This is a genomic window from Methylonatrum kenyense, assembly GCF_023195885.1.
In the GTDB taxonomy this organism is placed as follows: domain Bacteria; phylum Pseudomonadota; class Gammaproteobacteria; order Nitrococcales; family Aquisalimonadaceae; genus Methylonatrum; species Methylonatrum kenyense.
The window spans coordinates 111,743-167,337 of the sequence record NZ_JALPKO010000001.1 but is presented as its reverse complement, the minus strand read 5'-3'; the positions used below and the strand labels follow the sequence as shown (position 1 = coordinate 167,337).

58 protein-coding genes, 1 tRNA gene and 1 pseudogene (2 of these 60 running past the window's edge) are annotated in these 55,595 nt (G+C 63.5%); 37 read left to right on the top strand and 23 right to left on the bottom strand.

Annotated features, from left to right (window positions below; genetic code table 11):
* From M0534_RS00845 to M0534_RS00820, 6 genes are all read right to left on the bottom strand, one after another.
* Window positions 1–163, bottom strand: partial view of a hypothetical protein gene (locus M0534_RS00845; RefSeq protein ID WP_248566512.1) — the 5' portion only. Its footprint begins 191 nt before the window's first position; 163 of the gene's 354 nt are visible here — the first part of the coding sequence; it begins with the start codon at window positions 161–163; the stop codon falls past the left edge of the window.
* Window positions 135–680, bottom strand: a complete 546-nt coding sequence (locus tag M0534_RS00840) for a hypothetical protein (protein ID WP_248566511.1) — start codon at window positions 678–680, stop codon at window positions 135–137. The genes M0534_RS00845 and M0534_RS00840 overlap by 29 nt, the downstream gene beginning before the upstream one ends.
* A gap of 20 nt (window positions 681–700) precedes the next feature.
* On the bottom strand, window positions 701–1,879 hold the full coding sequence (locus tag M0534_RS00835) for a hypothetical protein (RefSeq protein ID WP_248566510.1): 1,179 nt from the start codon (window positions 1,877–1,879) through the stop codon (window positions 701–703).
* Window positions 1,880–2,184: 305 nt separating this feature from the next.
* Window positions 2,185–2,358, bottom strand: a complete 174-nt coding sequence (locus M0534_RS00830) for a hypothetical protein (RefSeq protein WP_248566509.1) — start codon at window positions 2,356–2,358, stop codon at window positions 2,185–2,187.
* A 95-nt stretch (window positions 2,359–2,453) separates the two neighbouring features.
* Entirely contained in the window at window positions 2,454–2,990 is a 537-nt protein-coding gene (locus M0534_RS00825; protein ID WP_248566508.1) for a hypothetical protein, read from the bottom strand.
* Window positions 2,991–3,341: 351 nt separating this feature from the next.
* Window positions 3,342–3,417 (bottom strand) — tRNA-Ala (locus M0534_RS00820).
* Window positions 3,418–3,515: 98 nt separating this feature from the next.
* On the opposite strand from M0534_RS00820, the gene M0534_RS00815 reads away from it, so the two are divergent.
* From M0534_RS00815 to M0534_RS00785, 7 genes are all read left to right on the top strand, one after another.
* On the top strand, window positions 3,516–4,202 hold the full coding sequence (locus M0534_RS00815; RefSeq protein WP_248566507.1) for a TIGR04283 family arsenosugar biosynthesis glycosyltransferase: 687 nt from the start codon (window positions 3,516–3,518) through the stop codon (window positions 4,200–4,202).
* A 2-nt stretch (window positions 4,203–4,204) separates the two neighbouring features.
* Window positions 4,205–4,831: a TIGR04282 family arsenosugar biosynthesis glycosyltransferase gene (locus M0534_RS00810; protein ID WP_248566506.1), complete on the top strand. Its 627-nt coding sequence runs from the start codon at window positions 4,205–4,207 to the stop codon at window positions 4,829–4,831.
* 312 nt (window positions 4,832–5,143) lie between these two features.
* On the top strand, window positions 5,144–6,424 hold the full coding sequence (gene glgC, locus M0534_RS00805) for a glucose-1-phosphate adenylyltransferase (protein ID WP_248566505.1): 1,281 nt from the start codon (window positions 5,144–5,146) through the stop codon (window positions 6,422–6,424).
* 146 nt (window positions 6,425–6,570) lie between these two features.
* Window positions 6,571–7,179 (top strand): bactofilin family protein, encoded by a 609-nt coding sequence (locus M0534_RS00800; protein WP_248566504.1) that lies wholly within the window; start codon window positions 6,571–6,573, stop codon window positions 7,177–7,179.
* 33 nt (window positions 7,180–7,212) lie between these two features.
* Window positions 7,213–7,833, top strand: coding sequence for a hypothetical protein (locus tag M0534_RS00795; protein ID WP_248566503.1), 621 nt, complete (start codon window positions 7,213–7,215; stop codon window positions 7,831–7,833).
* An 11-nt stretch (window positions 7,834–7,844) separates the two neighbouring features.
* A complete protein-coding gene (locus M0534_RS00790) occupies window positions 7,845–8,744 on the top strand; it encodes a TraB/GumN family protein (RefSeq protein WP_248566502.1) in 900 nt (299 codons plus the stop codon).
* Window positions 8,744–9,274 (top strand): hypothetical protein, encoded by a 531-nt coding sequence (locus M0534_RS00785; RefSeq protein ID WP_248566501.1) that lies wholly within the window; start codon window positions 8,744–8,746, stop codon window positions 9,272–9,274. Before M0534_RS00790 ends, M0534_RS00785 begins: the two co-directional genes overlap by 1 nt.
* A 64-nt stretch (window positions 9,275–9,338) precedes the next feature.
* On the opposite strand, the gene M0534_RS00780 is transcribed toward M0534_RS00785, so the two are convergent.
* The 3 genes from M0534_RS00780 to M0534_RS00770 form a co-directional block, all read right to left on the bottom strand.
* The gene (locus M0534_RS00780; RefSeq protein ID WP_248566500.1) at window positions 9,339–9,542 is read right to left on the bottom strand and encodes a cold-shock protein; all 204 of its coding nucleotides are present in this window, start codon (window positions 9,540–9,542) and stop codon (window positions 9,339–9,341) included.
* 243 nt (window positions 9,543–9,785) lie between these two features.
* Window positions 9,786–10,175, bottom strand: coding sequence for a DoxX family protein (locus M0534_RS00775; protein WP_428348181.1), 390 nt, complete (start codon window positions 10,173–10,175; stop codon window positions 9,786–9,788).
* A 23-nt stretch (window positions 10,176–10,198) separates the two neighbouring features.
* Window positions 10,199–12,187: an ATP-dependent helicase gene (locus tag M0534_RS00770; protein WP_248566498.1), complete on the bottom strand. Its 1,989-nt coding sequence runs from the start codon at window positions 12,185–12,187 to the stop codon at window positions 10,199–10,201.
* Between the two features lie 98 nt (window positions 12,188–12,285).
* On the opposite strand from M0534_RS00770, the gene M0534_RS00765 reads away from it, so the two are divergent.
* Window positions 12,286–12,750 (top strand): GlcG/HbpS family heme-binding protein, encoded by a 465-nt coding sequence (locus M0534_RS00765; RefSeq protein WP_248566497.1) that lies wholly within the window; start codon window positions 12,286–12,288, stop codon window positions 12,748–12,750.
* Window positions 12,751–13,083: 333 nt separating this feature from the next.
* On the opposite strand, the gene asd (M0534_RS00760) is transcribed toward M0534_RS00765, so the two are convergent.
* Together asd (M0534_RS00760) and M0534_RS00755 are read right to left on the bottom strand one after the other, a co-directional pair.
* A complete protein-coding gene (asd, locus tag M0534_RS00760; RefSeq protein WP_428348180.1) occupies window positions 13,084–13,986 on the bottom strand; it encodes an archaetidylserine decarboxylase in 903 nt (300 codons plus the stop codon).
* 2 nt (window positions 13,987–13,988) lie between these two features.
* Complete coding sequence (locus M0534_RS00755; protein WP_248566496.1) at window positions 13,989–14,630, bottom strand: SCO family protein; 642 nt, start codon at window positions 14,628–14,630, stop codon at window positions 13,989–13,991.
* 185 nt (window positions 14,631–14,815) lie between these two features.
* On the opposite strand from M0534_RS00755, the gene prmB reads away from it, so the two are divergent.
* The 21 genes from prmB to M0534_RS00650 all read left to right on the top strand — a co-directional run bounded on the left by prmB (window position 14,816) and on the right by M0534_RS00650 (window position 38,627).
* Window positions 14,816–15,721, top strand: coding sequence for a 50S ribosomal protein L3 N(5)-glutamine methyltransferase (gene prmB / locus M0534_RS00750; RefSeq protein ID WP_248566495.1), 906 nt, complete (start codon window positions 14,816–14,818; stop codon window positions 15,719–15,721).
* Window positions 15,722–15,740: 19 nt separating this feature from the next.
* Complete coding sequence (gene aroC, locus M0534_RS00745; protein ID WP_248566494.1) at window positions 15,741–16,835, top strand: chorismate synthase; 1,095 nt, start codon at window positions 15,741–15,743, stop codon at window positions 16,833–16,835.
* A 38-nt stretch (window positions 16,836–16,873) separates the two neighbouring features.
* A complete protein-coding gene (locus M0534_RS00740; RefSeq protein ID WP_248566493.1) occupies window positions 16,874–18,043 on the top strand; it encodes an MFS transporter in 1,170 nt (389 codons plus the stop codon).
* 68 nt (window positions 18,044–18,111) lie between these two features.
* Window positions 18,112–19,194 carry a 3-isopropylmalate dehydrogenase gene (gene leuB / locus M0534_RS00735; protein WP_248566492.1) on the top strand — a complete coding sequence of 361 codons (1,083 nt, stop codon included), beginning with the start codon at window positions 18,112–18,114 and terminating at the stop codon, window positions 19,192–19,194.
* A 31-nt stretch (window positions 19,195–19,225) separates the two neighbouring features.
* Window positions 19,226–20,335 carry an aspartate-semialdehyde dehydrogenase gene (gene asd / locus M0534_RS00730; RefSeq protein WP_248566491.1) on the top strand — a complete coding sequence of 370 codons (1,110 nt, stop codon included), beginning with the start codon at window positions 19,226–19,228 and terminating at the stop codon, window positions 20,333–20,335.
* Between the two features lie 271 nt (window positions 20,336–20,606).
* Window positions 20,607–23,249, top strand: a complete 2,643-nt coding sequence (locus tag M0534_RS00725) for a FimV/HubP family polar landmark protein (protein WP_248566490.1) — start codon at window positions 20,607–20,609, stop codon at window positions 23,247–23,249.
* Window positions 23,250–23,292: 43 nt separating this feature from the next.
* Window positions 23,293–24,090 carry a tRNA pseudouridine(38-40) synthase TruA gene (truA, locus tag M0534_RS00720; protein WP_248566767.1) on the top strand — a complete coding sequence of 266 codons (798 nt, stop codon included), beginning with the start codon at window positions 23,293–23,295 and terminating at the stop codon, window positions 24,088–24,090.
* 31 nt (window positions 24,091–24,121) lie between these two features.
* Window positions 24,122–24,751 (top strand): phosphoribosylanthranilate isomerase, encoded by a 630-nt coding sequence (locus M0534_RS00715; protein ID WP_248566489.1) that lies wholly within the window; start codon window positions 24,122–24,124, stop codon window positions 24,749–24,751.
* A 4-nt stretch (window positions 24,752–24,755) separates the two neighbouring features.
* Window positions 24,756–25,967 carry a tryptophan synthase subunit beta gene (gene trpB / locus M0534_RS00710; protein ID WP_248566766.1) on the top strand — a complete coding sequence of 404 codons (1,212 nt, stop codon included), beginning with the start codon at window positions 24,756–24,758 and terminating at the stop codon, window positions 25,965–25,967.
* Window positions 25,964–26,785 (top strand): tryptophan synthase subunit alpha, encoded by an 822-nt coding sequence (trpA, locus tag M0534_RS00705; protein ID WP_248566488.1) that lies wholly within the window; start codon window positions 25,964–25,966, stop codon window positions 26,783–26,785. The genes trpB and trpA overlap by 4 nt, the downstream gene beginning before the upstream one ends.
* A gap of 23 nt (window positions 26,786–26,808) precedes the next feature.
* The gene (gene accD, locus M0534_RS00700) at window positions 26,809–27,726 is read left to right on the top strand and encodes an acetyl-CoA carboxylase, carboxyltransferase subunit beta (RefSeq protein ID WP_248566487.1); all 918 of its coding nucleotides are present in this window, start codon (window positions 26,809–26,811) and stop codon (window positions 27,724–27,726) included.
* Window positions 27,727–27,783: 57 nt separating this feature from the next.
* Window positions 27,784–29,100: a bifunctional tetrahydrofolate synthase/dihydrofolate synthase gene (gene folC, locus M0534_RS00695; protein WP_248566486.1), complete on the top strand. Its 1,317-nt coding sequence runs from the start codon at window positions 27,784–27,786 to the stop codon at window positions 29,098–29,100.
* A 21-nt stretch (window positions 29,101–29,121) separates the two neighbouring features.
* On the top strand, window positions 29,122–29,784 hold the full coding sequence (locus M0534_RS00690) for an SPOR domain-containing protein (RefSeq protein WP_248566485.1): 663 nt from the start codon (window positions 29,122–29,124) through the stop codon (window positions 29,782–29,784).
* A gap of 109 nt (window positions 29,785–29,893) precedes the next feature.
* Window positions 29,894–30,514, top strand: coding sequence for a CvpA family protein (locus M0534_RS00685; protein ID WP_248566484.1), 621 nt, complete (start codon window positions 29,894–29,896; stop codon window positions 30,512–30,514).
* Between the two features lie 45 nt (window positions 30,515–30,559).
* Window positions 30,560–32,077 (top strand): amidophosphoribosyltransferase, encoded by a 1,518-nt coding sequence (gene purF / locus M0534_RS00680; protein WP_248566483.1) that lies wholly within the window; start codon window positions 30,560–30,562, stop codon window positions 32,075–32,077.
* A gap of 269 nt (window positions 32,078–32,346) precedes the next feature.
* Complete coding sequence (locus tag M0534_RS00675) at window positions 32,347–33,537, top strand: O-succinylhomoserine sulfhydrylase (protein WP_248566482.1); 1,191 nt, start codon at window positions 32,347–32,349, stop codon at window positions 33,535–33,537.
* 2 nt (window positions 33,538–33,539) lie between these two features.
* Complete coding sequence (locus M0534_RS00670) at window positions 33,540–34,790, top strand: glycerate kinase type-2 family protein (protein WP_248566481.1); 1,251 nt, start codon at window positions 33,540–33,542, stop codon at window positions 34,788–34,790.
* A 68-nt stretch (window positions 34,791–34,858) separates the two neighbouring features.
* Window positions 34,859–35,677 (top strand): ferritin-like domain-containing protein, encoded by an 819-nt coding sequence (locus tag M0534_RS00665; RefSeq protein WP_248566480.1) that lies wholly within the window; start codon window positions 34,859–34,861, stop codon window positions 35,675–35,677.
* Between the two features lie 73 nt (window positions 35,678–35,750).
* Window positions 35,751–36,248, top strand: coding sequence for a thiol peroxidase (tpx, locus tag M0534_RS00660; protein ID WP_248566479.1), 498 nt, complete (start codon window positions 35,751–35,753; stop codon window positions 36,246–36,248).
* 169 nt (window positions 36,249–36,417) lie between these two features.
* Complete coding sequence (locus M0534_RS00655) at window positions 36,418–38,028, top strand: bifunctional GNAT family N-acetyltransferase/carbon-nitrogen hydrolase family protein (RefSeq protein WP_248566478.1); 1,611 nt, start codon at window positions 36,418–36,420, stop codon at window positions 38,026–38,028.
* A 23-nt stretch (window positions 38,029–38,051) separates the two neighbouring features.
* Window positions 38,052–38,627: a hydrolase gene (locus tag M0534_RS00650; RefSeq protein ID WP_345894688.1), complete on the top strand. Its 576-nt coding sequence runs from the start codon at window positions 38,052–38,054 to the stop codon at window positions 38,625–38,627.
* Between the two features lie 112 nt (window positions 38,628–38,739).
* Here M0534_RS00650 and M0534_RS00645 read toward each other — a convergent pair whose 3' ends face one another.
* The 10 genes and pseudogenes from M0534_RS00645 to metG all read right to left on the bottom strand — a co-directional run bounded on the left by M0534_RS00645 (window position 38,740) and on the right by metG (window position 47,949).
* Window positions 38,740–39,201 carry an FKBP-type peptidyl-prolyl cis-trans isomerase gene (locus M0534_RS00645; RefSeq protein WP_248566477.1) on the bottom strand — a complete coding sequence of 154 codons (462 nt, stop codon included), beginning with the start codon at window positions 39,199–39,201 and terminating at the stop codon, window positions 38,740–38,742.
* A 142-nt stretch (window positions 39,202–39,343) separates the two neighbouring features.
* On the bottom strand, window positions 39,344–39,775 hold the full coding sequence (locus M0534_RS00640; RefSeq protein ID WP_248566476.1) for a DUF1841 family protein: 432 nt from the start codon (window positions 39,773–39,775) through the stop codon (window positions 39,344–39,346).
* Window positions 39,776–39,888: 113 nt separating this feature from the next.
* Entirely contained in the window at window positions 39,889–40,521 is a 633-nt protein-coding gene (gene nth / locus M0534_RS00635) for an endonuclease III (protein ID WP_248566475.1), read from the bottom strand.
* A gap of 1 nt (window position 40,522) precedes the next feature.
* Window positions 40,523–41,212, bottom strand: coding sequence for an electron transport complex subunit E (locus M0534_RS00630; RefSeq protein WP_248566474.1), 690 nt, complete (start codon window positions 41,210–41,212; stop codon window positions 40,523–40,525).
* Entirely contained in the window at window positions 41,193–42,065 is an 873-nt protein-coding gene (gene rsxG, locus M0534_RS00625; RefSeq protein ID WP_248566473.1) for an electron transport complex subunit RsxG, read from the bottom strand. Before rsxG ends, M0534_RS00630 begins: the two co-directional genes overlap by 20 nt.
* Before the next feature lie 25 nt (window positions 42,066–42,090).
* Window positions 42,091–43,092, bottom strand: coding sequence for an RnfABCDGE type electron transport complex subunit D (locus M0534_RS00620; RefSeq protein ID WP_248566472.1), 1,002 nt, complete (start codon window positions 43,090–43,092; stop codon window positions 42,091–42,093).
* Window positions 43,089–44,642, bottom strand: coding sequence for an electron transport complex subunit RsxC (rsxC, locus tag M0534_RS00615; protein WP_248566471.1), 1,554 nt, complete (start codon window positions 44,640–44,642; stop codon window positions 43,089–43,091). The genes M0534_RS00620 and rsxC overlap by 4 nt, the downstream gene beginning before the upstream one ends.
* A 26-nt stretch (window positions 44,643–44,668) precedes the next feature.
* A pseudogene (rsxB, locus tag M0534_RS00610) lies at window positions 44,669–45,157 on the bottom strand (electron transport complex subunit RsxB); the annotation flags it as partial.
* A 44-nt stretch (window positions 45,158–45,201) separates the two neighbouring features.
* The gene (gene rsxA / locus M0534_RS00605) at window positions 45,202–45,783 is read right to left on the bottom strand and encodes an electron transport complex subunit RsxA (RefSeq protein ID WP_248566470.1); all 582 of its coding nucleotides are present in this window, start codon (window positions 45,781–45,783) and stop codon (window positions 45,202–45,204) included.
* 96 nt (window positions 45,784–45,879) lie between these two features.
* Window positions 45,880–47,949 (bottom strand): methionine--tRNA ligase, encoded by a 2,070-nt coding sequence (gene metG, locus M0534_RS00600; protein WP_345894691.1) that lies wholly within the window; start codon window positions 47,947–47,949, stop codon window positions 45,880–45,882.
* A 309-nt stretch (window positions 47,950–48,258) separates the two neighbouring features.
* On the opposite strand from metG, the gene M0534_RS00595 reads away from it, so the two are divergent.
* Window positions 48,259–49,785, top strand: a complete 1,527-nt coding sequence (locus M0534_RS00595) for a fumarate hydratase (RefSeq protein ID WP_248566468.1) — start codon at window positions 48,259–48,261, stop codon at window positions 49,783–49,785.
* Window positions 49,786–49,801: 16 nt separating this feature from the next.
* On the opposite strand, the gene M0534_RS00590 is transcribed toward M0534_RS00595, so the two are convergent.
* Window positions 49,802–50,218 (bottom strand): SufE family protein, encoded by a 417-nt coding sequence (locus M0534_RS00590; RefSeq protein WP_248566467.1) that lies wholly within the window; start codon window positions 50,216–50,218, stop codon window positions 49,802–49,804.
* A gap of 127 nt (window positions 50,219–50,345) precedes the next feature.
* On the opposite strand from M0534_RS00590, the gene M0534_RS00585 reads away from it, so the two are divergent.
* From M0534_RS00585 to M0534_RS00560, 6 genes are all read left to right on the top strand, one after another.
* Window positions 50,346–50,591, top strand: a complete 246-nt coding sequence (locus M0534_RS00585) for a MoaD/ThiS family protein (protein ID WP_248566466.1) — start codon at window positions 50,346–50,348, stop codon at window positions 50,589–50,591.
* Window positions 50,592–50,606: 15 nt separating this feature from the next.
* Entirely contained in the window at window positions 50,607–51,059 is a 453-nt protein-coding gene (locus M0534_RS00580) for a molybdenum cofactor biosynthesis protein MoaE (protein ID WP_248566465.1), read from the top strand.
* 8 nt (window positions 51,060–51,067) lie between these two features.
* A complete protein-coding gene (moaB, locus tag M0534_RS00575) occupies window positions 51,068–51,589 on the top strand; it encodes a molybdenum cofactor biosynthesis protein B (protein ID WP_248566764.1) in 522 nt (173 codons plus the stop codon).
* Between the two features lie 107 nt (window positions 51,590–51,696).
* Entirely contained in the window at window positions 51,697–52,230 is a 534-nt protein-coding gene (locus tag M0534_RS00570; protein WP_248566464.1) for a superoxide dismutase family protein, read from the top strand.
* Between the two features lie 88 nt (window positions 52,231–52,318).
* Window positions 52,319–53,029 carry a twin-arginine translocation signal domain-containing protein gene (locus tag M0534_RS00565; RefSeq protein WP_248566463.1) on the top strand — a complete coding sequence of 237 codons (711 nt, stop codon included), beginning with the start codon at window positions 52,319–52,321 and terminating at the stop codon, window positions 53,027–53,029.
* Window positions 53,030–53,207: 178 nt separating this feature from the next.
* Window positions 53,208–53,699, top strand: coding sequence for a PAS domain-containing protein (locus M0534_RS00560; RefSeq protein WP_248566462.1), 492 nt, complete (start codon window positions 53,208–53,210; stop codon window positions 53,697–53,699).
* Between the two features lie 64 nt (window positions 53,700–53,763).
* Here the strand turns inward: M0534_RS00560 and M0534_RS00555 are convergent, their stop codons facing one another.
* Entirely contained in the window at window positions 53,764–54,426 is a 663-nt protein-coding gene (locus M0534_RS00555; RefSeq protein ID WP_248566461.1) for an ankyrin repeat domain-containing protein, read from the bottom strand.
* 145 nt (window positions 54,427–54,571) lie between these two features.
* Between M0534_RS00555 and apbC the strand changes: the two genes are divergently transcribed.
* On the top strand, window positions 54,572–55,595 hold the 5' portion of the coding sequence (gene apbC / locus M0534_RS00550; RefSeq protein WP_248566460.1) for an iron-sulfur cluster carrier protein ApbC. 74 nt of this gene lie beyond the right edge of the window; the window shows 1,024 of its 1,098 coding nt (coding positions 1–1,024); its start codon is at window positions 54,572–54,574; its stop codon lies off the right edge, out of view.

Genomic DNA, 55,595 nt, shown 5'->3' with positions numbered 1-55,595 from the left:
CGGCCCGCAGTTCATGCGCCACGACTTCAAGCCAATCAAACGCTGTCCCATCATCGGTATGGAACGGGGTGATAATGTCGGACCGGACGGCAAACTGTAGGTGGTGAGGGTCAATTTCCCAACGGTCAGCAAGGTCATTTGATAGAATGAAATAACGTTTCAAAAAGGTCTCCTTTTTTATGTAACGTGCTTTTTTTTTGACAATTTTTCGGGATGGGAAGTTGCAATTCTTGCAGTATTTCCAAGTCGTCAACGGGGACGATGTAACCCCAGCTTCGGTAAATCACCTTTCCGTTAATCGTCGTTTCGGCACAGGCTGCGGGGTACTCCCATTGGGTGATAATGTCGCGGGCGTTGGTCGGGTCGAAAATCACGGCGCGGTTGTAGTTTCGGAAGTAGTAGAAAATACGGTCGGCACTGGTGGTTTCAAGCCAACCGGGGGAGCCTTTTTCGTCGTTTGAGATGTATTCCAAAAAAACGCATTTCGGCGGGTGAGGGTCTGACTTAACCTCTAAGAGATAAGTGGTACTTTTCCTTTCCGCCACGAAATCAACACCGGATTGTTGAAAAAATCGGTGGTTGCTGGCGTCAATAACTTTCCAGCCTTTACCCTCAAGCCAAACCCTGACTGCTTTCTCGGCTTGTTTGCCCACCTTATTGTTATTATAAAAACTCCCCATAATTTTCTCCTTTATTGTTTTTAGTTATATTCCACCCGTTCTGATTTCAATTTGATTTCATACCCCGTGACCTTGCTGACCTTGTGTTCTAACGGCTCCGGGTCTAGTTCGTTTTCCACAATCACACCGTCATGGAGAGGAAGGAGGATATAAATATCCTCCAACACAACTCGCATAATCCGTTGTTCAATTTGCATTAAAATTGTGCTGAGTTCCTTAAAATCCCTGGCTCCGAACACGCACTTTGCCTGTTCCAAGTCGGAGCGAAGCGATACGACAAGAGGGTGATTCCAAAACCGTTCGACCAGCTCGCGTTCCGCTTCCGTTAGGGTCTTAAAGCGCTTTGGTGCCTTTGCCGTGTCTCGCCACGTGAGCGAACGGCCTAGTGCTTGGCGAGGGGAGAGGTTCAATTCAGCGCCGTAGATCAGCGCCAGCAGGCACTTCTTCACTGCTTCTGGTGTGGTTCCTACATCGGCGGCAATCTGCTGGCGGATACTGGCGGGGTCGGCTGCGTAATTAGTGATTGAGCCACCAACATCATGATTCGCAAGCAAAGAAAAGTGACAATTACTGATGTCGATTGAATGGTAGCCGTCGAACAGAGCCGACCGTAGGCAACGCTGCGTGTTCTGCGGGTTGGCACCGAGTCCATACAGCCTGTTTGTTTTACCACTGAGATTGTAGTTTAATGGAATTATTCCGGGTGCTGTGCTGCTGGTGGCGAAGCGGTAAAATGATGCAGCGGCTAAAAAACTGTATTCGTTTCGGTTGTGGGTTAGCCACCGTTGCAGATTGCGGATATTTATTTGTGGCTTTTGACAGACCTTTAGTGATCCGTGGCGTTTGGTCTTGGGGATTTTGGCTGCGTTACCATCACGATCAAGAATAGGTAGATTTTCCACCAGTAGATTGGCGCTCAATTCGTGGAACTGGTCGGAGGGGATGGCGAAATCTGCACAATCACGTTTCGTCCGCTTAAACTGTATCAGCCCAAGGTCTGATAGTACACGGCGGGCCGATTGTGGATTGTGTCCGAGAGTTCGGAGATACTTGTCGCTCAGGGCAAGACAATGTGGATTGACCCAGTGCCGAGTGGGACAGGAAAAAACCTGTTGGACTAGCCGCCTAGATTCGTGTCGTCGTTGACTATAACCCGTTAACTGATTCGTTAATAGTTCATCAATGTCGCTGTAATACATCCATTACCCAATCCCCTTGTTATAATTACCACACCCAAAATAAAACCCGGCTCAGCGCATGACTAAACCGGGCAGATAAAGGGTATGGGTTAGCGTCACGCTATGGAGTAGACCTCAATAGTATACCGAAGTTCTACTTAATTAACTCAATGAATATTTAATATTATTCTTAACCTTGGGGGCTTCGATTCGAGGCTTCGGCATCCGCCATCTATAGGGCCTTAGGCCCAAGTTGTTAAGTGATTATTTAATAAGCCATTGATTTAATTATAGTTTTTCGTTTGTAAAATTTGCGACCCCCCTATTCAGAATGTTTCAGATTGTTTCGTAGCAGAGCGTTTCAGGGTGGTGCGTTTTCTGATCTCTCGGAATAGGTTTGGTGGGGCATTTTTGCAGATTTTGTAGCGTGGGATTTCCTCTCCCAGCTCTCCCCGCTTCACCGCCGCGATCATCAAGGCGGCTGTTTCAGAATCCATCATAATCCCTCCTGTGTCTGGCAATTGTTAGGTATTTCGACAGGTCGTAAGTTAGCGAGTTCTCCCTAGGGGTGCTGACTAGCATGAAGTGGGAAACGTCAGTTTCGCACATCGTTTAACGCAGCTAGAAAGTCTCGTGCTTCATCTGTTGGAATAGTGGCATCAATATGCCCACTGCTTCGGCTGGAAGTGATTCGGATTTCATAATCCCCTTCTTTTTGAGCAATATATTCCAGTAGTTCTAAAGGAATGCTTCCGACAATGTCCTCTGCATTTTGGCAGATGTAACTGCTACAATCGACATCCCTAGAAACATTGGACATGTTGATTCTGTGTAATTCGCCATTTTTCCGGTAGCGAACTTCGTCCCAATACATCCAATCGTAGTTGTTAGTTCTCACATATAATTGTAAGTCCCTAATGTTTCTGTCGTCTTTCGTCACATATGCTCGAAAAAACGGATGAGCATTTTCAGCATAAACAATACCTAAGTAATTTCTTGAGAATTGGTAAGAAGAAATACGAATTTCATCCTCGAAATCGTCGCCTTCTCCTGTGGTTTCAATTCCGTTTGAACCGGGGGTGGCGCATCCGACGAGAAATAGTGCGATTAAGGAAAGAATCGTATTCTTCATGTTCGTTGACTCCGAGACACAGGTTTGACACAAGCCTAGCAGGATTTTGTTTCTGTATTTTGGAGAGGTTGTGTCACGCGCCTTCCGCTGGCCGCTGGGGGGTGCTGGGGGGTGGCTGACTGTGAGGCTGTCTGCTGGACGATCATAGTCCAGCCTATGCACTACCACTGATGTGGCGGTTATGAACGATTGGAGGGCGTTTCTGAGATTTGGCTGGTTTGAGGGTTCAGGCGGCGGTCAGGTGACCGGCGTCCTTGATTCCCCACCATTTAGGGGTTGATGGTTCAGTTGTGGGGTATAGAGGTTCAGAAAGTAAAAAACTGTTCAAAAACAATAACTTACTTTCTAAAGTGGTGGAGCCGAGGGGAATCGAACCCCTGACCTCGTCATTGCGAACGACGCGCTCTCCCAACTGAGCTACGGCCCCGTGCAGACTTGCCAGCGCGCGAAGCGTATCACCAAACTTGGGCTTGACCAAGATCCGCTGCCGCTGTCGGCAGCGACAATGAGGATGTGGCCGAATACATGCCAGGATTGTCGGTGATAATACCCTGTCTGAACGAAGCGGAGGCCTTGCCGTTGGTACTTGCACCGCTGCAGGGAATGCGTGAGGCCGGACATGAGGTGATCCTTGTCGATGGTGGCAGCACTGATGGTTCCACCGGGCTGGCCTTCTCCTTGGTGGATCGTGTGCTGACAGCCGAGCGGGGCCGCGCCGCGCAGATGAACGCAGGCGCGGCGCTGGCCTCGGGTGAGGCATTCTGGTTTCTGCATGCCGACACGCTGGTGCCGGTGAACGCGGCAGATTCCGTGGTCCGTGCCATGGCCGGCGGAGCGACCTGGGGACGTTTCGATGTTCGTCTGGATGCGCCGGGCGCGGCGTTTCGAATCATCGAGTGGTGCATGAACCAGCGCAGTCGCCTGACCGGGATTGCGACCGGTGACCAGGCACTGTTCGTGCGGCGCGATGCCTTCGAAGCTGTCGGCGGTTTCCCGCTGATTCCGTTAATGGAGGATGTGGCCCTGAGCGGTGCGCTGCGGCGCCAGGGCCGCCCTTACTGTTCTGCCGTTCGGGTGCGCACCTCGGCCCGGCGTTGGGAACGATTCGGTGTGCTGCCGACGGTGCTTCAGATGTGGCAACTGCGCTATCGGTTCTGGCGGGGTGACAATCCGCAGGAACTGGCGCGCCTGTACCGGCAAGGGCCAAGGTGAGCGTGCAGTGCCGAATCGTTGTGTTCGGCCGCAGCCCGGTGGTCGGGCGGGTCAAGTCCCGCCTCGCCGCGCGGCTTGGCCGGCGCGCGGCCTGCTTCTGGTATCGACGCCTGCTGGAGGCAACCCTCCGCAATGCCCTCGCAACCGGGTTTCCGGTCGAATTGTGGGTCACGCCGCATCCTGATCATCCCTGGCTGCGCGGGCTTTGCCGGCGGCACGGCGTGCCGCTGCGCCGGCAACCACCTGGTGACCTGGGGCAGCGCATGTTGCAGGCGCTGCGGCAACCCGGTCGAGTAGTTGTGATTGGCGCCGATTGCCCCGCCGTTTCCGCCGAAACCATGACTACGGCCGCCACCGGGGCGCTGGCACAGGAGGACCTGCTGGTGGTGCCGGCCGAGGACGGCGGCTATGTGCTGGTCGCGGCCGACCAGCCGCCGGTACGCGCCTTCCGCAGGATGCCCTGGGGGACGTCCATGGTCCTTCGCTGCACCCGCCAGCGGGTGTCCCGGGGTGGCGGTTGCTTGCAGGAACTTGGCAACGCCTGGGACGTGGATACCCTGGCGGACCTGCACCGTCTGCTGCGGCGGCAGGGTATTCGGCCCTGGCGGCGTATATCTGGTCGGTGCTGAGATTGGCATGGGCGGCGCTCGCCAGTATGCTGCCCGCAAACGGTGCAGTGTCTTCAAGATCCTGTCGGTTCCACGTCCATCGACGGGCTTGTCGGAAGTTTTCCCGGGGACCGGCCAGAAGCCGGTTGTCGGCCGGCTGCGAGAGTAGCCAGGCCCGCGTCGGAGCACAGGGAAACGCTGATTCACTCGTGTCGCGCTGCCTGACCGCGGGATCACGGCGGTGCCGCAGGGCGCGCCTTGCCTCGGGGACGCTGCGGACCCCGGCGCAGGCGCGGGAACGGATCGGTGTTTTCCTAACAACAAGGCAGACGCATGTTTCTCGAGAGCAATCCCCGTTTCGTCAGCCGCCTGACCAGGGACACGCTGGCCATGATTCTTGCTGGTGGCCGAGGCGGGCGGTTGGTCAATCTCACCGACTGGCGGACAAAACCGGCGGTGCCCTTCGGCGGCAAGTTTCGTCTGATCGATTTTCCGCTCTCCAACTGCATCAATTCCGGCATTCGCCGAATCCAGGTCCTGACCCAATACAAGGCGCACTCCCTGATCCAGCATGTACAGCGAGGCTGGGGCTTCCTGCGCGGCGAATTCGGCGAGTTCGTCGAACTGGTGCCAGCCCAGCAGCGACTGGATCAGCCGCTGTGGTATGCGGGCACCGCCGACGCGGTGTACCAGAGCATTGACATCATCACCGCCCATGATCCCCGCTATGTCCTGGTGCTGGCCGGTGATCACGTCTACAAGATGGACTACGGCACGATGATCGCCCGGCACGTGGAGTCCGGGGCCGAGATGACTGTGGGCTGTGTCGAAACGCCGCTGGAGCGGGCCCGGGCCTTCGGTGTGATGAGCGTCGATGAGCATGGGCAGGTGCTGGAATTTACCGAGAAGCCGGAGAATCCGGATCCGATCCCGGGGGATTCCAGCAATGCGCTGGTATCCATGGGCATCTATGTTTTCAATCGTGACTACCTGTTCCGGGCGCTGCGCCAGGATGCAGAAGACCCCGATTCGGACCGTGATTTCGGCCGCGATGTCATTCCGCGGGCGATTCACGAGGCGAAAGTCGTTGCCTATCCGTTTCGCGATCCGCAGAGTGGCGAACAACCCTACTGGCGGGATGTGGGGACCGTGGATGCGTTTTACGAAGCCAATCAGGAGTTGATTGGCGCCCGGCCGGAACTGAACATCTATGATGAACTCTGGCCGATCTGGACCTACCAGGCACAGTTGCCGCCGGCAAAGTTCATCAATGTGCAGTTGAACGACGAGGACCTGCCCGGCATGGCATTGGATTCCATGGTCTCGGGGGGCGACATCATCTCCGGCTCGCTGGTGCGCCACAGCCTGCTTTTTTCGCAGGTGCAGGTGCAGCCGCAGTCGGTGGTGGAAGATTCGGTGGTGCTGCCGGCGGTCACCGTGGGCCAGGGCAGTCGCATCCGGCGCGCGGTGATCGACGAAGGCTGTCGGATCCCGAACGGCACCGTCATTGGCTACGATGTGGAACAGGATCGCAGCCGCTTCTACGTCTCTCCGGGAGGTGTCGTGCTGGTCACCCCGGAAATGCTTGGCCAGGAGGTTGATCACGTTCGCTAGGGAAACACTGATCCATTCGCACGCCCGCGTTGGAGTTCAGTGTTTCTCTAAAGTCCCGGGCGCGCTGGAACTGCTGCCCGTACAACGATTCGTGCCACTGCCGGGCCGCGGAATACGGCTCGGCCAGGGTGTTGGAGGAGAGAGGCATGTCCATGTTCGATTTGGGGAAACGTGGGGACGGCGGCAAGCCGGCCACCAGCCAGGAGGACGTCAAGATGCAGGATCGGGAAACGACCGCAACACCGGCAGCGCAGGGCAGCAGTCAGGCAACCGGGGGCCGGGGGGCCGCGGTGATTGGCCCATCCATTCATATCGAGGGCACGCTGCGTGGCGGTGAAGACCTCGTCATCGAGGGCCAGATCAGCGGACGGGTCCACCTGCCGGAGAACAGCCTGACCATCGGGCCCAAGGGGCGTCTGAAGGCCGAGGTCTACGCCCACACGGTGTACGTCGAGGGCTCGGTGGACGGCGACCTTTACGGTGCCGATCGCATCGTGATCCGGAAGTCCGCCGAAATTCGCGGCAACCTGATGGCGCCGCGGGTCGCGCTGGAAGAGGGTGCCCGCTTCAAGGGCGCCATCGAGATGGACAGCAAGTCAGTCGAGTCGGCGATGAACAAGGCCAAACAGGCATCGGCGGCCGAAACGTCGGCAAGTGGTGGCGGTGCTGCCGCGCCCGCCGAAACCAAGACCACAGGTTCCGGCTCGCAGGCCAAGCCGACGGCCGAAGCTGCGGGTGGCAAAGGCGGCGCCTGATCCGGTGGCATTCCTACGTCAGACACCCGGGCAATGACGGTAGCTGAGCGGGAGCGGGGGCGGGCCCCGGGAGGTACGCGGGATACGGAAGCCTTCCCGGCGCGCCTGCTGCAGGCGACCATTGATAGCCTGGAGGCCGGCGAGCGGCGGGTGATCCTTGATCTCGGTGGTGCTCAGCCGGGCAGCCTGGACTTACTGTCCGGGTTTCGATGCCGGTACTGCATAGGTGACGTGCTGGACGATCTGATGCGCCTGGACGCCAGGCAGGAGCCGGTTTCGCTGGACGCGGTCATCGACGAATTGCTTCCGGCCAGTGTGTTCGGCAATGCGGACCTGGTGCTGTGTTGGCAGCTACTTGATTACCTGGAGACCCCGGTCCTGGAAGCCCTGGGGCGGCGCCTGAGGCATTTGCTCGCCTCCGGTGGCCTGATCCATGCCATCACCGAGTACAGCGCCAGCGATATGCCGGACCCGATGCATCCGCTGTTCCTTGATCGGGACGGTGCCGTTCGTTATGCGAGCGTGCGTTCGGGAAGCCGCCGACCGGCGCCCCGGCACGCGCCCGCTGAACTGCAGAAACGCCTTGGCGGGCTGCAGATGGAGCGTGCCGTGCTGCTTGGCAACGGCATGCAGGAGTATCTGTTCCGCCTTTGAGGGCCCTGCTCATGGCTGTTTCGTCAACGTTCCGATGGTTCATCCTTCTGATCCTGTGCCTTGGCGTCAGTGGCATCCTTGCCGCCGACGAGCAGGAGCATCCCGCGCTATGGCGGGTGGACAGCGGGGATTCCACGCTTTATCTCTTCGGCACCATGCATCTTCTGCCGGAGGGACACGCGCCGCTGGCGCCGGTCATCGAGCGTGCCTTCGAGGCCAGCGACGTGCTGGTGCTGGAAATGAACCTGAGCAACCTGAATCAGGCTGAGATCCAGCAGTTGATGTTCCAGCGCGGGCTCAATACCGATGGCCGTCGGTTGTCGGCGATTGTCGGCCCCGAACGCTGGGCCGAGGTGCGCGCTGCCGTCGAGCAGGTGGGCCTGCAGCCGGTGCTGCTGGAGGGCATGCAGCCCTGGCTCGCAGGCATGACGTTGACACTGAGTTCCCTGCATCAGCTTGGAATGCGTCCCGATCAGGGTGTCGAGTCCTACCTGCTGCGGCAGGCGGGCGAAGACATGGAGGTCCGGGAGCTGGAGAAATTCCGCGAGCAGCTCGGTGTGCTGGCCAATCTGTCCGAGCAGACCCAGATCGCCCTGCTGATGCAGACCGCGCGGGAAATGGATGATCTGGAGACGATCACCCGGCAGACCCTGGAGGCCTGGTCGGCGGGCGATGTGGCCGCGCAGGAACGCTATCTGCTCGAAACCTACAGCGATTACCCGGATCTCTATCAGGCACTGATCGTCGATCGGCACCGCAACTGGTTGCCGCAGCTTGAAGCCATGCTGGCCGAGCCGGGGACCTACTTCATTGCGGTGGGTGCCCTGCATCTGGTGGGCGAGGACAGTGTGCTTGACGGTTTGCGCCGCGCAGGACATGCGCCGGAGCGCGTTCGCGAAAGGGGAGGCTGATGGATTCCACGAGCAGGTCCTGGCCCAAGGCCATGCTTGCGCTGGTACTGGTCGCCGGCGTGTTGGTGGCGCCGCTGGCGCAGGCGGAGGCCTATCCCGATTGGCAGGGGGCGCCGCTCTACGGCACGCTGAATGCGCATGCCGACGAGAGCGACTGGCTGGCGATGCTCCCGGTCCGCGCTGGCGGCGGCATGGCCATGCCGGAGGCGGCTGGCGAAGACTGTCAGGGCTATGTCGAGCAGGCGCAGCCGGATCTCGACCTCAATCTGCGGACCGAGGAGCTCAGGGATCTTGTTATCCGGCTGGCGACCAGGGAACCGCTGTTGATCGTGGTCTATTCCAGCGAGCGCGAGTGGGTCTGCTCTTCGCTGGCGGCCTCTGGCGCGCGCAGCCAGCTCAGTCTCGTGCTGGATGACGTCAGTCCGGGGAGTTTCAATATCTGGATTGGCCATCGCGACAGTGACGGCGATTATCCCCGGGCGGACATGACCGTCGAGTTCCGCCGGGGCGAGGAGGGTGTTGAGCTCTGATTCGATTGTCCGTTCAAAGAAAACCCCGCCTAGGCGGGGTTTTTTGTGCGAATGTTGGTCCGGATCAGATGGCGGAGACGTTCGCGGCAGCCAGGCCTTTCGGCGTGGTCTGGGTTTCGAACTGCACGCGCTGGCCTTCGGCCAGGGTGCGGAAACCGTCGCCCTGAATGGCGGAGAAATGCACGAACACGTCCTTGCCGCCGTCTTCCGGAGAGATGAAGCCAAAGCCCTTGCTCTCATCGAACCACTTCACGGTACCGGTCATCATTTGGAGTCTGCTCCTTCGGAAATTGTCTCTATTAACGATTTAGCAGGTCTTACTGAACAACAACGTCCTGGAGTGACTACCAACGCGGGAAGACTACCGGATCTTGCGACAGGGCTGACACTGCTAAGGGGAAATGTATACCCAATCTCCGCATTCCGCCAATGCCCGGCATGAAGTTTTTGTGATTTACCGCAGGCAGGCCCCGGGTTTGGCGCCTGCCTGCGGCGATTTTAGGTGATGCGACTAGCGTCGATTAACGCTGAAAGCACCCGGCCCGGTGAAGAAAAGCGTGACCGCCGTGAACAGGAAAAAGCCCTGCAGTTCCAGCTGCCAACCGCCGTGCTGGGTCAGCATAAACAGTTCATGCGGATGGGCCAGCGCTATTGCCACCAGCATGTTGATCACGATCAACAGTGCGCCGATGCGGGCGTAAAAGCCCAGAATGATGAGCACTGGTGCCACCACTTCGCCAATGTAGACGCCGTATGCGAAGAGTTCCGGCAGGCCGTGATTCACCACCAGGCCCTTGATGCCGTCGATGCCGTGAAAGAGTTTATGCACGCCATGGAACAGCATCAGAATGCCCAGCGTCTGTCGCAGAATGAATTTTCCCAGCGCGTCGTTCATCAGCATGGTCGTTCTCCTTGTTCCCCTGTTCAGGTTTTTGATAATTGCTCGCGCATCACTGCCAGCCAATCGTTTCCCGTCTTCGGCCTGGCATCGCCGGCTGCTGCCTTGATCCGGTGATCCTGTTGCCGGGGGCTGGTACCGAGTTCCTGCAAGTAGGGTGAGGTTGGTCTGCTCTGCGGACCGCCGTCCAGCGTGATCAGGTCGGCATGATGCAACAGCAGGCATTCCCGTGCGCGGGTTATCGCCACATAGCCCAGGCGTCGTTCCTCGGCGGCGTTCTGCACCCGGCCGTCGCGCTCCAGCGGCATCAGTCCCTCGGTGAATCCGGCCAGGTGGACTTCCGGCCACTCCAGCCCCTTGGCTGCATGGATGGTGCTCAATACGACACCATTGCCCTGGTCGTCCGAACCTGTTGCCGCCAGGGCGTCGAGCGCCTGCTGCCACTGCCGTGCGGCATCGCCGGCACCGAGGCGCTTGTCCAGAATACGCTGGACGGCCTGCAGCCGGGGGTACTTTCGTGACCCCGGTGGTGGTTCGCGGCGGCGCCGTTGCAGCCACTGGCTGAACAATGGCGTCTCCCGACACCAGCGCGCCAGCGCCTTCGGACCAAGCCGCCGCAGGCGCTCCACCGCCCGATGCAGTTCCAGTGCCGCCGTGGCGGTGTCCGGCCTGAGGTCCGCGGCGGCTGCCAGTGGGTCCGAGCCGGTCTGCGCCAGCAATCGTCCGACGCCGCGGCTGCCGAGGCCGGGTATCAGTTCGGCAAGCCGGATCAGGGCACCGCCGTCACGGGGGTTTGCCGCCAGGCGGGCCGCGGCAAGCATCATGCGCACGTCGGCATGGCCGAGCAGATCCAGGCTGCCACGGACCTCGAACGGAATGCCGTGCTCCAGCAAGGCCGATTCCAGGTCCCGCACCATGCGTTTCTTGCGGTACAGCACGGCAATGTGGTCCGGCGCCAGACCGCGGTCGAGGCTGCGCTGGATGCACGCCGCGATGCCCCCGGCCAAGGCAGGCGTATCGGTGTACAGGTGGAGGTGCAGCGAGGGCTTGTCGTTGGCCGAACGCACCGGGCGGGGCGTTTTCTCGAGGCGATTGCTGTTGTGGGCGACCAGCCTCGCAGCACTGTCGACGATATCCGGTCGCGAGCGGTAATTGCGTTCCAGGCGATAGACTTGCGCCCGGTACTGGGCGATGAAGTCCTTGAGGTTATCCGGGCGGGCATGCCGCCACTCGTAGATGGCCTGGTCGTCGTCGCCGACCAGCAAGATACTGCGGCAGGGTGGAGCGATCCGCTGCAGCAGCCGGAATTGCGCCCCATCCGTGTCCTGGGCCTCGTCCACGGTGATGTCGCGGTAGCCGTCACGCAGTTCGGCGGCCAGCTCCGGGCAGGCATCCAGCAGCCGGCTGCAGAGCAGGATCAGGTCGCTGTAATCGAGCAGCCCGGACTCCCGTTTCTGCGTCTCGAAACGGCGGAATCGCTGCAGGCAGCGCGCAATCGCCACCGGGCCGAAGTCGGCCGCGGACAGGGCATCATGGAAGGCCCGGAGATCGCCCTCAGCGGCAATGTCCAGGCCGCGCGCCGTGCAGGCCTCATGCACGGCGATGGCCGCCTGCCGCCGTCGCCGATCGGTGAGCACGCCCGCGAGCAGGGTGTCGAGCATCCGCCGGCTATCCTCTCCGTCCATCTGCGTGGTCCGCGCCGGAATGCCGATCCGCGAACCGTGCTGGCGCAACAGCTGCCGGCCGAAGGCGTGGAAGGTGCCGATGAACGGCAGCTCCGCACCGGCCGGCAAGCCCTGTTGCAGGCGATCACGCATTTCCGCGGCGGCCCGGTTGGTGAACGTCAGCAGGACCATGGAGGCGGGTGGCAGCCGATCTTCGGCCAGGCGGCGCAGGGCGCGCTCGGTGGTGCATCGGGTCTTGCCCGATCCGGCCCCGGCGAGCACGGCCGCCGGTCCCTGGCTGTGGGCCACGACCAGTTTCTGATCCGGGTCGAGCGAGAGAATCCGGTGCAAGCGTGCCTCCGTCGAAAATTTCCGTTCCCTGATGGCTGGCCACGCCCGCCGCGTTCTGCTTCCATGGACGGCCATTCCGCCCAAACAGGGAGCCTTCCATGCCCGCAGATGTCTTTCACGCTGCCGTGACCCTGCCTCTCGCCACGGCACGCCAAATCATCGCCGCCACCCTCGCCGAGGGTGAGGCCCGAGAGCTGCAACCGCTGACCGTGGCCGTGCTCGACGCCGGCGGTCACCTTGTGGCGCTGGAGCGTGCCGATGGCGCCGGTCTGATGCGGCCGGAAGTGGCGCTCGGCAAGGCCCGCGCGGCCCTCGGCATTGGTATCGACAGCGGCACGATCGGCGCGCGGAACGAGGGCCGCGATGCGTTTCTGGCGGCCGTTGCCGTTGCTTCCGGCGGAACCTTCGTGCCTGTCCCGGGCGGCGTGCTGGTGCTGGACGACCAAAGCCGCATGATCGGCGCGGTGGGTGTCAGCGGTGATGCCTCGGACCAGGATGCAGCCTGTGCCTGCGCCGGCATCGAAACCGCGGGGTTGCGGGCCGGGCTGGATGCTGCCGGCTGATATGCATGCCACTTAAGGAAACACTGATTTATTCCCGCGTCTGCGCCCGAGACCGGTTTTGGTCATCTGGCAAGGCGCGGTGCCGGTTCGGTAGCCGAAGCTACCGGACCGGTAGCGCAACGCCGCCAGGGGCCAAAACCGGCCGGGGTCTTCGACTTGGGCCGCATTTTTCCCGAATGCTGTGTTGCGCTGCTTGACCGCAGAATGACTGCGGCACTGCGCAGCCCGCCTTGCCTCGGAAAAAATGCGGACTCCAACGCAGGCGTGCGAATAAATCAGCGTTTCCTTAACGGCCCGGGGTCGCGGCTCCGGGTCGTCATTTGCCGCCGGGCGCTACTCCATTCCCTGGTAGCCGATGGCCTGGCCGACCCTGACCTGCTGATCCACCTCCAGCCCTTCGTTCAGCCTCGCGATGCCCGGCGGCAGGATCAGGATCACCGTCGATCCCATATTGAATCGCCCCATCTCCTGGCCGCGCAGCAAGCGCGGGGCCTCGCGTTCAAAGCTGCGCACCGTTACCCGGCTTGCCGCCGGCGGTGTGACCTCGCCGGCCCAGACGGTCTCGATGCTGCCGACATTGATCGCGCCGACCAGGACCACCGCCATCGGCCCGAATACCGTCTCGAACAGGCAGACCAGACGTTCGTTCCGGGCGAAAAGCCTGGGTATCGTGCGCACCGTGTGGCGGCCGACACTGAACAGCCTGCCGGGTACATGGACCGTTTCCAGCAGACGGCCGTCGGCGGGCATATGGACCCGGTGATAGTCCCGTGGTGACAGGTACACGGTCATGAAGCAGCCGTCCCGGAACGGCCTGGCACGAGCCGGGTCGCCGCCAAGCAGTGCGGACAGGGAGTAGTCGTGGCCCTTCGCCTGCAGTACGCGATCCCCAGCGAGCCGGCCAAAGGCACTGATCGCCCCGTCGGCGGGACAGCAGAGGGTTTGCGGATCACTGGGAAGCGGGCGGGCACCGGGCCTCAGTGCACGCGTGAAAAAGGCATTGAAATGGGTGTAGGCGCCTGGGTCAGGCTCCAGGGCCTCGTCCATGGCCACGCCGAACCGTCGGATGAACCAGTTGGTGAACGGGATACGGATCCGCGGATTCTCGATACGCGTGAAGCGGTGCGTCGTCCGGGAAATGGCATGCTGCGGCAACAGGTACAGCGGCAGGCTTTTCAGCCAGTCCATTGGCCGGGCACGGCCTTCAAGGCCGAAGCGGAACGGCGCCTGCGTCATGCCTAGCGTCCGGCGTGATGGTCGAGGATGGCCTGCAGATCCCGGGTCATGTCGGCGGCGCGATGGGGCGCCTGGAAGATGGCCTGCAGCCGTCCTTCGGGATTGATCAGCAGCACCGCCGAGCCGTGATCGACCATGTAGTCCTGTTCGCCGTTTTCATTGTGCCGCACGTGGACAATGCCGAGATCACGGGCAAGCCGGTCGATCTGTTCCAGGTCACCGGTGATGCCGGTGAAGCTGTCGTGAAACGCCGGCACGTAGGAGGCCAGCCGCTCCTTGGTATCGCGCTCGGGATCGACGGTGATGAAAAGTGTCCTCAAGCCCGGTCCGCCATTCACCCCGTCCTGCACCCGGGCGAGGTCGATCATCGTCGTCGGGCAGATGTCGGGGCAGTTGGTGAAACCGAAGAAGACCAGGTTCCACTGACCATGAAAGGCGTCCCGGTCGAACGGCTGGCCGTCGTGCGCGACCAGCGAAAAGTCCGTGATCTCTCGGCCACCGTCCAGGTATGTCGCCGTCATTTCCTCGGTGTCGAGGCTTGTCGGCGCGAACAGCTGACTGGCCGCGAACATGCCGCCGGCCAGGGCGAGAACGCCGGCCAGGGCGGCAACGATAAGGAGCGGGGCGTTTGAACTGGTTTTCATAGTGGCCCGGATTCTGTCACAGACTGGGGTCGGGAAAAACTCTCCGGATCGCCCTGTGCGGGGATCTCGCAACAGGTAGACAACGGCCCGGACGGGGGATTCCCGCCCCGGCCGGCGCGCGGGCAGCGGGCGCTTTGCTGTATGCTTGCGCGCCTGTCCCCCGGGTCGAGTGTTGGCGGCGTAATATGCTCGAAGTCCAGTCTGCTGAAATCACCCTGCGTACGGTTCGAGACCACGTGCGATGGGCGGCGAGCCGGTTTACCGAGGCCGGACTGGTTTTCGGCCACGGCACCGAAAATGCGCTGGACGAAGCGGCGGCGCTGGTGAGTCACAGTCTGCATCTGCCGGCGCAGATCCCCGACCTGTATTGGGACGCGCGGATTACCGATGGCGAGCAACGCCTGATCCTGGAGCGTGTTTCGCGGCGGATCGAGACGCGATTGCCCTTGCCCTACATCACCGGCGAGGCCTGGTTCGCCGGCCTGCCATTTCACGTCGATCGCCGTGTGCTGATTCCGCGATCACCGATCGCGGAGCTGATCGAAACCGGTTTCTCGCCGTGGCTCGATGCGGTCGCGGTCGATCGGGTCCTGGAGATCGGTACCGGCAGCGGCTGCATTGCCGCCGCCTGTGCACTGGCGTTCCCCGAGGCCGCGGTGCTGGCGACGGACGTGTCGACGGATGCCCTGGCGCTGGCCGAGCACAATCTGGCGCGCCACGGATTGACCGGGCAGGTGCAGTTGCTGCAATCCGATGTTTTCGACGCGGTGCCGGCGGATGCCCGCTTCGATCTGATTGTCAGCAATCCGCCCTATGTCGATGCCGAGGACATGGCCGCGCTGCCGCCGGAGTATCGGCATGAACCGCGCCGGGCCCTGGCTGCCGGCGACGACGGTCTGGTCGTGGTGCACCGGATTCTGGCCGGCGCTGCCGCCCATTTGAGCGAAAACGGTATTCTGGTCTGCGAAGTGGGCAACAGTGAGTGGGCGCTGGCCGAGGCCTATCCGCAGGTTCCGTTTCTGTGGCTGGACTTCGAGCGCGGCGGGCACGGCGTTTTTCTGCTAACCGCCGAGCAGCTCGGCACCATCTGATCGGGAGAGACAATCAGGCATGTCCGGCAATACCTTTGGCAAGCTGTTTACGGTGACCACCTTCGGTGAGAGTCACGGCCCGGCGCTGGGCGCCGTGGTTGATGGTTGCCCGCCGGGCCTGGAGCTCGACGAGAGCGACCTGCAGCGGGATCTGGACCGGCGGCGTCCCGGTTCGTCGAAGTTCACCACACAGCGCAAGGAGCCGGATGCGGTGCGCATCCTTTCCGGGGTGTTCGAAGGGCGGACCACCGGCACGCCGATCGGACTGCTGATCGAGAATACCGATCAACGGTCACGCGATTACGGTGCGATCAGCCAGCAGTACCGGCCCGGACACGCGGATTACACCTACGATCACAAATACGGCTTTCGTGATTACCGAGGCGGCGGTCGTTCCTCGGCACGGGAGACGGCGATGCGGGTCGCCGCCGGCGGCGTGGCGCGCAAGTACCTGGCGCAGCGGTACGGCGTCCGAATCCGCGGCTATCTCAGCCAGCTTGGCCCGATCCCGCTCGCCCTGCGCGACTGGGACGCGGTCGAACAGAACCCCTTTTTCTGTGCCGATCCGGAGCGCGTGCCGGAACTCGAGGCGTACATGACCCAGCTGCGGCGCGATCTGGATTCGGCCGGCGCGCGGGTGGATGTGGTTGCCGAAGGCTGCCCGCCGGGATGGGGCGAGCCGGTGTTTGATCGCCTGGACGCGGACATTGCCCACGCGATGATGAGCATCAACGCGGTCAAGGGCGTGGAGCTTGGCGCCGGATTCGAGGCGGTCACCCAGCGCGGCAGCGAGCATCGCGACGAGTTGACGCCAGAGGGCTTTCTCAGCAATAACGCCGGCGGGGTGCTCGGCGGCATCAGCACGGGGCAGCCGGTGCGGGTCAGTATCGCCCTGAAGGCCACCTCCAGCATCGTCACTCCAGGGCGTTCGGTGTCGACCACGGGCGAGCCTGTGGAGATCGTCACCAAGGGGCGCCATGATCCCTGTGTCGGTATCCGCGCTGTGCCGGTTGCCGAGGCCATGCTGGCCCTGGTGCTGATGGACCATGCGCTCCGGCATCGGGCACAGAATGCCGACGTCAGTGTCAGCGCGCCGCTGATTCCTGGCGGTTGAGCCGCCAGTCTTCGCCCACAGCTCTGCCGGGAGATCCCATGCGCGGCATGCCGCTTCCCTACTGGCGCCTGTCCGCCTTCTACCTGTGCTTTTTCGCCGTGCTTGGGGGGCTGGCGCCGTACTGGGGGCCGTACCTCAAGGCCCAGGGCTTCAGCTCGCTGGAAATCGGCCTGCTGATCGCAATTCTGCATGGCACCAAGATCATTGCGCCGAACATCTGGGGCTGGATTGCCGACCGCAGCGGACATCGCATGTGGGTGGTGCGGCTCGGCGCCTTCGTCGCACTGCTGAGTTTCGCCGGGGTGCTGCTGGGCAGTCAGTTCTGGTGGCTGGCCCTGGTGATGACCGTGTTCAGTTTTTTCTGGAATGCGGCCCTGCCCCAGTTCGAGGCCAACACGATGAACCATCTGGGCTCGGCAGCTCACACCTATGGTCGTATCCGCCTCTGGGGGTCGGTCGGGTTCATCATCGCGGTGCTTGCCTTCGGGGAATTGATCGATCGCCATGGCGTCGAGATCCTGCCCTGGCTGATCCTGCTCGCTTTCCTCGGTCTGTATGCCGCCGCGCAGGTCTCGCCCGAGGCACCACAGCGGCACCACAGCCGCGCAGCCGAGCCGATCCTGCGGGTCCTGTTTCGGCCCGAGGTGTCGGGTTTCCTGCTCGCCTGCTTCCTGCTCCAGGCAAGCCACGGTCCGTACTACGCCTTCTTCAGCATCTACCTGGAAGGGCATGGCTACCGCAGCAGCATGATCGGTCTGCTGTGGGCCGTGGGTGTGGTTGCCGAGATTGGCCTGTTCCTGCTGATGCACCGTCTGCTGCCGCGCTTCGGGCCACGGTTACTGTTCCTGCTGGCGGTGGTGTTAACGGTGTTGCGCTGGATCCTGATCGGCGCCATGCCGGCCAATCTGTCGGTGCTGTTGTTCGCCCAGTGCCTGCATGCGGCATCCTTCGGTGTGTATCACGCGGTGGGGATTCATCTGGTCAATCGCTTTTTCGTCGGCCGCAACCAGGGTCGCGGGCAGGCGCTGTACAGCAGCATCACCTTCGGCGCCGGTGTGGCGGTGGGCAGCCTCGGTGCCGGCCTGCTCTGGGACCGCGTGGGCGGCAGCATGACCTTTTATCTGGCGGCGCTCACGGCGGTGTTGTCGCTGTTGTGCGCCCATTGGGCCTTGCGCCGTGAGGAGACAAGCGCGACTGCATCCGTATAATCGGGCGCCCTGAGCCATTTGGCCGGCTGCGCCGGATGCCGCGTAAATTAAAAAATCGGGATGGTTGTATGAGCAAGAAAATCCTCGTGCTGCCGGGTGACGGCATCGGCCCGGAAATCGTCGCCGAGGCGGTCAAGGTGCTGGATTGCCTGCGCCAGGATCACGGCCTGGACGCCGAACTCGCGCATGGCCTGATCGGCGGCGCCGCCTATGACGCCTGCGGCAAACCACTGCCGGACGAAACCCTGCGAACGGCGCTGGAATCCGACGCTGTGTTGCTCGGCGCGGTCGGCGGGCCGGCTTATGACGCGCTGGACCGGCCATTGCGGCCGGAACGCGGCTTGCTGGCCATTCGCTCGGAGATGGCCCTGTTCGGCAACCTGCGGCCCGCCATCCTGTATCCGCAACTGGCAGAGGCCTCGGCATTGAAGCCGGAAGTGGTGTCCGGGCTGGATATCATGATCGTGCGGGAGCTTACCGGCGGCCTGTATTTTGGCGAGCCACGGGGCATCCGCACGCTGGATAACGGAGAACGCCAGGGCTACAACACGCTGGCGTACACGGAATCGGAGATCGAGCGCATCGGCCGCCTGGCCTTCGAGACAGCGCGCCGGCGCGACAAGCGCCTGTGTTCGGTGGACAAGGCCAACGTACTGGAGGTCACCGAGCTGTGGCGTGAGATCATGACCCGCCTGGCCGGCGAGTATCCGGATGTGGAGCTCAGCCACATGTATGTTGATAACGCGGCCATGCAACTGGTCCGGGCGCCGAAGCAGTTCGATGTGCTGGTTACCGAGAACATGTTCGGCGATATCCTGTCCGATTGCGCCGCGATGCTGACCGGCTCCATCGGCATGCTGCCCTCGGCATCGTTGGACCGGAATGGCAGAGGCATGTACGAGCCGATTCATGGTTCGGCGCCCGATATTGCCGGACAGGGTGTTGCCAACCCGCTCGCCACCATCCTGTCGGTGGCGATGATGCTGCGGCATTCACTGGGCGAGCCAGCCCTGGCGGACCGCGTGCAGGCGGCGGTGGGCGCGGTACTCGATCAATGTTTGCGAACCGCCGATATTCACACGCCCGATACGCGGCGCGTGGGCACCGTCGAGATGGGCGATGCCGTCGTGGCAGCGCTGCGGGCGGCTTGAGATAACCCAGATTTCCCTGAGGAGACGACACATGAAAAAGGTCGGAATTGTCGGTTGGCGCGGCATGGTCGGTTCGGTGCTGATGCAGCGCATGCGCGAGGAGGATGATTTCCGCGACATCGATCCGGTGTTCTTCTCCACCTCGCAGGCCGGTCAGCCGGGCCCCGATGTGGGTGGTGGCGCAGGAACCCTGCAGGACGCCAACGACATCGAGGCGTTGCAGGCCATGGACGTGGTCCTCACCTGCCAGGGTGGTGACTACACCGGTGCGGTCTACGAGAAACTGCGCGCCACTGGCTGGGACGGTTACTGGATTGATGCCGCCTCGACGCTGCGCATGGCCGACGACAGCATCATCGTGCTCGATCCGGTGAACCGCGATGTGATCGACGACGGCTTGAACGCGGGCATCAGGACCTACGTCGGCGGCAACTGCACGGTCAGCCTGATGCTGCTCGCCGTTGGCGGTCTGTTCCGTCAGGGCCTGGTCGAGTGGATCAGTCCGATGACCTACCAGGCGGCCTCCGGCGCCGGTGCGCAGAATATGCGTGAACTGGTGGCGCAGATGGGGTACATCCATGAGGCCTCCGGCGGCCTGATGGATCCGTCCGCTTCGATTCTCGAACTGGATCGGGCCGTTACCACCGCCTTGCGCAGCGATGCGTTCCCCAGCGAGAAATTCGGTCATCCGCTGGCCGGCAGCCTGCTGCCCTGGATCGACAAGAAGCTGGAAAGCGGCCAGAGCAAGGAGGAATGGAAGGCCGGAGTCGAGAGCAACAAGATACTCGGCCGCAGCCACAATCCCATTCCCATCGACGGCATCTGTGTGCGGGTCGGTGCAATGCGTTCCCATGCCCAGGCACTGACCATCAAACTCACCGGTGACGTGCCACTGGATGAGGTGCATGCCGCACTGGCCAGCGCCAATGACTGGGTCCGGGTGATCGACAACGAGAAGGAAGCCAGCCTTCAGGCGCTGACGCCAGCGGGTGTCAGCGGTACGCTGGATATTCCGGTCGGGCGCCTGCGCAAGCTGGCCATGGGTCCGGAGTACCTGTCGGCATTCACGGTCGGCGATCAGTTGTTGTGGGGGGCCGCGGAACCCCTGCGCCGTATGCTGCGGATCCTGCAGGGGGCGTAGCCCGGCGGTCCCGGGGCTGGGCCGACCCCGGTGAAGGGCAGCAACCGGACCAACAGTCTGCCGAATCAGTCACAGACGGTCGTCATGGTACGCCCTAAAGTGACAACAGACAGGGTGTTTGCTGGTGGCGACGGGGAGCCGCATGTCCCACACTGTGTCCGGTGGCGGGCCGAACGCCAGTATGGTCGCGTCCGTTCAGCCTTTCGAACCTCACTCCAGCATTGATCGACTTGTGGCCCACGCCGGATTCGTTGACACAAAAGGAATACTGATGGCGCAGCGACTGCTTCTCGGGTTTGTCACGCTCGTTTTCGTTTTTCCTTCCGTTGCCAGTGCGCTGGGCCTCGGGTCCATCGAGGTGCGTTCGGCACTCAACGAGCCCTTGGATGCCCGGATCCCGGTGCGTGCCGAGGCGACGGAACTCGAGTCGCTGCGTGCCGAGCTGGCCTCGGAAGAGGCCTTCCGCGATGCCGGCCTGGACCGCCCCTATGCACTCTCCGAGATGCGTTTCGAGGTGGTCACTGAGGGTTCCGGCGCACCTTACATCCGGGTCAGGACCAGCGACCCCGTGCGTGAGCCGTTTATCGCCTTCCTTGCCGATGTGCGTTGGTCCGGCGGTCGGCTCCGCCGCGAGTACACTCTGTTTCTCGATCCGCCGGTCTACAGCGAGCGTCGCGATGCGCCTGCGGACGCACCGAGCCGGGCTGAGCCCTCGGCGCCGGATGCCCGGCCGCAGCGGCCCGCAGATCCGGAGCCGCGGCGCGCTCCGCCGAATACCTACCAGGTGCGCCAGGGGCAGACCGCCTGGCAGGTGGCCAACGCGGTCCGTGATCCGGACTTTTCCGTGCATCAGACAATGATGGCGCTGCTGGAAGCGAACCCGGACGCCTTCGCTGGTGGCAATGTCAACAATCTGCGTGCCGGCGTGACCTTGCAGGTGCCCGACCGGGAGCAGCTGGCATCCCTGTCCGAGGGCGAAGCGCGGCGGCAGTTTGCGCAGCAGACCGAGGCCTGGGAAGCCGCGCGGCAGCCGACGCCGGAGGAGCCGCCGGCGGTGGCCGAAACCGATGAGCCGGTGCGTGACGACGAGGATGAGGCCGCTGAACCGGACGTTGCCGCCGCTGACGACGATGATGACGAACCCGCGGCCGACGACGAAGAGGTGACCGACGAGGAGGCCGTTGCCGCGTCCGAGGCGGAGGACGAGCCCGACGCGCGGCTGCAACTTCGCGGCGCCGCCGACCTGGCCGGAGATGATGCTGCCCAGGCCCTGCTTGAGGATGATCTCGAGGCAACGCGCGACAATGTGCGGTTGTTGCAGGATCAGTTGATTGCCATGCGCGACTCGGAAGCCGCATTGCGCGCGGAGAACGAAGAATTGCGGCAGATGACCGATGAGATGCGCGCCCGCCTGGATGCCCTGGAACGCGCGGTGAACCTGCAGGCCGATCCGGGTATGGCAAGCCCGGATGACCCGGCGCCGCTGGAAGACGCAGCGGCGCTTGCCGACGACGAGACCGCGGCCGAGGCCGGGGATGTGGCCGATGCCGAGACGGATCAGGCGGCCACCGCCGGGGAGTCCGATGACGAGGCCGTGGCGCTGGCCGACGATGAGCCTGCTGCAGCCGCCGACGACGGCGTCGAGGCCGCGCCGGCAACTGCCGCCGATGATCCTCTGGCGCAGCCGGAGCAAACCTCCCTTGAAGCCATGCTGGCCGATCCGCGCCTGCAGTACATGGGTGGCGGTGCGCTGCTGCTGTTGTTGCTGCTGGTCCTGCTGATGATCCGTCGGCGACGGCAACAACATGAACTGGAAGAGGCGGAATACGAGCGGATTCACAGCCCGTTGCCGTCTTCTGCCGTGGTCGGTGCCAATGCCGCCGGCAAGGGTGCCGATGCCTTTGCCGCGGACGAGGCGCTGGTGACGCGTTCGCCGCTGGAAGCGGCCGACGCCGCGCTGGCGGACGGGGATCGGACGACGGCGCGTGAAGTGATCAACCGCGGCCTGATACTGGAGCCCGCGAATCAGGTGTTGCGCCTGCGCTTGCTGCGGCTGCATGCCCAGGAGCAGGACCTGCCGGCATTCGAGGCTGAGGCCGAAACCCTGCATCGGCAACTGCAGGATGAACGTAATCCGATCTGGCAGGAGGTCAAGTCGCTGGCATTGGGGCTCGGGTCCGCTCATGCACTGTTCGCTGCCTCGGCCTATCCGCGCGCCGACGAGAATTCGGAGGACGTGGCGGATGATGCCGCCCCGGCAGCACCCGAGGCCGCCGCGCCCGAGGATGCCGAGCCGCAGCCATTGCAGCCCGATCCCGCGCCGGACGAAGGCCAGGAACTGCTGGGCGATCTGGATTTCGACCTGGATGCCGAGGTTGAACGCGCCCTCGATGACGGCGTGCCCGGCGCTGACGACGAGGTCAAGACCGACGAGCCGACGGAATCCGAGGCGGTTGCCGCCGCGGACAAGACCGATACGCAGGACGAGGACTGGTCACTGGATTTCGATCTTGAGGCCGAGGAGACGGCTGCCGGTGACGAACCCTCTGCAGGCGACGAAGAGCGCGACGAGTTCGATGACAACGGCCTGGATTTCGCCGTCGATGACGCCGACGTTGCCGAGGATTCGGAGTCCGACGATCTGTTGCCGATGGACGAGGGTGGCTTCGAATCGGAGCCGTCGCGGCCCGCTCCGGGCGTGACGCCCGAAGAGAACCCGGAACCGCTGCCAGGGGATGATGACGAGAGTCTTGTCGACGAGAGCGGGACCAAGCTGGATCTGGCCAATGCCTACATCGAGATGGGTGATCCGGACGGCGCCCGCGCCCTGCTGGAGGAAGTGCTCGAGGAAGGAAGCGAGGAGCAGAAGGCGCGTGCACGTGAGCTGATGGAGCAGGCATCCGGCGAATCGTGATTCGAGTCGCCTCGCGAATGCCCATGGCGGCGGGCCGGTGACCGTGCGCCTGGCCCTCGGTATCGAGTACGACGGTGGCCGATATGCCGGCTGGCAGCACCAGCGGCATGCCACCTCCGTACAGGAGATGCTGGAAGCCGCCCTGTCCCGGGTGGCCGATCACCGCGTTGCGGTCACCTGTGCCGGCCGCACGGATGCCGGCGTGCATGCGGTCGGCCAGGTGGTTCACTTCGACACCGATGCGCAGCGCGATCTGCACGGCTGGCTGCTCGGTGTCACCTCCAACCTGCCGGACGATATTGCCGTCACCTGGGTGCGCCAGGTGCCTGCCGATTTCGACGCCCGCTTCAGTGCCACCGGGCGCTGTTACCGCTACGTCATTCTGTCGCGGCCGACCCGGCCCGGATTGCTGCACGGCCGTGTCAGCTGGATCTGGAAACAGCTCGACGCCAAGGTCATGCAGCGGGCTGGCGCCGCCTTGGTCGGCGAGCACGATTTCACCTCCTATCGCGCGATTGGCTGTCAGGCCAGACATGCGCGGCGCTGCATCACCCGCTTGCAGGTCACGGCCGATGGTCCGTTTATCTATCTGGATGTCGCTGCCAATGCCTTTCTGCATCACATGGTCCGCAACATCGCCGGTGTGCTGATGACCATCGGTGCCGGAGAGGCTGCGCCGGAATGGGCGGCCCAGGTGCTGGCCGCCCGCGACCGGACGGCCGGTGGCGTGACGGCGCCGGCCGCCGGCTTGTACATGGTCGCGGTCGACTATCCGCAGCGTTTCGGGCTGCCGCCAGCGCCGCCGCCGCCGGTTTTTGCGTCGTCTCAGGGGCCGGGTTAGTATCAACGCCCTTCGGCCAGGAGCGACCGGCGTGCGGACACGGATCAAGATTTGCGGCATCACGGATCCGGAGGACGCACGGCAGGTGGCGGCCGCCGGAATCGACGCCATTGGTCTGGTTTTCCATCCGGCGAGTCCACGCCATGTGACAGCGGATCAGGCAGCCGCAGTGATCAACGCGGTGCCGCCTTTCATCTCGGTGGTCGGGCTGTTCCTCAACCCCGGAGCCGATGCCGTGCGCGACGTGCTGCGGCGGCTGCCGATAGACCAACTGCAGTTTCACGGCACCGAATCGGCGGCCTTCTGCCGGCAATTCGGCCGACGTTACGTAAAGGCCCTGGGTATGGCCGGCGACGTTACGGAACTGGACGCGCGGGTTGCCGAGCACGGCGATGCGTCCGGTTTCCTGCTGGACAGTCATGCACCGGGTGAGCAGGGCGGCACGGGCCGGGTGTTTGATTGGGGCAGTTTCCCCCGCGACTACCCGCGGCCCCTTGTGCTTGCCGGGGGGCTGCGTTGCGACAATGTTGCCGCTGCAGTGCGACAATGCCGGCCGTTCGCTGTCGACGTCAGCAGCGGTGTGGAACGCGAGCCGGGCCGAAAATGTCCCGAGCAGGTAAGCCAATTTGTCAGCGAGGTGCGTCGTGGCGAAGACGACTGAAGACATGCAACAGGCGGTGGACTACAGCAAGTTCCCGGACAGCGAGGGGCACTTTGGCGTCTACGGTGGCCGATTCGTGCCGGAAACCCTGATGGCGCCCCTTGCGGAGCTGAGCGAAGCCTATCTTCGGTATCGCAACGATCCGGACTTTCTGCGCGAATTCGATACCGACGCGAGCCAGTTCGTTGGCCGGCCGTCTCCGCTTTACTACGCCGAGCGCTGGAGCGAGAAAATCGGCGGCGCGCGGATCTACCTCAAGCGCGAGGATCTGAACCACACCGGTGCCCACAAGATCAACAATGCGCTCGGCCAGGCACTGCTCGCCAAGCGCATGGGCAAGAAACGGGTCATTGCCGAAACCGGTGCCGGCCAGCACGGCGTTGCCAGTGCCACCGTGGCCGCCCGGCTGGGTATGGAATGCGTCGTCTACATGGGCGCGGACGACATCCAGCGCCAGTCCCCCAACGTCTTCCGCATGCGCCTGCTGGGTGCCGAGGTGGTACCCGTTACCTCGGGTACCCGCACGCTGAAGGATGCCCTGAACGAGGCCATGCGCGACTGGGTGACCAATGTCGATGACACCTTTTACATCATCGGCACGGTGGCGGGTCCCCATCCCTATCCGCTGATGGTGCGGGATTTCCAGACCATCATCGGCCGCGAGGCGCGCGAGCAGATTCTCGAGCAGGAAGGGAGGTTGCCGGATGCACTGGTGGCCTGCGTTGGCGGTGGCTCCAATGCCATTGGCCTGTTCCATCCGTTCCTGAATGACGCCTCGGTGCAGTTGCACGGCGTCGAGGCCGGCGGGTATGGCATCGACAGTGGCAAACATGCAGCGCCGCTGTGCGCCGGCAAGCCCGGCGTCCTGCACGGCAACCGGACCTATCTGATGGAGGACGACTGGGGGCAGATCATCGGCACCCACTCGATTTCCGCCGGGCTGGACTATCCTGGCGTTGGTCCGGAACATTCCTGGCTCAAGGACATCAAGCGTGCGGTCTATACCTCGGTGACCGATGACGAGGCCATGCAGGGGTTCCACGCCGTGACGCGGACCGAAGGCATCATCCCCGCGCTGGAGACGTCCCATGCGTTGGCTCATGCTGAGAAACTGGCGCGCGAAATCGGACCGGGTGGCATCATTATCGTCAATCTGTCAGGCCGTGGTGACAAGGACCTGCAGACGGTCGCCAATGTGGAAGGTATTACGTTATGAGTCGTATCCAGGCGCGTTTCGATGCCCTGAAGAGCGCTGGGCGCCGGGCCCTGGTGCCCTTCATCACGGCCGGTGACCCGAACCCGGGCCTGACGGTGCAGCTGATGCACGGTCTGGTCGAGGCGGGTGCCGATATTGTTGAACTGGGGGTGCCGTTCTCCGACCCGATCGGTGATGGTCCGGTTATCCAGCTTGCCTGTGAGCGCGCTCTGAAGCACGGCACCAGCCTTGGCGATGTGCTGGCGATGGTTCGCGAATTCCGGCAGCGGAACAGGGACACGCCCGTGGTCCTGATGGGCTACATGAACCCGATCGAGGTCATGGGCTACCGGCGGTTCTGCGAAGCAGCGGCCGAAGCCGGCGTGGATGGCGTGCTTACCGTGGATATGCCGCCGGAAGAAATGGGCGAATTGAGCGAGTGCCTGGCCGATGCCGGCCTGGATCCGATCTTCCTGGTTGCTCCGACCACGACCGAGCAGCGCATGCAGGTTATTTGTGACCACGCCCGGGGATTCATTTACTACGTCTCGCTGAAGGGGGTGACCGGGTCCGATACCCTCGACGTGGCAGCGGTGGCGGAACGGGTCGGGCGGCTGCACCGCATGACCGGCCTGCCGGTCGGGGTCGGTTTCGGTATCAGCACCGCCGACAAGGCAGCGCAGATGAGTCAGGCCGCAGACGCAGTCGTGGTGGGCAGTGCGCTGGTCCGCCAGATTCAGGACAATGTCGGCGATGATGCGGTTATCGTCGAGAACGTCACCGGCCTGCTGGCCTCCATGCGTTCTGCGATGGACGCGGATGCCGCAGCCACGGCCTGAGCAGGACAAGACGGGGTAAGTCCATGAGCTGGTTCCAGAAGTTGATGCCGTCGCGAATCCGCACGGATGCGACGGACAACGCGCGCAACCGCAGTGTCCCCGAGGGGCTCTGGACCAAGTGCTCCGGCTGCAGCGCAGTGTTGTACCGGCCGGAGCTGGAGCGGAATCTCGAGGTTTGCCCCAAGTGCGGCCAGCACATGCGGATCAATGCCCGTGCACGGCTTGAGGCCTTGCTCGACGACGGCTCTGCCATGGAACTGGCCGGCTCCATCCAGCCGCAGGACGTGCTGCGATTCCGCGACAGCAAGAAATACAAGGACCGGCTGGCGCAGGCGCAAAAGACCACCGCCGAGAACGACGCGCTGGTGGTGCTGCACGGCGAGATCGAGGGCGTCGAGGTGGTGGCCTGCGCGTTTGACTTCGAGTTCATGGGCGGCTCCATGGGCAGCGTGGTCGGCGAGCGGTTCGTGCGTGCCGCGCACTTTGCGCTGGACCAGGAAATCCCGCTGGTCTGCTTTTCCGCCAGTGGCGGTGCGCGGATGCAGGAGGCGCTGTTTTCATTGATGCAGATGGCGAAGACCAGCGCTGCGCTGGGCCGGCTGCGGGATGCCGGAATCCCCTACATCTCGGTGCTGACCGATCCCACCATGGGCGGTGTCTCGGCGAGTCTTGCCATGCTCGGTGACATCAACGTGGCCGAGCCGGGCGCGCTGATCGGATTCGCCGGACCACGGGTCATCGAGCAGACGGTGCGGGAAACCCTGCCGGAGGGTTTTCAGCGGGCGGAGTTTCTGCTTGATCACGGCGCGATTGACATGATTGTAGACCGGCGGGAAATGCGCACGACGCTGGCGAGCCTCTTTGCCCTGCTGATGCGTCTGCCGTCGTCGCCGGCACAGCGTCGCCTGGAAGCCGACCATGACGAACCCGTTGCCGGTTAAAGTCTGCCCGGGAGCCGGCTCCGGCTTGGCCGTGTGACGGCCGGGGGCCGGTCATTCATGCGGTTCGAGAATCTGCAAGACTGGTTGCGTTGGCAGGAAAGCCTGCACCCCCGGGCGATTGACCCGGGCCTCGAACGCGTCGGCCGCGTGGCGCTGCGGCTCGGGCTCGACCGTCCCGATTGCCTGACACTCACTGTTGCCGGAACCAATGGCAAGGGCTCGTCGGTGGCTTGTGCCGAGTCGATCCTGCGCGCCGCCGGCTACCGCACCGGCGCCTACACCTCGCCGCATCTGCTGCGCTACAACGAGCGAATCCGGATCGACGGCGTGGACAGCAGCGACCACCAACTGCTGCGGGCCTTCGATGCCATCGACCAGGCGCGGGGCGGCATCACGCTCAGCTATTTCGAATTCGGCACGCTGGCGGCCCTGTATCTGTTCAGGCAGGCCTCGGTCGATGTGCAGCTGCTCGAAGTCGGTCTCGGTGGACGGCTGGATGCGGTCAACCTGGTGGATGCCGATGTCGCACTGGTCGCGTCGATCGGGCTGGATCACGCCGAGTGGCTGGGACATGACCTGGAGACGATTGGCCGGGAAAAGGCCGGCATCTTTCGCACGGAACGGCCGGCGGTGTTTGCAGCCAGCGCCATGCCGGGGTCCATCGCCGAGGTGGCCGGTGCCCGCGGATCCCGTCTGGTTCGCGCCGGCGAACACTTTCACTGGAGCCGAACCGGCGACAGCCACTGGCAGTGGCGGGCCGCCGATCGCATCCATGCCGATCTGCCGCTGCCCGGCATCCCGGGGGACGTGCAGTTGGCCAATGCGGCGGGTGTCATTGCCGCGCTGGGGCTGCTGCCCCTGCCCCGTCCCATCGGTGATGAGACGCTACGCCAGGGCTTGGCGGAGGTACGCCTCGGGGGACGCTTGCAGCGCTTGCCGGGCACGGTGGAATGGCTGTTGGATGTGGCTCACAATGCGGATAGTGCGCGGGTGCTTGCCGATTGGCTGATCGCGCATCCGGTAACCGGACGGCGAATTGGTGTGATCGGACTGATGCAGCGCAAGGACCCTGCGGCGGTGCTGACGCCGCTTTGCGACTGCATGGATGGGTGGTTGTTGCTGGACCTCCGGGATGCCGAGGCCTGGTCCCCGGAGACGCTCGCCGGCCTGTTGCCAACGGGGCGCGTGCATCGGCAGGGTGAAGCGACTGCGCTGGTGGATTTCAGTGAGCGGAATCTTGGTGCTGGCGATCAATTGGTGATCTTCGGATCATTCCGCACCGTTGAGCAGATGCTTGTTGCGCGCGAGGTCCTGTTGCCGAATGCGGGCACTGCCGCCGACAGAGAGTCGGGCCTGGTTTCCTCCGGCCCCTGAGCGAACGAAGGAGCTCCCACTTTGCAGAAACGGCATCAGCAACGTCTGGTCGGTGCGGTGGTGATCGTGGCCCTGGCCGTCATCTTCCTGCCGATGCTGCTGCGCGGGCCGGTGGATCGTCAGGCGCTGGATCTGCCCATGGAGATTCCCCCCGAGCCGCGTGGCCGCGAGGCGGTGGAAGCACCGAGGGATGAGGAGCCGCCGATGCTCGACCGGATTCCGGTTCGGGAGCCGGAGGACGAGGAGGCCGCTGAACCGGACGACGAACTCGCAATGCCGGATCAACTGCCCGGGGACGAACCTGTTGCACCGGCCGAGGAGCCGGATGTGGTCGAGGCGCCCGAGGTGGCGAGCGAACCCGAGGAAGAGCCTGAAACGGCGGAACCGGCGACCGACGAGGAGCCGGAGCCCGAGGAAACCGCGGAAGCGGAAGCCGAGCCTGTCGAGGCGGAAGGCTTTGCCGTGCAGGTGGGCAGTTTCCGCAGCGAGGGCAATGCCATCGGCTTGCGCGACCGCCTGCGTGACGAAGGTTTGCCAGCGTTCGTGGTTGAATCCAGTGATTCCGACGGCGCCATCTACCGCCTGCGGGTAGGGCCTGTACCAAGCCGCGACGAGGCCCGTGACCTGGTCGAGCGGGTAAGGCAGGATGCCGGCGTGGACAGCATCGTGGTGCGGCATCCCTGATGCGAGGCACTGCCCAATGTGCCTTAAACGCGGGTTTCTTTCAGCGGCGTGACCGCTTTGCTACCATTCCGTGCCCGCAGCATGGGCTGCCCGGTTTTTCGAGACGCGCATGAACTGGCTTGACCTTGCCATTCTCGCCGTAATTGCCCTGTCCATCGTGATCAGTCTGGTCCGCGGCTTTGTCCGTGAGACCCTGTCCCTCGCCGTCTGGATTGCTGCAATCTGGATCGGCCTGCGTTTTGCCGAGCCCGTGGCGGTGTTGATGGAGGGTGTGATCGCCTCCCCGACCCTGCGAATCGGTGCGGCATTCGCCGTTCTCTTCGTCGGCGTTCTGATTGCCGGCGGCATTCTCGGTTATTTCGCCAGCCTTCTGGTCGGCCGTACCGGGCTCAGTGGTACGGACCGCTTCATCGGTCTCTTTTTCGGTCTCGCACGTGGCGTCCTTGTGATCGCCGTGCTGATGCTCGCCGCCGGCCTGACGGCCCTGCCGCGAGAGGCCTGGTGGCAGGATTCGGTACTGGTCGAACAACTCACTCCCTGGGTCTGCCGGGTCGGCGTCGAAGACTGGCTGGACGGGCGAACGTTCCGCGCACCGATAGGCGACGCGACGGCGCAGACGGACGCGGCCAGCGCGGCGGAGTACTGGAGTGATTTCTGCAGGGATGAACGCGACATCGAGGTCGATGCCGTGGACGATGAAACGCCACCCGAATCGGAAATGCCGGATTAGGGAAACACTTCGCCAGGTCAGTCAGCAACGAGGTAGCAGCCACACATGTGCGGTGTAATCGGTATGGTCGCCGGAAGCCCGGTCAATCAGGCGCTCTACGATGGCCTTACGGTCTTGCAGCATCGCGGCCAGGACGCCGCGGGGATCATGACATTTGAGGCCGGGCGTCTGTATCTGCGCAAGGACAATGGTCTGGTGCGCGATGTGTTTCGCCAGGAACACATGGAGCAACTGCAGGGCAATATCGGCATCGGCCACGTGCGTTATCCGACGGCGGGGTGTTCCACCTCGGCCGAGGCGCAGCCGTTCTATGTCAATTCCCCATACGGCATCAGCCTGGCGCACAACGGCAACCTGACCAACGCGGAACAGCTCAAGCGTGAGATGTTTCTTGAGGACCTGCGTCACATCAACACCGATTCGGATTCCGAAATCCTGCTCAATGTCTTTGCCCACGAATTGGCCCGCTCCGGCAAGCTGACCGTCACCACCGACGATATCTTCGATGCCGTGGCCGCCGTGCACCGACGCTGCCGGGGTGGCTATGCGGCGGTCGCCATGCTGAACGGCTATGGCGTACTCGCGTTCCGCGATCCACATGGCATCCGCCCGATCTGTGTCGGCGAACGGCCTGACGGCAATGGCGGAATGGACTACGCCGTGGCTTCGGAGAGCGTTGCTCTGGATACACTTGGCTTCCGCCTGATCCGGGAGTTGGCCCCCGGGGAGGCGGTGTTTCTGTCTATCGATGGCGGCTTTTCCGCCCGTCAGTGTGCCGAGACAACGGAATGCTCGCCCTGTCTGTTCGAGTACGTCTACCTGGCACGGCCAGATTCGATCATCGACGATATTTCGGTGTACAAGGCGCGGCTGCGTATGGGCGAGAAACTCGCGGAGAAGATCCTGCGCGACTGGCCGGATCACGATATCGACGTGGTCATTCCGGTGCCAGACACCAGCCGTACCTCGGCGCTTGAACTGGCGCATGCGCTGGGCGTGAAGTACCGCGAGGGTTTCATCAAGAACCGGTACATCGGCCGCACCTTCATCATGCCGGGGCAAACGCAGCGGCGGAAATCCGTGCGCCAGAAGCTGAATCCCATCGGTCTCGAGTTCAAGGGCAAGAATGTGTTGTTGGTGGATGATTCCATCGTGCGCGGCACGACCTGCGAGCAGATTATCCAGATGGCCCGCGACGAGGGCGCGCGCAAGGTTTACTTTGCGTCCGCCGCTCCTCCGGTGCGTTATCCCAATGTCTACGGCATCGACATGCCGGCGGCCAACGAGCTGATAGCGCATGATCGTAGTGACGAACAGGTCTGCCAGAAGATCGGGGCCGATCGCCTGATCTACCAGGACCTTGACGATCTGGTGGACGCTGTTCGGCACAAGAGTTCGGAAATTCGCCGTTTCGATGCATCCTGTTTCAACGGCGAGTACGTCACCGGAGATGTCGATGGCAACTATCTGGATCAACTGCAGGAACAGCGCTCGGATGATGCAAAGGCGCGCCGCCGGCGGTTGGGCATGAACGACCTGGTCGAACAGATGAACCGGGCCTGATCGCTTCGCTGCGGAAACGGGTCTGTGTTCCCCGACCCAAATTGACAGCCCCGTTCTCTGTTACGTATGTTCTTGATCAAGGAAACACTGCTCTACTCGCAGCCGCGGTAATAAATCAGTGTTTCCTCAAAGCGCCGATTTGATTTCAGCTTGCGGGCGCCACGGCCGATTCCTGGATCGGTGCGTGAAACACAGCTAAAGCGGAGACCGGATTAAACCCGCTTTCCTGCTTTGGCCAGGGGCGGGTTTTTTCATGAAGGACACACACGATGTCAGACACTGACGACGCGGAATACGCTTTCGACACGCTGGCGGTTCGTGCCGGCCAGGTCCGGACCGGTGAACAGGAGCAGTCGGAACCGATTTTCCTCTCCTCCAGCTTTACCTTTTCCAGCGCCGCGCAGGCTGCCGCGCGCTTTGCCGGTGACGAGCCTGGCAATATCTATTCCCGCTTCAGCAACCCGACGGTGCGTACCTTTCAGGATCGCCTGGCGGTTATGGAAGGCGGAGAATGCTGCGTCGCCACCGCCTCCGGCATGTCGGCGATCCTGGCCACCTGCATGGGGCTGCTCAACGCCGGCGACCATATCGTCTCGTCCAACGGTGTGTTCGGCACCACGGTCAATCTGTTCAGCAAGATCCTGTCGCGGTTCGGGCTTGAGACCAGTTTCGTGCCGCTGACCGATTATGCGGCCTGGGAACAGGCCATTCGCCCCGAAACGCGGATGCTGTATCTGGAAACACCGTCCAACCCGCTGACCGAGGTCGCGGATATGGAGCGGATGGCGGCCCTGGCCCGGGCCCATGATTGCCTGCTGGTGGTGGACAACTGCTTTTGCACCCCGGCACTGCAAAAGCCGCTGGAGCAGGGCGCCGACATCGTGATCCACTCGGCGACCAAGTATCTGGATGGTCAGGGGCGCTGCATCGGCGGCGCGGTTGTCGGCGATCATCAGCGTGTCGGCGAGGAGGTGTTCGCCTTTTTGCGTACCGCCGGGCCGACCATGAGCGCGTTCAATGCCTGGGTCTTCCTGAAGGGTCTGGAAACCCTGACACTGCGGATGCGCGCGCATTCCGAAAACGCCATGGCGCTGGCCGATTGGTTGCAGCATCAGCCGAGCGTGCGTCAGGTGAACTATCCGGGTTTGCAGTCGCATCCGCAGCATGCGCTGGCCAGTCGCCAGCAGACGGCCTATGGCGGCATCATCTCGTTCGAGGTTGACGGCGGTCGGGCGGAAGCATGGCGCCTGATTGATGCGGTGCGCCTGATATCCATTACCGCCAATCTGGGTGACCTGAAAACCACGATCACCCACCCGGCAAGCACGACCCATGGCCGGCTCAGCGAACAGGAGCGGCGGGATTACGGTATCGGCGAGAACCTGATCCGGCTTTCCGTCGGTATCGAGGATGTCGCCGATCTGCAGGCCGACCTGGGGCCGGCGCTGGCCCGGCTCTGACCGTGGTTTCCGCCGTCAGCGAGGCGCGGCAGTTGCTCGGCAGCCTGTTCCGGCAGGCGATCGATGCGGTCGCCGGCGATGCGGCAATGGCGGATGCCTTGCACCGGCAACCGTTGCCGGCCGGGCCGGTGGCGGTCCTCGCCATTGGCAAGGCCGCCGACAGCATGTGTCGGGGCGCGCTGCAGGTCCTGGAGGGCCGCCTGTCTTGCGGGCTGCTGATCACAAAGCAGGAGCACCTGTCCGCCGCATGCCGTGAGCACCCGCGACTGCGCTGCCTTGAATCCGCCCATCCGATCCCGGATCAACGCACGCTGGATGCAGGCCTGGCCCTGCGGCAGTTTCTTGGCGAACTGCCCTCCGGCGTGCCGCTGCTGGTGCTGCTCTCCGGCGGAGCATCAAGTCTTGTCGAGGAGTTGCCCGCGGGGTTTGGCGCTCGGGCACTGGCGGAGATGAACCGCTGGCTGCTGTCTAGGGACCTGCCTATTGACAGTATCAATGCGGTGCGCCGGGCAGTGTCCTGCATCAAGGGTGGGCGACTGCGTCGACGCCTGGGCGAACGGCCACTGCATGTGTATCTCATCTCCGATGTGCCGGGGGATGATCCGGCCGTGATCGGTTCCGGCCTGTTGTTTCCTCCGCCGGCATCGGTAGCGCTGCCGACCAGCCTGCCTGCCAGCGTGCAACACATGCTCGAGGCCGCGCCGCCGCTGCCCGAGCCACCCACCGGAAACGACGCGACAATGCGCTGGGAGGTCATCGCCAGCAACCGTCTGGCCTGTGAGGCCGTGGTGCGCGCCGCAAAGGAACGCGGGCTGACCGTGCACTGGAATGCGGAGTTGCAGCAGGGAAGTGCCATCGAGGCCGGATCGGGGATTGCGAAGGCACTGCAAGCAGCTGCGCCCGGGCTGTACGTGCAGGGTGGCGAGACCACGGTGGCGCTGCCTGAAAACCCCGGTCGCGGTGGACGGGCCCAGGCCCTGGCCCTGCGCGCGGCCATCGACCTGAGCGGGTTGGACGACTGCGTTTTGCTGGCGGCCGGAACCGATGGCACCGATGGTCCCGGAGAGGATGCCGGTGCGATCATTGATGGCCGGACCTGCACACGCGGCCGGCAGCATGGCCTGGACCCCGCGGCCTGCCTGGAAGCCGCCGACAGCGGCCGCTTTCTTCAAGCCAGCGGTGATTTGATCCGGACCGGTCCAACGGGCACCAACGTCATGGATTTATACATTTCGTACAAGTTTAATGTTTAACGTTTTAGGTTTAACGTATAAGACATTGAGATAAAACATAAAACTTAAAACGTTAAATAGCCGAAAATATGTCGACATTATTCGAACGCGCGGACGCCGCAATCCGGGAACCGGATCCCGAAGCCAAGGCCGATTTCGCGATCGCCCTGCGTTCCGACTGGGATGCGGGGCGCGTCGACATCATCGGTGCAGTCGACGAACCCGCGCCGATCGGTGAGCCGGGCCGTCCGTCGCGGCCGGAGCTGGTGGCCCCGCGGGAGCTGGTGCAACGAAATCTGTCCTCGCTTGAAGGTCGCGCGGCACTGGTCCATGCGATCGCGCATATCGAATTCAATGCCATCAACCTGGCGCTGGATGCGGTTTATCGGTTTCGCGACATGCCGCGCAACTATTATGGGGACTGGTTGCGGGTCGCGGCGGAGGAGGCCAATCACTTCCGCATGCTGCGATCAAGGCTGCACCAGCTCGACTACGACTATGGCGAATTCCCTGCGCATAACGGCCTCTGGGAAATGTGCATCGATACCGCACATGATGTGCTGGTGCGCATGGCCCTGGTGCCCCGCGTTCTCGAGGCGCGCGGGCTGGATGTCACTCCCGGCATGATCGAGCGACTTCAGGGCGCTGGTGATGGCGATACGGTGGCGCTGCTGGAGGTGATCCTGGCCGAAGAGGAGGGCCACGTGGCCATCGGTTCCCACTGGTTCAGGCATTGTTGCGATCAGCGGGGACTGGAGCCGGAGGCCACGTTCAGGGACCTGTTGCAGCGTTACATGCGCGGCCGCCTGCGCGGCCCGTTCAATCGCCCGGCCCGCCTGGTGGCGGGGTTCAGCGAAGCCGAAATGGATGCGCTGGAGCGGATGGACCGGCTCGCGGAGGACCGCTGAGCCATTCCACCCTTGCATGCATCCGTTGTGCCGGTGACGATGGCTGTCCACTCATGACGCGGAGACCTTTGCCATGGCCCAGATTACGCTGAAGGGAAACCCGGTTTCGACGGTTGGAGATCTGCCTGCCGTCGGCCAGCCAGCGCCGGACTTCACGCTGGTGCGAACCGATCTGTCCGAAGTGAGCCTGTCCGAATTCGCTGGCAAGAACGTGGTGCTCAATATCTTCCCGAGCATCGACACGCCCACCTGTGCCAACTCGGTCCGGACCTTCAACTCCCGGGCTGCGGATAAGGCCAACACCGTCGTACTGTGCATCTCTGCCGACCTGCCGTTCGCGCATCAGCGCTTCTGTGGTGCCGAGGGGCTCGACAATGTCATGTCGGCTTCCGCGTTCCGCGCGCCGGAGTTTGGCCGCGATTACGGTGTCGCGTTTGCCAACGGCCCGCTGGTCGGGCTGCTCTCGCGGGCGGTGGTTGTGGTCGGTACAGACGGCAAGGTGGCCCATGCCCAGCAGGTACCGGAAATCGCCGATGAACCCGATTATGATGCGGCGCTGAACGCGTTCTGACGGTCGTCGGCCGCAGTCCTCGCGGCATAGGGAAACACTGATTTATTCCCACGCCCGCGTTGGAATAAATCGGTGTTTCCCTGACCTGCACAGGCGCCGGTACCGGTCCGTTCGATGGTCACGGTACCGGCGCTCTTCGAAAACCCTTGGCCAAGTGGAACCAGACAGCATGGCGGACGATCAGGACCGGCGGGACCAGCAGCAGGAGGATGGTGACGAGCACCATCTGCGCCTGCGCACACTCCGCTACGAGGACTTTGCGGATATCGAGGAGATCATGGAGGCGGTCTATCCGACCATGGGGCCGTGGACGCGGAAGCAGTTTGCGGCGCAGTTGAACCGCTTTCCGGAGGGCCAGATCTGCATCGAGGACAACGGCAAGGTGGTGGCCGCCGCGCTGACCATCATGGTCGACTACCAGCGGTTTGGCGACAAGCACACCTACGACCAGATTACCGGTGACGGTTACTTCACCACGCACGACCCGAATGGTGACGTGCTCTACGGGGCCGATGTGTTCGTGCATCCGAAGTACTCGGGCATGCGCCTCGGCCGACGCCTGTATGACGCGCGCAAGGAACTCTGTCGGACCCTGAATTGCCGCTCCATCGTTGCCGGTGGACGCATCCCCGGCTATCGCGAGCATGCTGCGGAGATGACGCCGGACCAGTACATCGAGCTGGTCAAGCGGCAGGAAATCTACGATCCGATCCTGAGCTTCCAGTTGGCCAACGACTTTCACGTGCGTCGCGTGATCACGGGCTATCTGCCCGAGGATCGCGAGTCGAAGGCGTATGCGACGCTGGTGCAGTGGAACAACATCTTCTACGAGGAGAAGCACCAGCCGCTGTTCGGCGGTGCCAAGGCCTCGGTCCGGGTCGGTACCGTGCAGTGGCAGATGCGGCGTACGGAGACGGTCGAGGAACTGATGCAGCAGGTCGAGTTCTTTGTCGATGCGCTGGCCGGCTACAACGCCGATTTCGCGGTGTTCCCGGAATTCTTCAATGCCCCGCTGATGGGCAATTTCAACCAGGAATATCCGGCCGAGGCGATCCGCGGGCTGGCCCAGTACACCGACGAGATTCGTGAGGCGATGCAGTCGCTGGCGGTGAGTTACAACATCAACATCATTGCCGGCAGCATGCCGGTCTACGACGGCCAGCAGTTGCGCAACGTGTCGTTTCTGTGCCGGCGGGACGGTACCACCGAGAACCAGCACAAGCTCCACATCACCCCGGATGAGCGCAGTTACTGGGGGCTGACCGGCGGTGATTCGCTTCAGGTGTTTGATACCGATGTCGGCAAGGTCGGCATCCTGATCTGCTATGACGTCCAGTTCCCGGAACTCTCCCGGGTGCTGATGGAGCAGGGCATGAAGATTCTGTTCGTGCCCTACTGGACCGACACCAAGAACGGATACCAGCGCGTGCGACGCTGTGCCCAGGCCCGCGCCATCGAGAGCGAGTGCTACGTGGCGATTACCGGCAGCGTCGGCAATTTGCCGAAGATCGAGAACGTCGATATCCAGTACTCGCAGTCGGCGGTGTTCTCGCCATCGGATTTCGCATTCCCGCATGATGCCGTGGTCTCGGAGGCGACGCCGAACACCGAAATGACGCTTATCGTCGATCTGGACATGGAGAAACTGCGCGAGTTGCGTTACGAAGGTTCAGTGCGGAACTACCAGGATCGACGGCTGGATCTGTTTCAGGTTCACTGGAGCGCCGGCGCGGCCAGGCCGCAGGGACGGCAAGAGCCTGAGGATCAGGATACGGCCTGAGACGGCCAGAGGAGATAGTAATCATGAGCGAACGCAAGCGGCAGTCGGCCGAGTTGCGCATGCAGGCCGCCCTCTCGTGCCTGCTGGTCATCGACGTGCAGCAGAAGCTGATACCGGCGATTCCCGGCGGTGACCAGGTGCTGGAGTCGGTGGCCTGGTTGATCAAGCTGTCGCGGGAAATGGATGTGCCCGTGCGCGTCACGGAACAGTATCCGCGGGGCCTCGGTCCGACGGTGCCGGAGATCCGGTCGCTGGTGCTGGATGACGAGTTGCTGGAGAAGGTGCATTTCTCCTGCATGGACGCCGATACCATTCGCCGGCAGATGGCGGCAATGGGGCGTCGGCAGGTGATCATGGCGGGCACCGAAGCCCATGTCTGCGTCTTGCAGAGCGTCTTCCAGTTGCTGGAAGAGGGCTATCAGGTGTTCATCGTCGATGAGGCAGTGGCCAGCCGCAAGCCGCGCGATGCCGAATTGGCCCTGGAGCGGATGCGGGCCGCGGGCGCCCAGATCGTTTCGCGGGAAATGGTCGCCTTTGAATGGCTGAACTGCGCGGGAACCGAACTCTTCAGGACCGTTTCGAAAAACTATATCCGGTAGGAGGGAGAAACCGGACAGGTCACTGCCTTCCCCCGGGCGACGAGCTGGCGGGCGGGAAGCAGCGGTTCAGGGCCGGCCGCGAGGCGTACCCTGAACCGGAGTCGAGCAGGAATCAGTGCGCGTGGCCGTGTTCCTTCTCTTCGCCACTGGCTTCACGCACTTCCACGACCTTGACGTCAAAATTCAGCGGCACGCCAGCCATCGGGTGGTTGGCATCCACGGTGACCTGGTCGCCTTCCACGGCCACCACGGTCACGATCTGCGTGCCGCCTTCGCCCTGGGCCTGAAACTGCATACCGGCTTCCAGGTTGTCGACACCCTCGAACAGATTGCGCGGAACGGCCTGCTTCAGTTCCTCGCGCCGCTCCCCGTAGGCATCGGCGGGTTCGATTCGAACGCTGACTTCCTCGCCGGCCGCCTTGCCTTCCAGCGCCTTCTCGAGGCCGGGGATGATATTGCCCGCGCCATGCAGGTAGGACAGGGGCTGCTTGCCCTCGGATGTATCAAGCACCGCGCCCTCGTCGTCCTTCAGGGTGTAGTCGATGGCGACCACGGTATCGTTCGCAATCTGCATGGGTGAAATCCCCCGGAAATCATGAGTGAACCGTGCATGGTAACGTCCCTGTCCGATGCACACAAATCACGGTTCCGCAAGGGAAACAGACGATTGGCGCTGCGCTCGGGAAGGCGGTGCGGGGGCGGTCCGATACGGTTGCTCAGGACCGAATCAGGGCCTTCAGGTTGCGCAGGTACGCCTGCTCATCCGGCGGCCGCTGGTTCCGTTGCGCCTGCCACAGGGTCTCGGCCAGGCAGTCGATCATCTGGTGCTCGGCTTCCACCGGGCCGCCATGGCGTTCGCTCAGTGTCCGGTGCACGGCGCGGATCCCCGCCGGCCTGTCGGTACTGACCTGTTCCCGGATGGCCAGATGCATGCCCATGTGCAGAAACGGATTGGTCTCGCCATCCTCCGGCAGATATTCCCGCTGCATTCCCTTCTCGCCGGACTCGAGCAGGGCATGGTACTCAGGATGGTCCACCACCACACGGGCAATCATGTCCTCGAGCGGGGTCAACGGCAGACCCTCCCGGTACTTGCGCCAGGCATCGATATATTGATGGCGGAGGGTGTCGCGATCGGAGGAGAACATAGATTTTCGGTTCGTTTTAGGTGTCAAGTTTAAGGTTTTATGTCAATTTTACTTGTGTCACGGCACTTTAAACGTAAAACGTTACACGTAAAACGCGGCCGTCGGACGCCAGATCACGCCGTTTTCTCCTTGTATTCGCACCAGTCATAAATCAAACACGCCCCACACCGGGGTTTTCGGGCGGTGCAGACGTAGCGGCCGTGGAGTATCAGCCAGTGGTGGGCGTCCTGCAGGAATTCCCGTGGCGTCAGGCGGACCAGGCGGTCCTCCACCTGGCGGACGGTTTTGCCGCGCGCCAGGCCGGTGCGATTGGCGACCCGGAAAATATGCGTGTCCACCGCCATTGTTGGCTGGCCGAAGGCGGTGTTCAGGACCACGTTGGCGGTCTTGCGTCCGACCCCCGGCAGGGCCTCCAGGTGCTCACGGGTCCGGGGCACCTCGCCGCCGTGCTGTTCCAGCAGCATCGCGCAGAGCTTGATGATGTTGGCCGCCTTGCTGTTGAACAGGCCAATGGTCTTGATGTGCTGTTTGAGGCCGTCCTCGCCCAGGGCGAGGATCGCCGCCGGGGTGTTGGCGACCGGGAACAGCCGGGCGGTGGCCTTGTTCACGCCCCGGTCCGTGGCCTGCGCCGAGAGCACGACCGCAATCAGCAGTTCGAACGGGGTACTGTAGTGCAGTTCGGTGCGGGGCTCCGGATTCGCCTGCCGCAGCAGGCGGAATATCTGTGTCCGCTTTTCCCTGTTCATCTCAATTGGATTGGGTTGTCGGTGATGCCACTGGCACGGCCCGCGCCGGCTGTCGGGCACTGCGCTGGTCAAGCCAGTTCTTCGCCGCCAGCAGCAGGCCCAGGCCGATGAAGGCGCCGGGCGGCAACAGGGCGAGAAGCAGACCGTCATCCAGCGGCAGCACCCGGATTTGCAGGGCCGACGCCGAGGGTCCGAACAGGAACTCGGCGCCCCGGAACAGGGTGCCGTGCCCCAGCAGCTCCCGCATGCCACCGAGCAGCACCAGAACCGCGCAGAAACCGAGGCCCATCATCAGCCCGTCCATGGCGGCCACGGTTGGCGGGTGTCGGGATGCGAAGGCTTCGGCCCGGCCCAGGATCGCGCAATTGGTGACGATCAGCGGTACAAAAATGCCCAGCACCTGATGCAGTTCGTGGAACCAGGCGCTCATCAGCAACTCCACGGCGGTGACCAGCGAAGCGATGATCATCACGAATACCGCAATCCGGATTTCGGGTCGGAGCTGATGGCGGATCAACGACACTACCGTGCTCGAGCCCAGCAACACCAGCAGGGTGGCAATTCCCAGGGCCAGGCCGTTGACCAGGGTGCCGGTCACGGCCAGCAGCGGGCACAGGCCAAGTAACTGCACCAGTGCCGGGTTGTCGCGCCACAGCCCGTCGCGAACGCGCTCATGCATCATCGGTGTCATTCGGATCCCCGGACGGCTCGCTGTCGTCGTCACTGTCTTCAGGCGTGGGCGCGGCCGGCTCCTCCGGCTCGACATCGTCTACCGCGTCGGGCGCGGCTTCGCCCTCGGCGTCCTCCCGGTCCTCCGCCGCTTCCAGCGCCTCGCGTCGTTGCTCCTCTTCCCGCGCGGCCAGCGCGTCCTCCAGGGTGTCGGCATCGGCGAACAGCAGCTCGCCGTGTCGTTGCTGAAACAGCAGGGCATTGTGGATCGCGCTGATGACTGCCCGGGCGGTTATCGTCGCGCCACTGATCTGGTCGAATTCGCCGCCGTCGCGCCGCAGTTGCCAGCGTTGGGCAATCGCCTCGCTGTCGCTTTCCCCGTCGTCATTGTCGGCGTCACCGAGGGTCTCGCCGCGGAACTGCGTGATCCAGTTGCTGCGGCTCCGTTCGATGGCATCGCCGAGGCCGGGGGTTTCCTTGTGGCCTGCCACGCGTACCCCGGTGATCTCGCCCTGCCGGTCGACGCCGACAAGCAGGATGATCTCGCCGGAATAACCGTCCGGCGCCACTGCGGTTACCACCGTGGCAACCGGTTCGCCATCCCCGCGCAGCCGGTAGATAGGCAGGTGCTCGTTGACGCCGAGCAGCACCGGGTCCTTGGCTGCGATGACATCGTCCTGCGGCTGATTGTCATAGGCCGTATGCGGTACCACCTCGCTCAGCTGGCGCAGCAGCATGGCGCGCCGGTTTTCCTCGATTTGCTGAAGCGTGTTGTCGTAGGTCAGTGCGACCAGACCGACGCCAGCCAGTGTGAAGGCCAGCAGCAGACCACCGGCAATCAGCATCTGGCGAATGGCGGCATGTTGAGCGGTCATGCGTGACGGACTCCGGATAGTCGGTTCATCCCTGCCCCGCGATACGTGGCCGACACAGGCGATCAAGCAATGGCGCCGCCAGGTTCATCAGCAGCACCGCAAAGGCAACGCCCTCCGGATAGCCACCCCAGCTCCGGATGACCCACACGAGTATCCCGATACCAAGGCCATAGTAAAGCCGGCCCAGCGGCGTGGTGCTGGCCGAGACCGGATCGGTGGCCACGAAAAAGGCGCCCAGCATGGCGCCGCCGGCGAACAGGTGGAACAACGGGTCGGCGAACTGATCGGGTGCAATCAGCCAGGCGGCAAAAGCCGGCAGGCCCAGGCCCAGCAGCACGCCGAGCGGGATCTGCCAGGCGACCATGCGGTGCCGCAGCAGGTAAAGCCCGCCGAGCAGGAACAGGGCGTTGATCAGCAGCCAGTCGGGCTCCTGGTGCAGGGAGAACGGCCCGAATCCGTTGCGCTGCGCGGCGACCGGCTGGCCGGCGGCCAGCGCGGTTTTCAGGCCGTCCAGCGGTGTCGCTCCGCTGACCATGTCGAATGCCGTCATGCCACTGCCAACCGCCAGCGTCTGCAGCAGACCCGGCGGCGCCAGATCGGGCGACGGCCAGAGCACCATGCTGCCGGGGAACGAGACCAGCAGGAACACGTAGCCCAGCATCGCCGGATTGAACGGGTTGAAGCCCAGTCCGCCGTAGAGATGCTTGCCCAGCGCCAGGGCGAAGAAGGTGCCGAGCACCGGCATCCACCAGGGCAGCAACGGTGGCAGGCACAGGGCCAGCAGCAGTGCGGCGAGCAGGGCGCTGTGATCGCCCAGCGCCGGCGCAATGGGTCGTCCACGAAGGCGCAGCATCAGCGCTTCTGTGGCCAGCGCGGTGGCGCCGCAGAGCAGGATATTCAGCAACACGCCCCAGCCGAACAGCCAGACCATCGCCAACGTGCCGGGAATCAGGGCCAGCAGGACGCTCCGCATTAGCCGCGGCACATCGTGCCTCGGCCGCAGGTGGGGGGCCGCGGACTGCATCATTCGCCACCGTCTCCACCCGGGTCCGACTGCTTCCGCCGGCGTCGGGCCAGCGCAGCCGCGATGGCGGCCTTGCGCGGATCCTGTCGTGTTCCGTCGGTTTCCTCACCTGCCTTGCGCAGGGCATCCCGTTTCGCCCTTCGCCGTGCCTCCTGCTGCTCTCGTTTGCGTTGCAGGCGGGCTTCCCGGGCTTCGAAACGGGCACGTGCCCGGCGGGCCCGATCCTGTTCCAGGTCCGCGCTGACCAACTCGGCCTTGGCTTCGCGGAATTCCCGGACCAGCGGGATGCGGCTGGGGCAGACCACGGCACAGGCACCGCATTCGATACAGGCCATCAGGCCGTGCTCGCGTAGCGCATCGTGGTCATGGTCCCCGGCATACCAGTGCAATTGCTGGGGTAGCAGCCGCACCGGACAGACCGCCGCGCAGTCGCCGCAGCGAATACAGGCACGCTGCTCGCCGTCCTCGCCCAGCAGGTCTGCGTCGGCCAGCAGCACACAGTTCGTGGCCGCGGTGACCGGGCAACGTGGATCCTGCAGCGCGACGCCCATCATCGGTCCGCCCTGGATCAGCATTCGTTCCTGCCAACGGACATCCAGGTAATCCAGCATCCAGTCCACGGGTGTCCCGAACCGGACGCGATAGTTGCCGGCCTGCGGCAGGTCCGGGCCGGCCAGCGTCACGATGCGGTCAAGCAGGGGCTCGCCGCTGTGCAGGCTTTGCCAGACCGCCGCCGCAGTACCGGCATTCTGGCAGAGCAGGCCCTGATCGATTGGCAATCCGTCGGCAGCGATTCCCTGACCAAGCAGGTTGCTGATCAACTGGCGTTCACCACCGGACGGGTACCGCGCGGGCACCGTCCGCAGTTCGATGGCGGACGCCGCGGCTTGCGTGGCCGCTGCAAGGGCCTCGGTCTGTTCGTTCTCGATGGCCAGGAGGATCCGGTCGGCGCCGCAGGCCCGCGCCAGCAGCAGGGCGCCCTCGACCACCGCATCGGCATGGTCACGCAGCAGGCGATCGTCGCAACTGATACAGGGCTCGCAGCCGATGCCGTTGATGATCAGCGTATGCACGCCTTGTTCGGCCGCCGCCTCCAGTTTTTCCGCGGTGGGGAACACGGCACCGCCAAGGCCGCAGACACCGGCCGCACGAATCCGCTGCCGCAGATCCCTGGGTTCCAGGGCGAGGGGCTCGTCGCAGGGCGCTGCCTGTCCAGGCCAGGGGCGGTCCTCGCCGTCGCAACGGATCACCGCGCAGCGCAGCCTTCGTCCATCAGCATGGGCGGAAAGCCGCCATTCGACGGCCGTGAGTGTGCCGGAGCTGGGGGCGAACAGTGGTACGGCCCAGCCTTCCTCCGGCTGGGCCAGTGGTTGTCCGCGATGGACCGCATCGCCCGGCTCCATCAGCAGCCGGCTGCGCCCGTTGGGCTGATCCAGCGGAATCACCAGTTCGGGGGGCAACGGCAGGGTGCGCAGTGGCGCCCCGGTGCTCCAGTGTTTCCAGTCCGGGAGTTCCAGCCCGCCCGGGAAACCGAAAAGCGCGTCGTCCGTCATGCTCAGGCGGCGGTCCGCGCGTCCCGCGGCAGCAGGGCAATGCAGTCCACCGGGCAGGGGTCAAGGCACAGTTCGCAGCCGGTGCATTCCTCGTGAAGCACGGTGTGCATCTGGCCACGGGCACCGAGGATCGCGTCCACCGGGCAGGCCTGGATGCACAGCGTGCAGCCGATGCAGGCCGGCTCGTCGATCAAGGCCACCATTGATCTCTCCGGTGTGCTGCCGTGACGCGCATCCAGCGGCTCCGGCTCGCGGTCCAGCAGATCGGCGAGCTGGCGGATGGTTGCCTGGCCGCCGGGCGGACAGCGGTTGATCGGCGCCTCGCCGGCGGCGATTGCTTCGGCATAGGGTCGACAACCGGGATACAGGCACTGGCCGCACTGGGTCTGCGGCAGCAAGGCATTGATCTGCTCCACCACCGGATCGGTGTGCGGTCGCAGGCGGACCGAGGCGAACCCCAGCAGGCCGCCCAGCACGGCGGCCAATAGCCCCATGATCAGCAAGGCATCGATCATCGTTTCATTGCACGCTTACGTTCATCGTTGGTGCCATCCAGTGTTCACAGGCGGGCCAGGCCGGTAAAGCCCATGAAGGCCAGCGACATCAGGCCAGCGGTGATCAGGGCGATGGCCGCGCCCTGGAAGGGTTGCGGGACTTCCGCCACGGCCAGGCGTTCGCGCAGGCTGGCAAACAGCACCAGCACCAGGCTAAACCCTAGGGCCGCGCCAAAACCGTAGAACGCCGATTGAAGCAGGCCGTGGATCTGTTGCACGTTCAGCAGGGCGACCCCCAGGACCGCGCAGTTGGTGGTGATCAGGGGCAGGAACAGGCCCAGCACCTGATGTAGCAGCGGACTGGCGCGGTGAATCACCAGTTCGGTGAACTGCACCACCGCGGCGATCACCAGGATAAAGGCGATGGTGCGCAAGTACGCCAGCCCGAAGGGTTCCAGTAGCCAGCTGTTGACCAGATAACTCAGCACCGCGGACAGGGTCAGCACGAAGGTGGTGGCCAGTCCCATCCCGACCGCTGTTTCCAGCTTGCGCGACACGCCCATGAACGGACACAGGCCGAGAAACTTCACCAACACGAAGTTGTTGACCAGCGCGGTGCCCAGCAGGATCAGCGCAAGTTCGGACATAGATGGCCCTTTGGGCGTTTAACGTTTTAAGTTTTAAGTTTTAGGAAAGTCTCTCAATTAGCTGACGTAAAACATAAAACGTTAAACGTAAAACGTTCATTTAACCTTCATCCCCGGTTCGGCGCCGTTGTCGGGTTCGAGGATGAAGAGGTCCTTGCCGCCGGGGCCGGCTGCCAGGACCATGCCTTCGGAGACACCGAAACGCATCTTGCGCGGCTTCAGGTTGGCGACCATGACCGTGAGCTTGCCTTCCAGGTCGGCTGGCTCGTAGGCGGCACGTATGCCGGCGAACACGGTGCGGGTCTCGCCGCCCAGGTCCAGGGTCAGTTGCAGCAGCTTGTCGGCACCGTCGACCTGCGCCGCCTTGCTGATGCGGGCGATGCGCAGGTCAACCTTGCCGAAATCCCCAATCTCGATCTGTTCGGCAATCGGGTTGTCGGCCAATGGCCCCGTCGGTGTCGTCTCCGCCTTCGGCGCCAGCGTCTCCCGGGATTCCTCCAGCATGGCGTCGACCGACTCGCGCGCGACCCGGGTGGCCAGTGGCTCGAAGCGGCCGATGGTGTGATCCAGCAGCGGTTCGGTGGCATCGGACCAGGTTTGTTCCGGAATCTGCAGAAAGGCCTCGGCGCGCGCGGCGATTCGGGGCACCACCGGTTTCAGGTAGGTCATCAGCACGCGGAACACATTCAGCGTCTGGGTGCAGATCAACTGCACCCGCTCCAGGGTCTCGGCATCCTTCGCCAGCACCCAGGGCTTGCGCTCATCGAAGTACTGGTTGGCCTCGTCGGCCAGCGCCATGATCTCGCGGATCGCACGGGAGAACTCGCGGTCCTCGTAATGCCGCGCGATCTGTTCACCCCGTGCCGTCACCGTGCGGTACAACTCGGGCGCCTCCAGATGATCGGCAAGGCGGCCGTCGAAGCGCTTGTTGATGAAGCTGGCACTGCGGCTGGCAATGTTCACCAGTTTGCCCACCAGATCGGAATTCACCCGCTGGATGAAGTCATCCAGGCTCAGGTCCAGGTCGTGCACGCTGCTGCCCATCTTGGCCGCCAGGTAGTAGCGCAGGTATTCCGGATTCAGATGATTCAGGTAGGTGCGACCCATGATGAAGGTGCCGCGCGACTTGGACATCTTCTGGCCGTTGACCGTCAGAAAGCCGTGGGCGCAGATCCGGGTCGGCTTGCGAAAGCCCGCACCCTCCAGCATCGCCGGCCAGAACAGGGCATGGAAATAGACGATGTCCTTGCCGATGAAGTGATACAGCTCGGTGTCGGTATCCGGCCGCCACCAGGCGTCGAAGTCCTCGCCATGCTGCTCACACCAGTTGCTGAAGCTGGCCATGTAGCCGATCGGCGCGTCCAGCCAGACGTAGAAGTACTTGTCCTCGGTGCCGGGGATGCGGAAGCCGAAGTAGGGTGAGTCGCGGGAGATGTCCCATTCCCGCAGGCCGTCTTCGAACCATTCGTTGAGCTTGTTGGCCACTTCGCCCTGCACATGACCGTCGCCGGCCCAGGTGCGGAGCATGTCGCCGAAGTCCTGCAGCCGGAAGAAATAATGCTCGGATTCCTTGTCCACCGGCGTTGCGCCGGAAACCACGGAAACCGCGTTCCGGAGTTCGGCCGGCGTGTAGGTGGCGCCGCAGACCTCGCAGGAATCGCCGTACTGCTCGGCGGCACCGCAGCGCGGGCAGTCGCCTTTGATGTAACGATCCGGCAGGAACATGTTCTCCACCGGATCATAGGCCTGCTTGATGGTGCGGCTGGTGATGTGGCCGGCGTCCCTCAGGCGCTGGTAAATCAGTTCGGCGTAGTAACGGTTCTCCTCGGAGTGGGTCGAATAGTAGTTGTCGAACTCGATCAGGAAATCGGCGAAGTCCTGCTGATGCTCCCGGCCAATCCTCTCGATCAGCTCTTCCGGAGTAATCCCCAGTTCGCGTGCCTTGAGCATGATCGGGGTGCCATGGGCGTCATCGGCGCAGACGTAGATGCAGCGGTTGCCCCGTAGTCGCTGGAAGCGGACCCAGATGTCGGTCTGGATGTATTCCACCAGATGACCAAGATGGATGGGGCCGTTGGCATAGGGTAGGGCGCTGGTCACAAGGATCTGGCGCGACATGGAACCTCGTCTCATGGTGCGAAAGAAAGACCGCGAAGTATGCCAGATTCGGGGTGTTGGCGGCGACGCGGGTCTGGTGAGGGCGCAATCTCGCCAGCGGTTTGGGCGGGCTTCGATGTCTGGGCATGGGGTTTCCTACGGGATTGACGACGTTCTGTGTCAACAGCTCGCTTCGGAAACCCCACGCCCAGACAAGGCGGCCGTCGGCACGCGTGGGGTATAGGGCTTCGATGTCAGGTTGCGGCGGCCTCCCGATTTCCTGATTGCGCTTCGTCCAGATGGGCGGGTTCTGTTTTGCCGCGGTGCAGCAACGGCGGTAGACTGCGGTCAGGATTTCAAGCCCAGCCGAGGTGCTCGATGACGGTCATTCGCCAGCAGGATTTTATTCAGAGTGTGGCCGACGCGCTGCAGTACATCTCGTATTACCATCCGAAGGATTTCGTGCAGGCGGTCACCGCGGCCTACGAGCGTGAGGAATCGCCGGCGGCGCGTGACGCCATGGCGCAGATCCTGATCAACTCACGCATGTGCGCCGAGGGGCGGCGGCCGATCTGCCAGGACACCGGGATTGTCACCGTGCTGCTGAAAATCGGCATGGACGTGCGCTGGGACGCGACCATGGGTGTCGAGGAGATGGTCAACGAGGGTGTGCGCCAGGCCTATGGCGATGCCGACAACATCCTGCGCGCCTCGGTGCTGGCGGATCCGGCCGGCAGCCGGCGCAACACCGGTGACAACACGCCTGCGGTGATCCACACCCGCGTGGTGCCGGGCGAGACCGTGGCGGTGGAGCTGGCGGCCAAGGGTGGTGGCTCCGAGGCGAAGACCAAGTTCGTCATGCTGAACCCCTCCGACAGCATCGTCGACTGGGTTCTGAAGACCGTGCCGACCATGGGTGCTGGCTGGTGTCCGCCGGGGATTCTGGGCATCGGTATCGGCGGTACCGCCGAGAAGGCGATGGTGATGGCCAAGGAGGCCTGCATGGAGTCCATCGACATCCACGAACTGCAGGCCCGTGGCCCGGCCAACCGGGTTGAGGAACTGCGACTGGAGATCTTCGACAAGGTGAACCAGCTCGGCATCGGTGCCCAGGGGCTGGGTGGGCTGACCACGGTGCTGGACGTGAAGATTCACGACTACCCGACCCATGCGGCGAATCTGCCGGTGGCGATGATCCCGAACTGCGCGGCGACGCGACATGCGCATTTCGTGCTGGATGGCTCCGGCCCGGCGGAACTGACGCCGCCGTCGCTGGACGACTGGCCGAAAATCACCCGCGAGGCCGGCGAGAATGTGCGCCGGGTGAACCTCGACACCGTCACCCGCGAGGAGGTGGCTAGCTGGACGCCGGGCGAGACCCTGCTGCTGTCCGGCACCATGCTTACCGGTCGGGACGCGGCGCATAAACGCATGGCGGACCTGTTCGCCCGCGGCGAGGCGTTGCCCGAGGGTGTCGACCTGAACAACCGCTTCATCTACTACGTGGGCCCGGTGGACCCGGTGCGCGATGAAGTCGTCGGACCGGCCGGGCCGACCACCGCCACGCGGATGGACAAGTTCACAGACCTGATGCTGGAAAAGACCGGCCTGCTGGGAATGATCGGCAAGGCCGAGCGCGGACCCGAGGCGATTGCGGCGATCCGGCGGCACAACGCGGTTTACCTGATGGCGGTCGGCGGCGCTGCCTACCTGGTGTCCAAGGCGATCCGCAAATCCCGGGTGGTGGCATTCGAGGATCTGGGCATGGAGGCGATCCACGAATTTGTGGTCGAGGACATGCCGGTAACCGTGGCGGTGGACGCGGCCGGTGAGTCGGTACACGAGACCGGGCCGCGGGAATGGCGTGCACGGATCGGTGGCATCCCGGTGGTCGAGGAAGCCTGAATCCGTCCCGGATGGATCAGGCGGCCTGCGCCTGATCCGCCAAGTGCTTGATCCGTTCGACCATCGAGAAAAAGCCGTTGCGCCGGTTGGGGCTGAGCTGCTGCTCGAGGCCGAGCCGCTGGAATAGCCCCTCAATGTCGGTCTGGCGGATCTCCTCCGGCGTGCGTCCGGAATAGGCCATCAGGATCAGTGCAATCAGCCCCCTGACGATAAAGGCGTCGCTGTCCGCGCGAAAAGTCAGCCGCTGCGGCGTGGTCTGTTCGATGTCGTGCAACAGCCAGACCTTGCTGACGCAACCCTCCACCCGGTTGTCCTCGGTTTTCGCCTCCTCGGGGAATTCCGGCAACTCGCGGCCGAGGTCGATAATCAGCCGATATCGATCCTCCCAGCTGTCGAGGAATTCGAAGGTTTCTATGACGTCGTCCAGTTGCATGGGCTTTGCGTCCCATTGGCTTTACTGCGGATGTTGCATCGTAACATGCGGTGCCGGATGGTGGCCCTGTGGCATACTCCACCCATGATTTCACACCCCCGAACAGGTTTTCCATCAGGAGTCATGCATGCTGACTGTGGAGCTCTTCGGTGTACTGCAGCAGGCAGCGGGCGACCGCCAGTTGCAGCTTGATGCATTGCCGGAACCGCCAACGGTGGCCGCCGTTCTGGATCAATTGGCTCGGCGGCATCCGGCCCTGGCGCCGCACTTGCGGCGCGTCGCCTGCGCCCAGGGGGATAGCCTGGTCCGCCAGGACCAGACCATCGACACAAGCCGCCCGCTGGTGCTGTTGCCGCCAGTCAGCGGCGGCTGAACGCTAGAGGTTGGCATGAGCAGAATGACCGAGCAGCCGCTGGACATGGGGCAGTTGCTGCGAGAAACCGAGAATGACGCCTGCGGCGCCCTGGTCGTGTTCGGTGGCATCGTCCGCAATCATCATGCGGGCAAGGGCGTGAGCGGGATGAGCTATTCCGCCTACGGTCCGATGGCGGAAAAGGTGCTGGCGGAACTGGAGCAGGAAACGCTGCAGAAATTTCCGGTCAGCGAATGCCGCATCGTGCATCGCACCGGCGATCTGGCGATCGGCGAGGCCAGTGTGCTGGTGGTGGTGCGGGCACCGCACCGGGGCGATGCCTTCGACGGTGCGCGCTATGCCATCGATACCCTGAAGGTGCGCCTGCCGGTGTGGAAGCACGATTTCTACGAAGATGGCAGCGACGCGTACCAGGACGGCGTGCCGCTGGAAACCGCGGCCTCCCGGGACGCCGAGAACAGTCAGTGAGTCAGGCAATGGCGAACGAGCAGGCCGGCTTTCTCCCCCTCTCCATCGCGGTGCTGACGGTGTCCGACAGCCGCACCGAGGCCGACGACAAGTCCGGAGACCTGCTGGTGGCGCGGCTTCAGGATGCCGGCCATCACCTGGCCGACAGGCAGATCGTGCCGGATGACATCTACCGGGTTCGCGAGGTGGTGTCGCGCTGGATCGTGGACGAAGGCGTGAAGGTGGTGATCAGCACCGGCGGCACCGGCATCACCGGACGCGACACCACACCCGAAGCGGTGTTGCCGCTGTTCGATATGCGGGTCGACGGTTTCGGCGAGTTGTTCCGGCAACTGTCCTTCGAGGAAATCGGCAGTTCCTCGATTCAGTCACGCGCCGTTGCCGGCGTCGCCAATGCCACTTTGTTGTTCGTGCTGCCGGGCTCCAGTGGTGCCTGCCGCACGGCCTGGGACGGCATCCTGCTGAAGCAACTGGATCGTCGTCACAAGCCCTGCAATTTTGTCTCGTTGATCCCGCGATTGCGTGAGTGAATCCGGCAGTGACGGTTCCTTACCAGGCATGCTCGGCTATGCTGGCAATGGAACCTTGGATCCGCATCCGGTCAAACTGGTGGGGATGAACCCGCAAGGAGGACACCATGAAACGATCACTGATCCGCGCGCTGGCCGGCGCCGCGCTCGCCGCACCGCTGGCACTGGCGGCTGATGACATGCCCAAGGCACACGCCGAATTCATCGACAACGACGGCAATGCCGTCGGCGAGGCGCATCTGACCCAAGGGCCGAACGGGACGCTGATCGTGCTCGAAATCGACGGTCTTCCGGTGGGGCCGAAGGCGATCCACATTCACAGTGTCGGTACCTGCGACGATCACCACGATGGCTTCCAGGATTCGGCGGGGCACCTGAACCCGGAGGACAAGAAACACGGCCTGCTCAACCCGGACGGTCCTGATCCGGGTGATCTCAACAACTTCTACGTCCACGACGACGGCACCGGCTGGGCAGAGTTGTTCAACGCCCGCGCCAGTCTCGACGGCAGCTATGGTGCCAGGATTCTTGATGATGACGGGGCGGCCCTGGTGATCCACGAAAAGCCGGATGACCACATCACCCAGCCGATCGGCGGTGCCGGTGCGCGTATTGCCTGCGGCGTCATCCGCGGCAGTTGAACATTGGCTGGGACACACTGCGGCCGGCGCGACCGGCAGCAGTGGTTCACTGTTCCGATGGTTGAACGGCAAGTAACCGGGGCTGACCATGCGACGCCGTGATTTCGTGAAGGCCTGTGCCGTCGGTGCGGGTTGCGCCGGCCTCGCGCCGGCCTCGCTGTTTGCGGATGCCGGCCTGCGGCCGCGCCGGTATCAACGAAGCCGGCTCGTGCAATCCTCCGGCGAGCCGCTGCGGCTGGGCGAACTGGAACAACTGCGTAACTATGTCTTCTCCTACCCGTACCGTGCGACCCCGGCATTTCTCCTGGATCTGGGTACGTCGGTGCCCGGTGAGCAGAGCCTGCGTACCGAGGCCGGGGAAACCTATCGCAGTCGCCATGGTGTAGGCCCGAAACATAGCGTGGTGGCATTTTCGGCGATCTGCGCGCACAAGTTGGCGCATCCGACGCCGGCGGTCAGCTACATCCGGTTCCGTGAGGCGCGCGGTAACGACGAGCCGGCGACCGGGGTCATCAGCTGCTGCGCCGAAAACAGCCTCTATGATCCCGTGGCTGGTGGCCGGGTGCTGGACGGACCCGCGAAGCAGCCGCTGGCCGCCGTCCTGCTGGAGCACGATGCAGCGGCCGATGAATTGTTCGCGGTCGGCACGCTGGGTGGAGAGTTGTTCGATCGGTTCTTTACCGAGTTCGAAGCGCGTTTGAGCCTGGAATACCCGGATGGCAACGCTCGGGAGGCGGCGGCGGAAGATGTGGTCGTCGAACCCCTGTCCCGGTTCAGTGACAACATCATGCGTTGCTGAGGCAGCGCTCGTAGCGCAGCGTACAGGGAACGGCCGCCCGCATGCCGGATAGCCAACGACTGGACCCCGAGAATATCGGTGGCGACAGCCTGCTGCAGGTGCTTGACGCCTCGCATGTGGGCATCTGGGAGCGGATGTCGGCAGCGGCGTCACGCTGATCAACGAGCGTTGGGCCGAGATGCTCGGGTATCGCCTGGCCGATCTCAACCCGCTGTCCTTCGAACAGTTCGAATCCCTTGTCCATCCGGACGATTTTCTCCAGCTCCGGGAAAAACTGGATCTGCATCTGGCCGGTGGAAGCGAGTACCTGGCGCACGAGTTCCGCCTGCGTACGGCCAGCGGCGACTGGCGCTGGATCAAGACGCGCGGCCAAGTCACGGCCCGGGACGACGATGGCGCGCCCCGTACCATGAGCGGGGTACATCTGGATATTTCCAGGGTCATGGAACGCCGGGAAGTGCAGGAGCTGGTCAACCAGCGCCTCGATGAGGTGCTGTCGGTGACCCCCGCGGTGGTCTACGCTTGTTCGGCGGAGCCGCCGCATCAGGTGGTGTACATCTCGCCGAACCTGGGACGCTTTTTCGACGTCGATGAGGCACAGCTGACCGCGGACCGGGGTTGGTACAGCCTGGTCCATCCCGATGACCTGACGCCGACCTTGCGCCGATGAAGCCCTGTACCGTGCCAAGGAGGCGGGCCGGAATCGTGTGGAACAGGGCTGACCGGCGCGGAGCTCATAGCCGGCCGGTGTCGTGCGCCTCGAGCAGGTTTGCCAGTTCACGCGAGTCGATACTGCGGGCGATTGCGAGGGCATCCACCCCCTGGCCGTCGCTGACCGAGGGGTCTGCTCCCAGGTCCAGCAATTCGCGAACCATCCCGGTATGGCCGTTATGGGTGGCGCGCATCAGGGGGGTCCAGCCGTAGACGTCGACCTGATCCGGATCTGCACCCAGCTGCACCAGTTGCCGGGCCGCCCGCACTTCACCCTTGGCGGCGGCAAGCATCAGCGGTGACCAGCCATTGCTCACCTGCCGCGTAGCGTCGGCCCCCGATTCGACCAGCAGCCGGATGACCGTGGTGTGTCCGTTCACAGCGGCATACATCAGCGCCGTGCCGCCCTTCGCGTTGCGGGCATCGACATGGGCGCCGGCATCGATCAGGTGGCGGCACATGGTCGCGTCGCCGCTTTCCGCGGCCCACATCAATGCCGTCTTGCCGGTGAATTCGCCGGCCACGGTCGCCGTGTCCGGGTCGCTGCCTTCGGCAAGCAGCGTCTTCAGCTTGGCTTCGTCACCGTCCTTGATCGCATCGATCAGTTCGGCAGCGGAAACAGGCAGGCCGATGCTGCACAGGAACAGCAGCAGCGGGGCGAAAGCCGTCGCGCGATACGTTATCATTGTGTGTTTTCCAGGCGCTGGTTGACCGAATACGTCTGGTGTAGCGATAGCAGGCCGTTGCCGGCTCGGCAAGCGGTGGATCACGTTTCCTTGACAATGGACCGACAGGCTTGGCGGCAACGCCACGCCGGAAGGGGAGAGCAGCATGAGCACAGTCACACGCGGCCAGATCGAGCAGGCAATTCAGGGCTGGATCGAGCCCCACCTCGGCCGTGATCTGGTCGCCGCGCGCGCCGTGCGGGAGATCGGGGTGGATGATGCCGGTGCGGTTACCATCGACATGGTGCTTGGGTTTCCGATGTCACCCGGTGCGCGGCAGAAACTCGGCGCCGCGATTCATGAGCGGGTCAGCACCGTCGATGGCGTCAGTGCGGTGAAGGTCCAGGTGGATTGCGAGGTGCGAACCCACGGCATTCACCGCAGCACCGATGCGGTTGAGGGTGTGAAGAACATTATCGCCGTTGCCTCCGGCAAGGGCGGTGTCGGCAAGTCCACCTGCGCTGTCAACCTGGCGCTGGCCCTGTCCGCCGAGGGCGCCCGGGTAGGCATTCTGGACGCCGATATCTATGGTCCGAGCCAGCCGCGCATGCTGGGCATCTCCGGCAAGCCCGAGTCGCCGGACGGCAAGTCGCTGCAGCCGATGACCAATTACGATGTCCAGTCCATGTCTGCGGGTTACCTGATTGACGAGGAAACGCCGATGATCTGGCGCGGGCCGATGGCGACCCAGGCGCTGGAGCAATTGCTGCGTGAGACCAACTGGGACGATCTGGATTACCTGGTCGTCGACATGCCGCCGGGCACCGGCGACATCCAGCTGACGCTGTCGCAGAAGGTCCCGGTCAGTGGCGCAGTGATCGTCACCACGCCGCAGGACATTGCTCTGCTCGATGCCCGCAAGGGGTTGAAGATGTTCGAGAAGGTGAATGTGCCGGTGCTTGGCGTGGTGGAAAACATGAGCACCCATATCTGCAGCCAATGCGGGCATGAGGAGCACATCTTTGGCGAGGGGGGCGGTAGCCGCATGGCGGAACAGTACGGCATCGAGTTGCTTGGCTCGTTGCCGCTGGATATCCGGATTCGCGAGCAGGCCGACGGCGGCAAGCCGACCGTGGTGGCCGACCCGGACGGCACGCTCTCCAGCAGCTACCGGGAGATCGCGCGCAACA

What these genes read in the sequence shown, in the direction of transcription:
- M0534_RS00840 (WP_248566511.1), bottom strand. Translation starts at nt 680, where the DNA reads ATGGGGAGTTTTTATAATAACAATAAGGTGGGCAAACAAGCCGAGAAA.
- M0534_RS00835 (WP_248566510.1), bottom strand. Translation starts at nt 1,879, where the DNA reads ATGTATTACAGCGACATTGATGAACTATTAACGAATCAGTTAACGGGT.
- M0534_RS00830 (WP_248566509.1), bottom strand. Translation starts at nt 2,358, where the DNA reads ATGATGGATTCTGAAACAGCCGCCTTGATGATCGCGGCGGTGAAGCGG.
- M0534_RS00825 (WP_248566508.1), bottom strand. Translation starts at nt 2,990, where the DNA reads ATGAAGAATACGATTCTTTCCTTAATCGCACTATTTCTCGTCGGATGC.
- M0534_RS00815 (WP_248566507.1), top strand. Translation starts at nt 3,516, where the DNA reads ATGCCAGGATTGTCGGTGATAATACCCTGTCTGAACGAAGCGGAGGCC.
- glgC (WP_248566505.1), top strand. Translation starts at nt 5,144, where the DNA reads ATGTTTCTCGAGAGCAATCCCCGTTTCGTCAGCCGCCTGACCAGGGAC.
- M0534_RS00800 (WP_248566504.1), top strand. Translation starts at nt 6,571, where the DNA reads ATGTCCATGTTCGATTTGGGGAAACGTGGGGACGGCGGCAAGCCGGCC.
- M0534_RS00795 (WP_248566503.1), top strand. Translation starts at nt 7,213, where the DNA reads ATGACGGTAGCTGAGCGGGAGCGGGGGCGGGCCCCGGGAGGTACGCGG.
- M0534_RS00790 (WP_248566502.1), top strand. Translation starts at nt 7,845, where the DNA reads ATGGCTGTTTCGTCAACGTTCCGATGGTTCATCCTTCTGATCCTGTGC.
- M0534_RS00785 (WP_248566501.1), top strand. Translation starts at nt 8,744, where the DNA reads ATGGATTCCACGAGCAGGTCCTGGCCCAAGGCCATGCTTGCGCTGGTA.
- M0534_RS00780 (WP_248566500.1), bottom strand. Translation starts at nt 9,542, where the DNA reads ATGATGACCGGTACCGTGAAGTGGTTCGATGAGAGCAAGGGCTTTGGC.
- M0534_RS00775 (WP_428348181.1), bottom strand. Translation starts at nt 10,175, where the DNA reads ATGCTGATGAACGACGCGCTGGGAAAATTCATTCTGCGACAGACGCTG.
- M0534_RS00765 (WP_248566497.1), top strand. Translation starts at nt 12,286, where the DNA reads ATGCCCGCAGATGTCTTTCACGCTGCCGTGACCCTGCCTCTCGCCACG.
- asd (WP_428348180.1), bottom strand. Translation starts at nt 13,986, where the DNA reads ATGACGCAGGCGCCGTTCCGCTTCGGCCTTGAAGGCCGTGCCCGGCCA.
- M0534_RS00755 (WP_248566496.1), bottom strand. Translation starts at nt 14,630, where the DNA reads ATGAAAACCAGTTCAAACGCCCCGCTCCTTATCGTTGCCGCCCTGGCC.
- prmB (WP_248566495.1), top strand. Translation starts at nt 14,816, where the DNA reads ATGCTCGAAGTCCAGTCTGCTGAAATCACCCTGCGTACGGTTCGAGAC.
- aroC (WP_248566494.1), top strand. Translation starts at nt 15,741, where the DNA reads ATGTCCGGCAATACCTTTGGCAAGCTGTTTACGGTGACCACCTTCGGT.
- M0534_RS00740 (WP_248566493.1), top strand. Translation starts at nt 16,874, where the DNA reads ATGCGCGGCATGCCGCTTCCCTACTGGCGCCTGTCCGCCTTCTACCTG.
- leuB (WP_248566492.1), top strand. Translation starts at nt 18,112, where the DNA reads ATGAGCAAGAAAATCCTCGTGCTGCCGGGTGACGGCATCGGCCCGGAA.
- asd (WP_248566491.1), top strand. Translation starts at nt 19,226, where the DNA reads ATGAAAAAGGTCGGAATTGTCGGTTGGCGCGGCATGGTCGGTTCGGTG.
- M0534_RS00725 (WP_248566490.1), top strand. Translation starts at nt 20,607, where the DNA reads ATGGCGCAGCGACTGCTTCTCGGGTTTGTCACGCTCGTTTTCGTTTTT.
- trpB (WP_248566766.1), top strand. Translation starts at nt 24,756, where the DNA reads ATGCAACAGGCGGTGGACTACAGCAAGTTCCCGGACAGCGAGGGGCAC.
- trpA (WP_248566488.1), top strand. Translation starts at nt 25,964, where the DNA reads ATGAGTCGTATCCAGGCGCGTTTCGATGCCCTGAAGAGCGCTGGGCGC.
- accD (WP_248566487.1), top strand. Translation starts at nt 26,809, where the DNA reads ATGAGCTGGTTCCAGAAGTTGATGCCGTCGCGAATCCGCACGGATGCG.
- folC (WP_248566486.1), top strand. Translation starts at nt 27,784, where the DNA reads ATGCGGTTCGAGAATCTGCAAGACTGGTTGCGTTGGCAGGAAAGCCTG.
- M0534_RS00685 (WP_248566484.1), top strand. Translation starts at nt 29,894, where the DNA reads ATGAACTGGCTTGACCTTGCCATTCTCGCCGTAATTGCCCTGTCCATC.
- purF (WP_248566483.1), top strand. Translation starts at nt 30,560, where the DNA reads ATGTGCGGTGTAATCGGTATGGTCGCCGGAAGCCCGGTCAATCAGGCG.
- M0534_RS00675 (WP_248566482.1), top strand. Translation starts at nt 32,347, where the DNA reads ATGTCAGACACTGACGACGCGGAATACGCTTTCGACACGCTGGCGGTT.
- M0534_RS00665 (WP_248566480.1), top strand. Translation starts at nt 34,859, where the DNA reads ATGTCGACATTATTCGAACGCGCGGACGCCGCAATCCGGGAACCGGAT.
- tpx (WP_248566479.1), top strand. Translation starts at nt 35,751, where the DNA reads ATGGCCCAGATTACGCTGAAGGGAAACCCGGTTTCGACGGTTGGAGAT.
- M0534_RS00655 (WP_248566478.1), top strand. Translation starts at nt 36,418, where the DNA reads ATGGCGGACGATCAGGACCGGCGGGACCAGCAGCAGGAGGATGGTGAC.
- M0534_RS00650 (WP_345894688.1), top strand. Translation starts at nt 38,052, where the DNA reads ATGAGCGAACGCAAGCGGCAGTCGGCCGAGTTGCGCATGCAGGCCGCC.
- M0534_RS00645 (WP_248566477.1), bottom strand. Translation starts at nt 39,201, where the DNA reads ATGCAGATTGCGAACGATACCGTGGTCGCCATCGACTACACCCTGAAG.
- M0534_RS00640 (WP_248566476.1), bottom strand. Translation starts at nt 39,775, where the DNA reads ATGTTCTCCTCCGATCGCGACACCCTCCGCCATCAATATATCGATGCC.
- nth (WP_248566475.1), bottom strand. Translation starts at nt 40,521, where the DNA reads ATGAACAGGGAAAAGCGGACACAGATATTCCGCCTGCTGCGGCAGGCG.
- M0534_RS00630 (WP_248566474.1), bottom strand. Translation starts at nt 41,212, where the DNA reads ATGACACCGATGATGCATGAGCGCGTTCGCGACGGGCTGTGGCGCGAC.
- rsxG (WP_248566473.1), bottom strand. Translation starts at nt 42,065, where the DNA reads ATGACCGCTCAACATGCCGCCATTCGCCAGATGCTGATTGCCGGTGGT.
- M0534_RS00620 (WP_248566472.1), bottom strand. Translation starts at nt 43,092, where the DNA reads ATGATGCAGTCCGCGGCCCCCCACCTGCGGCCGAGGCACGATGTGCCG.
- rsxC (WP_248566471.1), bottom strand. Translation starts at nt 44,642, where the DNA reads ATGACGGACGACGCGCTTTTCGGTTTCCCGGGCGGGCTGGAACTCCCG.
- rsxA (WP_248566470.1), bottom strand. Translation starts at nt 45,783, where the DNA reads ATGTCCGAACTTGCGCTGATCCTGCTGGGCACCGCGCTGGTCAACAAC.
- M0534_RS00595 (WP_248566468.1), top strand. Translation starts at nt 48,259, where the DNA reads ATGACGGTCATTCGCCAGCAGGATTTTATTCAGAGTGTGGCCGACGCG.
- M0534_RS00590 (WP_248566467.1), bottom strand. Translation starts at nt 50,218, where the DNA reads ATGCAACTGGACGACGTCATAGAAACCTTCGAATTCCTCGACAGCTGG.
- M0534_RS00585 (WP_248566466.1), top strand. Translation starts at nt 50,346, where the DNA reads ATGCTGACTGTGGAGCTCTTCGGTGTACTGCAGCAGGCAGCGGGCGAC.
- M0534_RS00580 (WP_248566465.1), top strand. Translation starts at nt 50,607, where the DNA reads ATGAGCAGAATGACCGAGCAGCCGCTGGACATGGGGCAGTTGCTGCGA.
- moaB (WP_248566764.1), top strand. Translation starts at nt 51,068, where the DNA reads ATGGCGAACGAGCAGGCCGGCTTTCTCCCCCTCTCCATCGCGGTGCTG.
- M0534_RS00570 (WP_248566464.1), top strand. Translation starts at nt 51,697, where the DNA reads ATGAAACGATCACTGATCCGCGCGCTGGCCGGCGCCGCGCTCGCCGCA.
- M0534_RS00565 (WP_248566463.1), top strand. Translation starts at nt 52,319, where the DNA reads ATGCGACGCCGTGATTTCGTGAAGGCCTGTGCCGTCGGTGCGGGTTGC.
- M0534_RS00560 (WP_248566462.1), top strand. Translation starts at nt 53,208, where the DNA reads ATGCTCGGGTATCGCCTGGCCGATCTCAACCCGCTGTCCTTCGAACAG.
- M0534_RS00555 (WP_248566461.1), bottom strand. Translation starts at nt 54,426, where the DNA reads ATGATAACGTATCGCGCGACGGCTTTCGCCCCGCTGCTGCTGTTCCTG.